Consider the following 54901-nt stretch of genomic DNA (forward strand, 5'->3'; position numbering starts at 1 on the left):
TGGCAGCGGCAGTTCACCCACCCGCTGATCGCGTTCGGGATCGTCTGGCTGCGGATCCTGTCCAACGCGGTGGTGATGATCGTGCTCGGCACGGTGCTGGTGAACTACCTGGGCAAGGTGATCACCATCCCGGGCAAACCGGTGATGTTCGGGATGTTCCTGGCGGTGTTCGCGCTGAACTACCTGGGCGTGGCGGTGGCGGCCCGGGCGCAGACGGTGCTGATGCTGATGCTGCTGGCGGTGTTCGCGGTGTTCGTGATCGCCGGCGCGCCGGCGTGGAAGCCGCAGCTGGTCGTGCAGTCGGCCAGCGTCGGGTGGCTGCCGATCGTGGCCGCGCTGCCGCTGATGATCCAGCTGTTCCTGGGCATCGAGACCACGACCGAGGTGGGCGAGGAGGTGGCCGATCCCAAGCGGGTGGTGCCGCTTGGTCTGGGGCTGGCGCTGCTGCTGACGGTGGTGGTCTACCTGGCCATCGCGTTCACGGCGCTGAGCCTGGTGGGCGCCGATGCGCTGGCGGCCAGCGACGCGCCGCTGCTGACGGCGGCCGAGGCGGCGCTGGGCGGCTGGGCGATGCCGGTGATCGTGACGGCGGCGGTGCTGGCGCTGTCGAAGTCGATGAACGCGGTGTTCCTGGTGTTCGCGCGGTTCCTCTACGCCATGGGCCGCGCCGGCGTGCTGCCCGAGCCGCTGGGTCGTATCCACCCGAGGTTCGGCACGCCGCATGTGGCGACCCTGGCGGCGTTCGGGGCCTGCTGCCTGGGCCTGTTCCTGCCGTCGAGCCTTCTGTTCCTGCTCCTGGCGGTGAACATCCCGACGATGATGAAGTACCTGGGCTCGTGCCTGGCCGCCTTCAACGTGGCGCGGCGCCATCCCGAGGTGCACGCCGAGGCGCGGCTGAAGTTCAGCAAGGGCATGGTGATGGGGCTGTCCGTGGCGGGCATGATCGCGGCCGTCGCCATCGCGTCGCTGGGGCTGACGTCGGACTGGCGGCCCTATGTGCTGCTGCTGGGGTGGCTGGCGCTGGGGCTGATCTACTACGCGGCGCGGCGGCGGCGGATCGTTGCGCCCGAGGCGTAGAGCGGCTAGAGCGCGGACGAACTTCAGGACGTGGACGCCGTGGCCCTTCGCCTCGACATGACCGAAATCTTCGCCGGCGCTTATCCGTTTGTCGGATCTGGGCCGGTCGCGGTCGGCCGTCCCGTCTCCACGATGATGATGATTACCACCGTCACCTCCGAAGCGGGGCGAACGCGCGCGAGTTAAGACCTCCGGCGGATCGCAAGATCAGAACCCCGCTTCCGAAAGGCAGCGGGGTTTTTTGTTGCGCCTCGCCGGTCCCCTACCAATCCAAAGGAGACCGACCATGACCCTGATGACGATCGCCCTCGAAACCCGCCCGATCCGGGTGGCGCGCGCCGCCGCGCGCGTGAGGGGGCGAAGCGATGAGCGATAGCCTCTGTGCGCGCCGCCACTGCTTCGTGGTCGAGGCGGCCGACGAGTTCGATGCGGTGATCCGCGTGCTGACGCCGTTCGCGGTCCAGGCGGCCCAGCTCGCCAGCGTGACCATGGAACGTGGCCCGCACGGCGTGCGGATCCGGATCGAGGCAGATGGCCTGTCGAGCCAGCGGGCCGAGACGCTGGTCCAGCGGCTGCGCGCGATGCGGGTCGTGTTGGGCGTGGCGATCGGGTGGAGGCAGGCGGCGAGGGCGGCGGCTTAGCGCCAAATCCTTCCCTTCAGAACGTCATGGCCCGGACAAGCCCGGCCATGACATTCCAGATGTGGAAGTTGAGGTCAGGCCCCCGGCCCGAAGCGGGCGACGAGGTCGTAGGCGTCGCCGGGGAAGATCTGGCGGACGCGGGTGACGTGCTCGGGGCCGCGCCAAGTGCGGCGGTCGACGATCAGGCAGGCGGCGGCGGGCGCCAGCGCCAGAAGGCGGGCGATGTCGGCGTCGGCGTTGGCGGCGCTGATGCGCGTCTCGGCTTCGGTCCACGCGACGTGTTCCAGCAGCCAGGCGCCGGGTGGCGTGAGGGTGAAGTCGGCGTCGGCCATGGCGGGCGCGGCCTTGAGGCTGACGAGGCGGCGCTCCAGGGCGAAGGGGCGGCCGGCGGCGTCGTGCACGCCTTCGAGTTCCAGGAGTTGGCCGCCCGCCGCCAGCTCGGTCTCTTCAGGCGCGTCGCGGTGCGCGCTGCGGACGCGGCGGATGAGCAGGCGGAAGGCGTAGGTCTCGCCGCGGGCCAGGATCGAGGCCGGGATGTCTGGAATGTTGAGGGCCGGCGCGTGCACCTTGGGCCGGGCGACGAACGAGCCCGCGCGCCTGCGACGCACGATCAGCCCGGCGTCGGCCAGGCCGGCCATCGCCTTGCTTACGGTCATCCGCGCGCAGCCGTACTGGGCCATCAGCTGGGTCTCGAACGGCACGCGGTGGCCGGGCGCCCATTCGCCGGAGCGGATGCGGGCCTCGATGTCGGCGCGGATGCGCTGGTGCAGAGGCGCGGTCATGAGCGCGCGCCTGTGCTCGAGAAGGCGCCGGCATCGGTCACTGGACAACTCCGGGGTGGCCCCAATATGTCTAGACTTATTCGAGCACGTCGCAAGCGGCGGGCTCGATCGGCGCATGCACGCCGCCTCCCACGTCCGCGTCTTCGGAGATCAGACCCCATGCCTGCCGTGACGCTCCGCCCCGGCGACGTTCCCCTGCAGGACTGGCGCGCCATCTACCGCGGCGCCGACGTTCGCCTGGACCCGGCCTGCGTCGCCGCCGTGGCCGCCAGCGCCGAGGCGGTCGGGCGGATCGTGGCGAAGGGTGAGCCGGCCTATGGGATCAACACCGGCTTCGGGAAGCTGGCGTCGGTGCGCATTGACGCCGAGGACCTGACGACGCTCCAGCGCAACATCGTGCTGAGCCATGCGGCCGGGGTGGGGGAGGCCTCGCTCGAGCCGGTCGCGCGGCTGATGCTGGCGTTGAAGCTGGCCAGCCTGGCGCAGGGCGCCTCGGGCGTGGCGCCGGCGACCGTCGCGTTGCTGGAGGCCCTGTTGGCCAAGCGGCTCACGCCGGTGATCCCGGCGCAGGGCTCGGTCGGGGCCTCGGGCGATCTGGCCCCGCTGGCGCATATGGCGGCCGCCCTGATCGGGGTCGGCGACATCGACGTGGCGGGCGTGCGCACCCCGGCGGCCGAGGCGCTGGCCGACGCGGGTCTGGCGCCGCTGACCCTGGGGCCCAAGGAGGGCCTGGCGCTGCTGAACGGCACGCAGTTCTCGACCGCGAACGCCCTGGCGGGCCTGTTCGAGGCCGAGCGGGTGTTCCAGACGGCGCTGATCACGGGGGCGCTATCGACGGAGGCGGCGAAAGGCTCGGACACGCCCTTCGATCCGCGCATCCACGCCCTGCGCCGCCAGCCCGGGCAGATCGAGGCCGGCGACGCGCTGCGGGCGCTGATGGCCGGCTCGGCGATCCGCGCCTCGCACCTGAAGGACGACGAGCGGGTGCAGGATCCGTACTGCCTGCGTTGCCAGCCGCAGGTGATGGGGGCGGCGTTGGACGTCCTGCGCCAAGCGGCGACGACGCTGGGCTATGAGGCGAACGGCGTCTCGGACAATCCGCTGATCTTCTCCGATACGGACGAGGCGCTGTCGGGCGGCAACTTCCACGCCGAGCCGGTGGCCTTCGCGGCCGACATGATCGCGCTGACGCTATGCGAGATCGGGTCGCTGGCCGAACGGCGGGTGGCCATGCTGGTGGACGCGGCGCTGTCGGGCCTGCCGGCGTTCCTGACGCCGAAGCCGGGGCTGAACTCGGGCTTCATGATCCCGCAGGTGACCGCCGCCGCGCTGGTCTCGGAGAATAAGCAGATGGCCTATCCGGCCAGCGTCGACTCCATCCCGACGTCGGCGAACCAGGAGGACCATGTGTCGATGGCCGCCCATGGCGCGCGGCGGCTGCTGGCGATGGCGAAGAACGTGCAGGCGGTGGTGGGGATCGAGCTGCTCGCCGCCGCCCAGGGCTGCGACTTCCACGAGCCGCTGACGTCGAGCCCGCCTCTGGAGGCCGTGCGTCGGTTGCTGCGCGACCGTGTTCCGCACCTGGAAGACGACCGCCACTTCCACCCCGACCTGATGGCCGCGGGCGCGCTGGTGGCCGACGGGGCGGTCGTGGAGGCGGCGGCCCAAACGCTGCCGGGGGTCTAAGCCTTGCCGTCCGCCGCGCTGTCCCCACCTTAGACGCGGGCAACATCGGGCGGGGAACACATGGCTCAGGCAGGCAAGGCGGTCGTCGTAACGGGCGTCTCGACGGGGATCGGGCTGGCGACGGCGAAGGTGCTGGCGGCCAAGGGCTTCCACGTGTTCGGCAGTGTCCGGAAGGCGGCTGACGCCGAGCGCGTCGCCGCCGAGGTGGGTCCGGCCTTCACCCCACTGATCTTCGACGTCACCGACGAAGCGGGCGCACAGGCTGCGGCGCGGACGGTTGAGGCGGCGCTGGGCGGCGCGACCCTGGCGGGCCTTGTGAACAACGCCGGCATCGCGGTGGCCGGGCCGCTGATCCACCTGCCGGTGGATGAGTTCCGCAAGCAGCTGGAGGTGAACCTGACCGGCGTGGTGATCGCCACCCAGGCCTTCGCGCCGTTGCTGGGCGCCGGTTCGCCGACGGCGAAGGACCCGGGCCGGATCGTCAACATCTCGTCGGTCGGCGGCAAGACGGCCAACCCGTTCATGGCGCCCTACAACGTGTCGAAGTTCGGCCTGGAGGGCCTGTCCGAGGCGTTGCGCCGGGAACTGCTGCCGTTCGGCGTCGACGTGATCGTCGTGGCCCCAGGCGCCGTGGCCACGCCCATCTGGGACAAGGCCGACGAGACCGACACCAGCCGCTACGCCAACACCGTCTATGCGCCCGCCCTCGACCGGCTGCGCAGCTACATGCTGCAGCTGGGCCGCTCGGGCCTGCCCGCGGAACGCATCGGCGAGGTGATCCACACGGCCCTGACGACGCCCAAGCCCAAGGTCCGCTACACCGTCTCGCCCAGCCCGATGCAGGTGTTCATGAGCGAGTACGTGCTGCCGAAGCGGACCATGGACCGGATCGTCGGGAAGCGGTTGGGGCTGATCGAGTAGGGCGCTACCTCGAGGCCGCGAAGCGACGCCTCTCCCTTTGATCGACCACGGAAAACATGGAAGGCCACGGAAGCGCGGCTTCACCTCGGTGTCCTTCCGTGGTCCCTTCGAGGGCGGATCGCCCGCTGCGCGGGCCGGGTCGCGACTGCGGCGCTTTTCGAAGGTCCGGTTCGGAGTCAGGATGCGTCCAACCAAAATAGGGAGGACGCCATGGCCGTGACTGAACTGGCGGGAGAGTTCCGCGTACCGCGCAATGCGTTCCAGCAGGCGCCGGGGTCGATCCACAACGACGCGGTGGCCTCGAAGCTGGGATTCAAGGGCGGCACGGTGCCGGGGTCGGTCCACATGGACCAGTTCGTGCCGATGCTGCTGGAGATCTACGGCGAGCGCTGGTTCCAGCGTGGGGACATGTCGCTGCACTTCACCCAGGCGACCGTCGACGCGGAGAAGGTGCGGGCGGTCGTGACGCTCGGCGAAGGGCGCGCGCGCCTTTCGATGTTCAACGAGGCGGGCGCCAAGATCTGCGAGGGCACGGCCAGCGCCAACGCGCCGGACTCGCTGTCCGAGCTGGCCCGCAAGCTGCCGATGCAGACGCCGGCTGAGCCCGGGCGGCTGCGCATCCTGGCCGGTCACGCCGTGGGCGATGAGGTGTTCGACATCCCGCTGCGGGTCGAGGTGGCCGACCTCCAGAGCTCGCTGGAGCGGATCACCGAACCGCACCGGCTCTACAGCGAGGACCATGTCCTGCCGCCGTCGCATCTGGTCCGGCTGGCGCATGGGGCGCGCTCGCGGGTGCTGTCGAAGGTGGGGAGCTCGGTGGGGCTGTTCGGGTCGCTCGAGGTGCGCCAGTACCGCGGGCCGTTGCGGGCCGGCCTCGACTATGTGGGCCGCACCAGGATCCTGCGGCTGACGGAAAGTCCGAAGGCCGAGAACGTCTGGTACGACGTCGTCATCGCCGACCCGGCCACGGGCGACGACGTCGGCTGCGTTCAGTTCGTCATCCGCCTGATGAAGGCCTCCTCTGACCTATGGGCGGACGGCGCTCGGGCCTAGGACCGTCCTTGCCGGGAACGGCCTGGGCCGGCGTCGGCTTGAGGTCAATGGCCAGGACCACGCCGTCGCCGTCGGGATCCAGGACCGCAAAGCGGCGATCGGCGGCCGCGCGCCATTCCTTGGGGCTGACGTTCATCGAGAAGTCCGCGTCGGCGCCGCGCACCGGATGGGGTTCGTTGACCAGACCGTAGACGGCCGCGCCCTGATGGCGGTGGTCGGCCTGGTTGCGGCCGGGGGGGCCGCGGCGGCCCACGGGCGGCCCGCCGCCCAGGGCGTCGCGCGCGATCTCGGGCACCAGCTGTTCTTCCCAGCGCTGGGCCTCGATCATGCCCAGCTGGCCGTTGCCGTCGGCGTCCAGCGCCTTGAACCAGATCTCGGCGTCGGTTCGGAACTCGTCGCGGGTCAGGCGCCCGTCGTGGTCGGCGTCGGCCTGGGCGAACCAGGCGACGACCGGGTAGGGCTGGTCGGGCGGGGCGCGGAACGGCTGACCGGCGGGGCTGATGAACAACTGAGCCCGAGGCGGCGGGGGCCCGCGAGGCTCCTGCGGCCGGACATAGACCTCCTCGGGCGGGGGGGGCGGCTGGAAGGCGGCCGCGGGCCACGCGCAGGCGCCGAACGCCAGGACGCCGACCCAGAAGCTCGAACGCATACGACTTTCCCCGACGGTGAGAGCGTCAGGTTCCACGTCGATGGCGGCGACGCAATGTCGCCGCCGCCACAATTCGCACGCGTCAGGCGGTCGCGCCGATGTCCTTGCCCTGCAGCCAGGCCAGCAGGTCGGCGTTGATCACGTCCGGATGGGTGGCGGCCATGCCGTGATCGAAGCCGGGATAGACCTTCAGCGTTCCCTTCTGCAGGAGCTTGATCGCCTTGAGCGCGGAGTCGGCGATCGGCACGATCTGGTCGTCGTCGCCGTGCATCAGCAGGACCGGCACGTCGATCTTCCTCAGGTCTTCGGTGAAGTCCGTCTCGGAGAAGGCTTTGACGCAGTCGTAGTGCGGCTTGATCCCGCCCATCATCCCCTGCAGCCACCACCTGTCGATGAGGCCCTGGTTCACCGTCGCGCCCGGCCGGTTGAAGCCGTAGAAGGGGCCGGTCGGCAGCACCTTGAAGAAGTTCGAGCGGTCGTTGAGCGTGCCGTCGCGAATGCCGTCGAACACCTCCATCGGCAGGCCTTCGGGGTTGGCGTCGGTCTTCAGCATGATGGGCGGCACCGCGCCCAAGAGCACGCCGGCGGCCGCGCGGTCGGTCCCGTGGCGGCCGAGGTAGCGGGCGACCTCGCCGCCGCCGGTGGAGTGGCCGACGTGGATGGCGTCCCTCAGGTCCAGCGCCAGGACCAGCGCGCGCAGGTCGTCGGCATAGGTGTCCATCTCATTGCCGTCCCACGTCTGGGTCGAGCGGCCATGGCCCCGGCGGTCGTGGGCGATCACGCGGTAGCCGTGGTTGGCGAAGAACATCAGCTGGGCGTCCCAATCGTCGGACGACAGGGGCCATCCGTGGCTGAAGACGATGGGCTGTCCGGAGCCCCAGTCCTTGTAGAAGATATCGACGCCGGGCTGGACCGCGATCGTGGGCATGGGGGGCTCCGTGGGTTGGGGAGCCTCACCCTGCGCACAGCCCGTGACGCTTCCAACCTTTCGGCGGCCCGGGCCAGTAAAACCTTCGTGCGGCGTCAGTAGGCGCCGAAACGCACGTCGCTGCTGCCTGCCGGAAGCTCGATTGTCATGCCGTCCTTGGCCAGGCGCCAGTCCAGCTTGCCGCCGTCTTCCATGCCCTTGGCGAAGGTCTCGGGCGAGAAGATGGGCAGGCCGGCCTGGGTCAGGTGGGTCAGCACCAGGGCCTTCACGCCGGCGGCGCGGGCCAGGTCGGCCGCCTCGACCGGCTCGGTGTGGTAGGTGACCGTGTCGGCCATGATCGAGCTCAGCCGCGCGTTGCCCATGGTCTTCAGGCCGGCGGCCATCTGGCGGGTCATGGCGTTGTTCTGCGCCTCATGGATCAGCACGTCGGCGCCCTTGGCGGCCGTGGCGAGCGGCGGCCACTTGCGGGTGTCGCCGCTGATGACCACGGAGCGGCCCTTGTAGTCGAAACGGTAGGCGAAGGCCGGGTCGATCGGATCGTGGGCGACGCGGATGGCGGTGACGGTGAGGTCGCCGTCCTTCCAGGCCACGGCCACGCCGTCGGGCTTGGCGATGGTGACCACCTTGGGCTGCAGCAGGCCGGTCGGCAGGTCGAACGTGGCGCCGTGCTCGTGGTGCGCCTTGCGGAAACGGTGGTCGTCCTCGTAGGCGAGGTTCATGCCCTTCGCGAGCTTGTCGACCCCGGCGGGGCCGACGACGGTGAGCGGCTGCGCGCGGCCGCCGACCCAGCTCTGCATGTTGAACTCGCCCAGGTCGCCGATGTGGTCGGAATGGAGATGGGTGATGAACACCGCCTTGGCCGTCGCGACGGGCACGCGCCAGCTCATCAGGTTTTCGGTGGCCTCGGGACCGATGTCGACGAGATAGAGCGCGCCGCCGGCCTGGACGGCCGTGCAGGGCTTGGCGCGACCCGCGATCGGCAGGGGCCCGGACGTCCCGCAGAAGACCACGCGCAGGCCGTCGAAGGCCTGAGCCTTCGCCGTCGCGGGCAGGAGGATGAGCAGGAGGATGGCGATCAGGCGGGACATGCGGGACCTCGCAGCGCAATGGGGCGGACCAGATATGGCCGAGCCTGGCGCGCCCCACCATAGCTGACAGCTATCAGGCGGCCGCCATGCGGGGGTTTTGGGTAACAGCGGCCTTGGACAGCTCGGCCATGGCCTTGATCAGCGGCGATCGCCAGCGCTCGGCGGTGGTCAGCATCCAGCAGGCGTAGGGGACGTCGAGGGTGGACGAGACGATCTTCAGGTGGCCATCGCGCAGCTGAGGCTCGAACAGGAACGAGGCGCCCATGGCGATGGTGTCGGTGTCGATCGCCCGCTGGATGATCAGGGCATAGTCGTCGCTGACGAAGGCCCGGAGGTTGTCGGCTTCCTCGCGGGTCATGTCGCCGGCCCATCGCTCGACGCCGGGCAGCACGTTGGGCAGCGCGAAGGGATAGGCCAGCAGCTCGCGGGGGCCCGCGTCGGCGAGGGCGAGGGCCGGGTGGCCGGGACGGACGGCCAGGACGATGGCGTCCTCGAACAGCTTCTTGCGGATCAGCTCGCCGTAGCGGGCGGCATGCTCGGAGTAGCCGAAGGCCATGTCGACTCGGCCGTCGTGCAGCGCCTTCATCACGCCGGGCCCGGTCTCCTGGATCGTCTCGACGTGCAGCTTGGGGAAGCGGATGGCGATGCGGCGCAGCAGTTCGGGCAGGGGCTTCAGGCGGGAGGCGGGACCGACGGCGATGCGGACGCGGCCTTCCTCGCCGCGGGCCAGTTGCTCCAGGTCGCGGGAGAGGGCGGCGACGCCCTGCAGCAGGGTCTCGGCGCGCTGGGCCACAAACGCGCCGTAGGCGGTGGGACGCGCCGCGCCGCCGTTGCGGTCGAACAGCTTGAGCGACAGCTGGGCCTCGAGACGGGCGATGCTTTTCGAGAGGGTCGGCTGGGAAATCTGGAGCTTTCGCGCAGCCCCCGAGAACCCGCCGGCGCGGCAGATCTCCAGAATCTGTTCGAGGTGACGAAGCTCCATGCCCTGAGGCTATAGCATCGCCGCGCAGGCTTGTGCAGATCATGCGCGCCGTTCCCGCTAGCTTCAGGGCAAACCGGAGTTCAACCGATGCGCAAGACCCTCGTCGCCACCGCCGCCCTCGGCCTGGCGCTGGCCGCCATGCCCGCCCACGCCGCGCCGGCCCGCAAGCCCAACGTGATCGTGATCCTGGCCGACGACCTGGGCTATGGCGATACCGGCGTCTACGGCAGCAAGATCGTCAAGACGCCCAACATCGACGCGCTGGCGCGCGACGGCGTGCGCTTCACCCAGGGCTATGTGAGCCATCCGGTCTGCGCGCCCTCACGGGCGGCGCTGCTGACGGGCCGCTACCAGACCCGCTTCGGCTACGAGTTCAATCCGGTAGGCCGCGACCGCAACGGCGGCGTCTCGCTGGACGAGACCTTCATCGGCCAGGTGATGCAGAAGGCCGGCTATCGCACCGGGATGGTGGGCAAGTGGCATCTGGGTCAGTCGGGCGACTATCACCCCGTGGCGCGCGGATTCGACGAGTACTTCGGCACGACGGCCGGCGCGAACGCGTTCATCGTCGACACCAGGCCGGGCGACGAGTTCCACACCCCGCCCGGCGCCGAGGCTACCTACGGGACGGCGGAGGGCGGCGGCGGCCTGGGGTCGGGGACTGAGGCGCAGCAGATGGTCGTCCTGCGTCAGCGTTCGCCGATCACCCGGGGCCGCGATCCCGTCGAGGTGAAGGAATATCTGACCGACGCCTTCACGGACGAAGCGGTGCGCTTCATCGGCGCGAACAAGGACAAGCCGTTCTTCCTGTATCTGGCCCACACCACGCCGCACACGCCGTTGCAGGCCCCCGCCAAGTACATCGAGCGCTACAAGGACGTGCCCAACAAGGGGCAGCGGGTCTATGCCGCCATGGTCTCGGCGCTGGACGACAGCGTGGGCGCCGTGCGCGCCAAGCTGAAGGCCGAGGGTCTCGAGAAGGACACGCTGATCGTCCTGCTCTCGGACAACGGCTGCGCCGGCTACGTGGGCGACGCCTGCACCAACTCGCCGCTCAACGGCTACAAGGGCACGCACCTGGAGGGGGGCGTCCGGGTGCCCTTCGTCATGGCCTGGCCGGGTCACATCGCGCCGAAGGTGGAGACGCGGGTGGTGTCCAGTCTGGATATCGCCCCCACGGCGGCGGCGCTGGCCGGCGCGACGATGCCCAAGGGTTCGGACGGCGTGAACCTGATCCCCTACCTGACCGGCAAGAACGCGGCGACGCCGAACCCCACGCTGTATTGGCGCTCGGGCCCGAACTTCGCCATCCGCGACGGCGACTGGAAGATGTGGATGGTCAACCGCGCCGACCCCTCGGAGCAGGCGAGCACGGGCTCGAGCATCACGCCCGACGGGGTGCAGGCCAAGATGTCGCCGCTGGGCCGCTTCGTGATGCTCTACAACCTCAAGGACGACCCCAGCGAGACCAAGAACCTGGCCAAGGACCAGCCGGACGTCGTGGCGCGCCTGCAGGCCAAGATCGAAGCCTGGGACAAGGCCAACGTGCCGGCGCAGTGGACCAGCATGCGACAGTCGACGCGCGAGATCGAAGGCGAACTGGTGAAGCTGTACCCCTGACATAGCCATTGGCTATTCGGCGATGGCGTGGTGACGGGCGCGGGCCTGTGCCAGCTTGCCGCCCGACCCGGAGTTCGACCCTGACCAAGCCGCTGACCGCCGCCAACGATCCCGCCCCGCCGGTCACCGAGCGCGAGGCCGAACGCCGCGAGCAGTTCATGCGGGTGGCCGCAGGCGTGTTCCGTCAGCATGGCCTGGCCCGGGCGACGATGGAACAGGTGGCCGCCGCCGCCGGGGTGACCAAGGTGGTGCTCTATCGGCGCTTCCCCTCGAAGGACGCGCTGATCCTGGCGATCTTCGCCGAGGCGGTGCGCCGCCTGAAGCTGCAGGACGCCAAGCCCTGGACCGGCTATGGCGGCGGGATGCGCCGCGCGCTGGCGGCGGCGCGCAGTTTCGAGGACGGCTTCATTCTGCTGGTGCGCCATGGCGACCAGAACCCGGCCTATCAGGCCAGCCATGCGGCGCTGCGGCTGCGCACCGGCCTGCGGCTGAGATCACTGCTCTGGTACCCCGATCCGCCGCCGCCAAGGGGCCAGCGCCCAGGTCTGCTGGAGCTGTCGCTCGAGCCGATGATCTCGTTCTGCAACGACGCCCTGGCCTACTGGGTCGAGAAGGGCGATCCGGCGAAGGACGAGCTCTTCATCCGCTGGTGCGGCGAGATGATCCGCGCGTGGCGCCACAACGCCGCCCAGCTGCTCGACCTGGATTCGCCCGAGCAGGAATGGCCACTGGACACCGAGGGCCTGCTGCCGTGAGCGGCGGCCCCACAGAGTTTGGAGGAACAGCATGGTGAGCCGCAGGGAAGCCCTGATCGGGGCCGGGATCGCTATGGCCGCGGCGACGGACGCCGCCGGTCAGCCGGTGAAGGCGGGGGCGGTGAAGCCCGAGCACGCCCAGTTCGCCGCCGAGATCGCCGCGGCGCAGGGGCGGCTGGACGCGTTCATGACCGCCTTCAACGCCCGGGACATCCCGGCCTACGAGGCCACGTTCAACTTCCCGCACGTGCGCTTCGCGTCCAGCAAGGTGACGATCATCAACCCCGGCTTTCACAAGCCCGAGATGTTCACGACCGGGGCGCTGGCCGACTGGGACCACTCGGCCTGGGCCCGGCGTGACGTGATCCACGCCGGCGCCGACAAGGTGCACATCGACACGCGGTTCAACCGCTACCGCAAGGACGGCAGCGTGATCGGCGGGTTCGACTCGATCTACATCGTGACGCGGGTGGACGGCCGCTGGGGCATTCAGGGCCGTTCGAGCTTCGCGCCGTAGGCTTGAGCCTGGATTTTTGACGTCGCGACAGTCATCGTTTCTACATGCACGAGGATGCTTCTCCGCCGCTCAGGGCAAGTGAACGCGAGCGCATTGAGGCGGCCCGCGAGTGGGTCAAAGGTCATTTTGGCGACCAGCTGCATGAACGCTATGCACCCCTGGAAGGGAAGCTACGCGTCGTCGACGCCATTGTTCGCAACGGCTGGGTTGAACCGAGCGAGACATGGAAGCTTCAGGCCCTGGGCGTCGCCCTCGGGGATGCTCTCGCGCAGAAGCTGATGCTGGATTGGGTGACCGTCGAGGACGAGTATGGCTGTGATCCCGCGCTGAATTGGCCGGGTACCTCAGTCTACAGCTACCCTCTGACGATGATCTCCAAGCGCATTGAGCGCGGAGAAGCGGTGGACGTGCGGGAGTTGTTTGAAGACGCCTGCGCTCACCTGAGCGAGATGGCGCACTCCGGACGATACGTGTGATCTCTCTGGGCCATGTCTGAGGTCGCGCCCTACAACGGAACCAGCAGCGTCGAGTCGTTCCAGGTGTCGCGCGTGATCAGCTGGCGGCGCTGGAAGGCGGCCATGGCGGCGGTGTCGGGGTTGCGGGACGCTTCCCAGACGCCGTGGTCCTTGTAGCGGGTCAGCAGCAACAGGCGCGTCTGGCCGGCGGCCTTGTCGGCGGCGGTCTGTTCGGCGGTGAACAGGCCGAAGATGTTGGTGTCGAAGCGAGCCTCGAAGTCGCGCCAGCCGGTGGTCGACAGCTCGATGAACTCGGGCAGCGACGGGGTGGCGATGACGAACCAGCGGTGGACATAGATCCCGCCGGGCTTGAGCCGGTCGGTGGGCGAGGGCCGCGCGGTCGCCTGCAGGCGGTGGCGCTCGACGGACTTGACGCCCGGCGCCTTCGCGAGCGCGGCCATCGCGGCGTCCCGCCCGTTCGCATCGGGCGACCAGCCAACCAGCAATGCCGCCTGGCGCGCGTGCCAGCCGATCTGCGGACTGAAGAGGCCCAGCGGCGTTCCGCCTGCCTTGTCCAGGCCGGCCGCGCGGACATGGTCGGCAAAGGCGCGGGTCGGCGGCGCTCCGGGCGGGGCGCCGAGGTCGAGGAACAGGTAGTCGTACACACGCGCCTCCGCGGCCCTGGCGGCCGGCGCCAGCAGGAGAGCGCCCGATGCGGCGAGCCAGCGGCGGCGATCCATGGCGGTCATGAGCCACAGTCCCGCCCGCGTCGCGCGCGCGTCAAGGGGACAAGGCGCTATGGCTCCAAGCCCCGCAGGCATTGGAAATCGCGGTTCGCCGCCGATAGCGTCAGATGGCTGTCACGCTTCGGTAACGGCCGTCGGTCGGGACCGGGCAATCCAGAAATTCTGCGGGCGGCGCAATTTTATTCCTACTGAAGCGGTGGGAATAAACATCTACCGAAAGCCCTCCGTTCAAGGGGCGAGTGAGTGAGGGGGAAGACATGAACCAACGGATGCTGGCAGCGCGTGCGTCGATCGTGGCGCTGTGCTGCGCGATCGCGTCGCCTGTGCTGGCGCAGGCTTCGGACGACAGCCAGGTCGAGGAGGTGCTGGTCACGGCCCGTAAGCGCGAGGAGCGCCTGCGCGACGTGCCCGTGGCGGCCACCGCGCTGGGCGCCGAGGACATCCAGGCGCAGGGCGGGCTGGCCAACGCTCAGCAGCTGCTCTCGAACTCGCCGGGCGTGAACTTCGCCAACACGTCCAACGCCCTGACGTCGGATGTCTCGATCCGGGGATCAGGGACGTCGCGCGCCACCAACGCCGAGGCCGGCGTCGGCCTGTTCCGGAACGGCGCGTACATCGGCGGCGGCAACGTGGCCGGGCGCACGTTCACCGGCATCGACCTGTTCGACATCCAGCGCGTCGAGGTGTTGCGCGGCGTGCAGGGCGGCCTGGGCGGTCGCAACGCCTCGGGCGGGACGATCAACGTCGTTTCGGCCCGGCCGACCGACAAGTTCGAGGGCTATGTGCTGGGGACCGTCGGCTCGCACCAGAAGCGCGAAGTCGAGGTGGTGGCCAACCTGCCCATCAGCGAGAACTGGTCCACCCGCTTCAGCGTCGCCCTGGGCGACCAGGACAAGGGCTTCTACCACCTCTACACGATCGACCGGTACGCCGACGCGACCTACCGGCAGTTCTTCCGGGGACAGCTCCGCTACAACAGCGGCCCGTTCACGGCGAACCTGATGCTGGAGCGTTCGAACGAGCGCGTCCCAGGCCTCGTCTATCAGGTCGTGCAGTTCGCCAACACCAACTTCCCGCAGGGCTATTTCACCGACAAGTACCGGACGCCGTGGAACACGGACTCCACGGGCAAGCAGCGCCTCAGCAACCTGGAATTCACCACCGAGACCGAGCTCGGCTGGGCGACGCTGTCGACCATCGTCAACCTGCGCGCCCGCCACGGCCAGAACCAGTACGACCGGGACGCCCTGTCCCGACCGTTCTTCGACGAGCTGCTGGCGATACCGGGGCGCGTGTCGGCGGCGGGGCTGAACGCCATCCGCAATGCCGATTACAACCAGGGCGGCGACCAGATCGACTACGCCCGGATCAGCTACTACGACGCCCATCTCGTCGGAGAGACGAACGGCTTCAACTGGGTGGCCGGCGGCGAATGGTATCTGCTCAACGACACCACCTCGAACATCCTGGGTAAGTCGCCGACGGCGGCCAGCAACAATTTCGGCACCATCACCCGCGGCCGGTCGCGCTATTCGTCGTACGCGGTATATGGCTCGGTGGACCGTGACCTGACCGAGCAGCTGAAGGTCTCGGGCGACCTGCGCTACACCCACGACGACCGCGACTTCCTGGCACGCCAGTTCCTCTATGTGTCCGACATCCCGGTCGTCGGCGCGGCGGTCAACCCGACGGGGTCGCGGACGCAGAGCAACGTCTCGTACACGGCCACCGTGTCGTACAAGCCGACGGACCTGATGCTGCTGTACGCCAAGGTCGGCTCGGCCTATCGCGCCGGCGGCTTCAACGGCAACCTCGGCGACCCGCGCCAGGATCCCGCGCTGGCCCCGCCGCCCGAGTTCGACAACGAGACGGTCACCGCCTACGAGGTCGGCTTCAAGGGCAACCTGGGCCCCAGCATCTACGTCACGGGCGCCGCCTACTCGAACAAGTACAAGAACCTCGTCATCCAGGGCGACAACGGCTGCCGCGCCAACAACCCCGCGTGCCCGGTCCAGGCGACCTCGTACGCGTTCAACGCCGGTCCCGCGCGGCTGTGGGGCATCGAACTGGAGGCCACGGCGCGGGCCGAACTGGCCGGGGGCAACCTGCGGGTCACCGTGGGCGGCTCGCGGCAGGGCGGCAAGGTCACCGCCGGCCGCTATGATGGCTTCCGACAGCCGCAGCAGCCCAAGTGGACTGAGACGTTCACGGTCAACTACCGGCGCGACATCACCGACGACGTCAGCGGCTATGTGAACATCAACGGCAGCGCCCGGCAGGGCGGCGTACAGGAGGCCAACCAGACGACGCTGCTGCACGATTACGTGCTGTTCAACGTGCGCGCCGGCGTCACCTGGCAGCAGTTCGATCTGACGGGCTTCGTGAACAACGCCGGCCAGGAGAACTACCTCGTGTTCCACGCCCCGTCGGCCACCGGCGACGTGCGCCGCTACAACCTGCCCCGCACCTGGGGCGCCCAGCTGCGGTACAAGTGGTGAGACTGCGGGGGCTGATCCTGGCGGCGGCGCTGGCTCTGGCGCCGCTCGCGGCCCAGGCCGTCGAGGTCGACGTCGTGCGCGGCGAATGGACCGACGCGGCGCGGGGCGGACGGATCGTGCCCTACAAGCTGTACCTGCCGAAGGGCGCGGGGCCGTTCCCGGTGGTGGTGCACAGCCACGGCCTGGGCGGCAACCGCGAGGCCTCGACCTACATCCTGCAGGCGGTAGCCGAGGCGGGCTATGTCGTGGTGACCCTGCAGCACGCGGGGTCGGACAGCGGCATCCTGGGCGGAGGCGGCCGGCCAGCCACCGAGGCGGGGGTCGTGGCTGCGGGCCGGGCCGGCATGACCGCCGAGGCGGCGCAGGGCCGCTATGGCGACCTGCCCTTCGCCCTGGACCAGATCGCGAAGGACCCGGCGCTGAAGGGCAAGGTCGACCTGGCCCACATCGGCATGTCGGGCCACTCGTTCGGCGCGCTGTCGACCCTGACCGCCGTGGGCCAGCGGCTGGCCTCGGCGCCGGCCGAGACCCGCTATGCCGAGCCTCGGATCAAGGCGGCGATCGCCTACAGCCCGAACAAGCCGCGGGGCGACGATCCGAAGGCGGCGTTCGCGCGCATCAAGACGCCGATGCTCCACTTCACGGGGAGCGCGGACTCGACGCCCTTCGACCTCGAGAAGACGCCGTTCGAACGGACGACGCCGTACCAGGCGATTTCTGGGGCCGACCAGTACCTGATCTACCTCGACGGCGCCGACCATGCGCTGTTCGGCGGCCGCCGGCTTGTCACCGGCCAGCTGAAGCCGATCGACCCGCCGCAGATGGAGATCGTGAAGGCCGAGACGGTTCGGTTCTGGAACGCCTATCTCAAGGGCGACAAGACGGCGCTGGCCGAACTCTGCGCCCTGCCTAAGCGGATCGACCCGGCGGGCGACGGCTATGTGAAGGCGCCGCGCTGCGGACCCCCGACGCCCATCGCGCCGGTGGACGGCCTGCGCTAGCGTCGCCCCATGGACCCTCTCACCGCCTCCCGCCGCGCCGTTCTGAGCGCGGGCGCGCTTCTCACGGCAGGACCCGCCATGGCCGCAGGGCCGAACGCCGAGACCGAGGCCAGGCGTATCCTGGAGCGCTATCACGCGTTCGGCGACAAGGCCTCGGGAGGGCCGGGCGACGAGGCTTCGGGCGCCTGGCTGGAGGGGGAACTCAAGGCGCTGGGCTACGCCGTGAAGCGTCAGCCGTTCGAGGCGCCTGCCTATGTGGGCGAGGCGACCTTGGCGACGGGCGCAAGCAAGGTCGCCGTCATCCCTCAGGCCATCGTGACGCCCACGCCGGCGGGCGGCGTCACCGGCCCGCTGCACGGGGGCGACCGGGACGGGGGCATCGCCCTGATCGTGCTGCCCTACGCCCGCTGGTCGACGGCGCTGTCGATCGAACAGCGGCTCAAGACCGTGAAGGGCGACGCGGTCGTGCTGGTGACCACGGGGCCCACCAGCGAGGCGGTCGCCCTGAATGCGCCGGCGGACCGCAAGCTGTTTGACCGGCCGGTGGCGGTGCTGGCGCCGAAGGAGGCTGCGCCCTTCGTGGCGGCCGCCGCCAAGGGCGAGACGGCGACGCTCGACATGTCGGGCCGTTCGTTCCGCCGGCCGGCCTACAACGTGACCGCCACCTTGGACCGGGGGGCGGGCCGCTGGCTGGTCCTGTCGACGCCGCGGTCGGGCTGGTTCGGATGCGTGGGTGAGCGGGGCTCGGGCCTGGCGGTCTGGCTGATGCTGACGGCCTGGGCGGCGAAGACAAAGCTGCCGGCCAACGTCGCCCTCGTGGCCACCAGCGGGCACGAGTACGAGTATCAGGGCGGCGAGCTCTACATCCACGGCTGGGCGCCGAAGCCCAAGGACACCGCGCTCTGGGTCCACCTGGGCGCCAACGTGGCCACGCGCGACTGGCACGAGCGCGGCGCGCTGCTGTCACCCCTGCCCAGCGCCGATCCCCAGCGGTTCCTGCTGGGGGCGCCCAAGCTGGTCCCCGCGTTGAAGGCGGCGTTCGCCGGCCTGCCCGGCCTGGAGACTCCGTATCCGGCCGATCCCAAGCTCGCTGCGGGCGAATTGGGTAGCATCCTGGCCGCCGGCTACGATCCGGCGATGGGCATCTTCGGCTCGCACCGGTATCACCACACCCAGAGCGACGACCTGCGCTGCGTGTCGCCGGCCCTGGTTCCTCCGGTGGTCGACGCCTTCGCGAAAGTGATCGCCGCCGCCCTGTAGAGCCTGCTGTGCAGGCTCCACATAATGCTTGAGCGCGTCTCGGACCGGAAAACGGGTTCCCACTTTTCCGCGACGCGCTCAGAGGGAGGAAGCTGCCGTGACCTATCGCGTCCTGGGCGGGCTGGGCTCGCCGTACTCGATGAAGATGCGCGCGATCCTGCGCTATCGGCGGCTGCCGTTTCACTGGATCCAGGTGACACCGGAGAACGACGCCGAGCGGGCGATGGTGAAGCCGGCGGTGATCCCGGTGGTCCAGTATCCCGAGGGCGACTACCGCAACGACTCCACGCCGATGATCTTCGACCTCGAGGCGCGCCACGAGGGCCGGGGCATCGTGCCCCCGGATCCGGGCGACGCCTTCCTGGCCTACCTGCTCGAGGACATGGCCGACGAGTTCGGCACCAAGCTGATGTTCCACTACCGCTGGGACGCCGAGCGCGACCAGATCCGCATGAGCGAGTGGCTGGCCTACGACCGGGGTGTCGCCGGGTACGACGGCATCAAGAAATTCGCCGACTTCTTCCGCGACCGTCAGGTGGGGCGCATGCCGATCGTGGGCTGCACCAAGGAGAACGCGCCGGTCATCGAGGACGCCATGCGCCGGCTCTGCGCGATCTTCGAGGCGCATGTGCTGGAGCGGCCCTACTTCTTCGGCTCGCGTCCCTCGCTGGCCGAGTTCGGCTGGTACGGCCAGTTCACCCAGCTGGCCAACGACCCGACGCCGGCCGAGCTGATGCGCGAGATCGCGCCGTTCACCTATCGCTGGCTCATGCACCTGGACGACGCCTCGGGGATCGAGGGCGAGTGGCGCGCGCCCGGCGAGCCGCTGGCGCCCGCCGTGCAGCAGCTGCTGGCCTTCGCGGGCGAGGTCTACATGCCGTTCCTGCTGGCCAACGACGCGGCGCTGCGGGCGGGGGAGGAGACCTTCACCGTCGAGCTGCTGGGCCGGCCCTATTCGCAGGGGACGTTCAAGTACCAGGCGAAGTGCCTGGAGAACCTGCGCCGCGCCTACGCCGACCTGCCGGCCGAGGCCAGCGCGCGGGTGACGCCGATGCTGGAGCAGGCCGGCGCGCTCTCAGCGCTGACGCGGAGCGCCCAACCGGCCTAAAAGGGTGGGATGAGCGAAACACACCACCCGAGCGCCCCGCAGGCCGCGTCACCCACCTACCGCCTGGCTTCCACGGATCAGGACTTCATCATGGGCCCCTCCATGCGCGGGGTCCGGTTCATGCTGGAGTTCGCCAAGGTCGACGAGGCGCTGCGCAACTGGAGCGTCAAGTCGACCATCGTGGTGTTCGGCAGCGCCCGGATCCGCGAGGAGGGGCCCGAGCCGCACCCGCGCTGGTACGCCGCCGCCCGGAAGTTCGCCGCAATCGCCTCGAAGGAAGGCGGGGCGCACCTGTCGGCGAAGGGCGAGCGCTACAACGTGATCTGCACCGGCGGCGGCCCCGGGATCATGGAGGCCGCGAACCGCGGGGCCACCGACGTCGGCGCACCGTCCATCGGCCTCAACATCACCCTGCCGCACGAGCAGTTCCCGAACAGCTATTCGACGCCCGAACTGACCTTCCGCTTTCACTATTTCGCCATGCGCAAGATGCACTTCGCCATGCGGGCCAGCGCGCTGGTGGTGTTTCCGGGCGGCTTCGGGACCCTGGACGAGCTGTTCGAGATCCTGACGCTACGCCAGACCGACAAGTCCCCGGCGATGCCGATCGTGCTGTTCGACGAGGCCTACTGGCGCTCGATCGTCAATCTCGAGTCGCTGATCGAGCACGGGATGATCGCGCGCGAGGACCTGGGCCTCTTCCGCTTCGCCGAAACGCCCGAGCAGGTCTGGGAATGCCTCTTGGCGGGCGGTCTGCGCCCGTATGAAGACCTGCCCGAGCCGCCGCCGGCCGACGCGACGCCCTCCTGGTAAGGCGGGCTTGCACAGCTGCGCGCAGCGGCGCCAACTGGATGGCCGTGCAGGAGGGGCAGGGCACATGGACATCGGCGTCTTCATCCCGATCGGCAACAACGGCTGGCTCATCTCCGAGACCTCGCCGCAGTACATGCCGACGTTCGAGCTGAACAAGGCGGTGGTGCAGCGGGCCGAGCACTACGGCTTCGACTTCGCGCTCTCGATGATCAAGCTGCGGGGGTTTGGCGGGAAGACGCAGTTCTGGGAGCACAACCTCGAGAGCTTCACGCTGATGGCGGGGCTGGCGGCGGTGACGAGCCGGATCAAGATCTTCGCGACCGCGGCGACGCTGACCATGCCCGCGCCGATCGTGGCGCGGATGGCGTCCACCATCGACTCGATCGCGCCGGGCCGGTTCGGCATCAACCTGATCACCGGCTGGCAGAAGGCCGAGTACGACCAGATGGGCCTGTGGCCGGGCGAGAGCCACTACAAGGACCGCTACAACTACCTCGCCGAGTACGCGACGGTGCTGAAGGAGCTGATGGAGACCGGGGTCTCGGACTTCAAGGGCCAGTACCAGCAGATGCACGACTGCCGCGTCTCGCCCAAGCCGACGCCGGGCGTGAAGATCATCTGCGCCGGCTCGTCGGACGAGGGCCTGGCCTTCACCGCGACCTATGCCGATTATTCGTTCGCCCTGGGCAAGGGGACCAACACGCCCACGGCCTTCGCGCCGGTCAACCAGCGGCTGGAGGCGGCGGCGGCCAAGACCGGTCGCGACGTGGCCAGCTATATCCTCTTCATGATCATCGCCGACGAGACCGATGAGGCGGCCATGGCCAAATGGCAGCTGTATCGCGACGGGGCCGACCAGGACGCCCTGGCCTGGCTGACCAACCAGGCGGCGCCGAACGCGCAGGGCGGGACGTCCAACACGAATACCACCCAACTCGCGGCCCCCGAGTCGGCGGTGAACCTGAACATGGGCACGCTGGTGGGCAGCTATGACAGCGTGGCGCGGATGCTGGACGAGGTCGCCGAGGTGCCAGGCACGGCCGGCGTGCTGCTGGTGTTCGACGACTTCCAGAAAGGCGTCGAGGCCTTCGGGGCGAAGATCCAGCCCAAGATGAAGAGCCGGACGCATGTCGGAGCCTAGGCCCACCGTCCCCATTCCCGGCGCGGTGACGCTGCCGGCGCGGCCCGAGAACCTGCCGATCGACCCGAAGGCCACCGCGCTGCTCGTGGTCGACATGCAGAATGCCTACGCCTCGCCCGGCGGCTATCTGGACCTCGCGGGCTTCGACATCGAGGGCGCGGCCCGCGTGATCGAGAAGATCGCCGTGCTGGTCGAGACGGCGCGCCAGTCGGGCGTGACGGTGGTGTTCTTCCGCAACGGCTGGGATCCCGACTACGTCGAGGCCGGCGGGCCGGGGTCGCCCAACTGGTGGAAGTCGAACGCGCTGAAGACCATGCGCGACAACCCCGACCTGCAGGGCAAGCTGCTGGCCAAGGGCACGTGGGACTATGCCCTGGTCGACCGCCTGCAGCCCCAGCCCGGCGATATCGTCATCGAGAAGCCGCGCTACTCGGCCTTCTACAACACCGCGCTGGACTCGGTGCTGCGGGCGCGCGGCATCCGGAACCTGGCCTTCTGTGGCATCGCCACGAACGTCTGCGTCGAGAGCACGCTGCGCGACGGCTATCACCGCGAGTTCTTCGGCGTGCTGATCGAGGACGCCACTCACCAGGCGGGGCCGCCCTTTCTGCAGGAGGCCACGGTCTACAACGTCGAGAAGTTCTTCGGCTGGGTGTCGAACACCGCCGACTTCTGCGGGGCGGTGAGCCAGGCTCCGCCCGAATCCTGAGAGAGGTAGAATATGCCCAAGACCGTCATCACCCCGCCGGGGACGCAGACGCCGATCGCGCCCTTCTCGCCCGGCACGCTGGCCGACGGCGTGGTCTATGTTTCGGGCACGCTGGCCTTCGACAAGGACAACAACGTCGCCCACGTCGGCGATGCGGCGGCCCAGACCCGCCAGGTGCTGGAGACGATCAAGTCCGTCATTGAGACCGCCGGCGGCACGATGGACGACGTCACGATGAACCACATTTTCCTGAAGGACTGGGCCGACTACGCGGCCATCAACAAGGTCTACGCCGAGTACTTCCCCGGCGAGAAGCCGGCGCGGTTCTGCATTCAGTGCGGACTTGTGCGCCCGGACTTTCTGGTGGAGATCGCCACCATCGCCCATATCGGAAAGCCCTAGATGACCACGACCGGCCGCACCGCCCACCATAGCGTAGACCCGCTGTTCCTGGAGCGCTGGTCGCCGCGCGCCTTCACCGGCGAGGCGATGCCGCAGGATGTGCTGAACACCCTGTTCGAGGCCGCGGGCTGGGCGCCCTCGGCGTTCAACGGCCAGCCGTGGCGGTTCGTCTACGCGCACCGCGAGACGCCGCAGTGGGAGCCGCTGTTCGACGCGCTGGTCCCCTTCAATCAGATGTGGGTGAAGAACGCCTCGGTGCTGATCTATGTGCTGTCGGACCGCTTCCGTCGGCCGGAGGGCGCTCAGCCGTCGGCCAATCCGTGGCATGCGTTCGATACCGGCGCGGCCTGGGGCCTGCTGGCGCTGCAGGCGCAGATGCTGGGCTGGGCGACCCATGGGATGGCCGGGTTCGACCGGGACAAGGCGTTCGCGGCCGTCGGCGCCGATCCGGAGCAGTTCAACGTCGAGGCCGCCGTCGCGGTCGGCAAGCTGGCCGATCCTTCGGTGCTGGACGAGCCGTACCGTTCGCGCGAGGTTCCCAGCGGGCGCAATCCGGTATCGAGTTACGCGTTCGAGGGACGGCTGAAGGCCTGACGACAAGGCTGCGGCCATTTTTGAGTTCGGGAACCGCCCTGTGGAGGGGCGGACTCGGGGGGAGTTGAGATGAGTGGTGATCCCGCGCGGGGCGGATTCCATCCGGATTCCGTCCATCTGCTACGGACGACGATGCAGGCGCAGTACCAGCTGAGCCAGATGGCCGATCAGAAGGCCAACATGGTGCTCGGCGCGAGCTTCGTGATCTTCACGGTGAGCATCAGCCTGGGCAACACGGGTGCGCGCCCGCTGCCGCTGATGATCCTTGGGGCGGCCGCGTTCGCGGCGGCCTGCCTGGCCGTGCTGGCGGTATTGCCCTCGGTCAAGGTTCCGCCCCGGCCCGATGGCCCGGCCAACATCCTGTTCTTCGGCTCGTTCACCCAGGTGTCGGAAGACGAGTTCATCGATCGGCTGATGACGGTGGCCAAGGACCCTCGCCAGAGCTTCGAGGCGTTCGCCCACGACATCTACCAGAACGGCCGGGTGCTCGCGTTCAAGAAGTACCGCTTCCTGGGGTTCGCCTACCGCATCCTGCTGGGCGGGCTGATCGGCGCGCTGGTGGCGTTCCTGGCGCCCTATGCGCTGCGGCTGAGCGGCGTCGCCAACATCTAGCTACGGCTCCCATCCCGGCGGGGCCAGCTCGAAGCCCTCGAAGCGGAAGCCGGGGCTTACGATGCACGCCACGAGGGTCCAGCCGCGGTCGGCCTGGGCGGCCTGCCACTCGTCCTTGCGGACCACGTGCTGCGGCGCCTGTCCGGGGTCGGGCCCCAGGCGGGTCTCGGTAACGTCCGGGCCCTGCGCCGTGCGCAGCTTCAGCGGCGATCCCGCCTGGAAGATCCAGATCTCCTCGGCGTCGACTCGGTGCCAGTGCGATCGCTGGCCTTCCTCGAGCAGGAACAGGATCGATGTCGCCGCCGCGCGGCCGTCCGGCAGCGCCGCGTCCGAGCGCCAGGTCTCGCGATACCATCCCCCCTCGGGGTGGGGCTGCAGCTTCAGGCGCTGGATCAGATCGGCGGCGTCCATGGTCCGGAAGAAACGCCAACACGGCGGTTTGCGCCAGTGCCGGCTTGACCGCGCGGCCAAGCTCGGGCCGCTTTAGGCCATGCGAAGAATCTCCCTTTCCCTGGCCGCCGCCCTCGCGGTGGCGACACCCGCTTTGGCGGGCCCCGACCTGGCCAGGATGTCGCCAGCCGAACTCGCCGCCACGCTCAAGGCCTTTCCCAAGGGCGGCGAACTGCACAACCACCTGAGTGGGGGCACGCCGCCGGAGCTGATCCTGGAGTGGGCGATCGAGGACAAGGCGTGCATCGACCCCGTTGAGCTGGCGATCCGCCTGAGCTGCGCGGGGGAGGGCCTGCGGCCGGCCTCGGACATCCGGACCAGCGAAGCGCTACGTTCGGCGATGATCGACAGCCTGACCACGCGCCATCCGGGCTTCCGCGACCGCTCGGGGCACGACCAGTTCTTTACCGCCTTCAGCCGCCGCAGCGTCTCGCCCAAGCGCCAGGGCGATGCGCTGGCCGAGGTCATGGAAGGGCTGGCCCGGCAGAACACCTTCTACGCCGAGCAGATGGTCACGCCGCAGTTCCTGGCGTCGCGCTCGCTGGGCGCCCAGGTGGGCTGGAAGGGCGACCCGGCGGCGACCCGTAAGGCGTTGGCCGAAGCCGGCATCGAGAAGCTGGTCCCGGCGGTGATCGCCGACACTGACGCGCTCGAAAAGCGCGCCCGCGAGGTGATGAAGTGCGGGACGCCGCAGGCCAGCGCCGGGTGCCAGGTGACCGTCCGCTTCCTGTTCCAGGCCATGCGTGAGGGCCCGCCCGAGCAGACCATGGCCCAGCTGCAGCTGGGCGTCGCGGTGGTCGCCGCCGACAAGCGCTGGGTGGGGCTGCAGCTGGTGGCGCCGGAGGATGGCTATGACGCCACCCGCTACTACGACGTCCACATGCGCATCGTAGCCGAGCTGACCGACCAGGGGCGCAAGGTCCCCGTGGCGCTGCACGCGGGCGAGGTGACCCTGAAGCTGGTTTCGCCGAAGTCGGTGAGCCACCGCGTCACCGACGCCGTCCGCATCGCCGGCGCGCGGCGGATCGGCCACGGGACGGCGCTGCCGCTCGAGGTGGACGCCGTGGCGGTGGCGCGCGAGATGGCGGCCAAGGGCGTGCTGATCGAGACCAACCTAGTCTCGAACTCGGTGATCCTGGAGGTGCCGCCCGAGGAGCACCCCTACGCCTGGTTCCGGAAGATGGGTGTGCCCGCCGCGCTCTCTACCGACGACAGCGGAATCAGCCGCCATGAGCTGTGGGGCGACTATGCGTTCGCGGTGAAGAACGGTGCGACCTACGACGACCTGAAGACCGCCGCGCGCAACGGCATCGCCTACAGCTTCCTGGCGGGCGAGGGGCTGTGGGCCGATCCGAACGTCTACCGCAAGCCGGTGGCGGCCTGCGCGGGGCAGGTGGGGAACGCCGAGCCCAAGGGCGCCTGCGCCGACCTCGTGGCCCGGAGCGACAAGGCGCGCGAGCAGTGGCGGCACGAGCGGCTGCTGAAGGCGTTCGAGGCGGCGAACTGAAGTTCCTCCCCCATCGCGATGGGGGAGGAACTAGGGCCTACCCCTCGACCGCCATGTAGACGAACCGGGCCACGAAGAGGGCCGCCAGGGCGAGGAGCAGCCAGTCGGCCTTGGCGATGCGGCGGCTGGCGAGCTTGAGCACGGCATAGGCGATGACGCCGAAGGCGAGGCCGTTGGCGATCGAGAACGTCAGCGGGATGGTGATCAGGGTCAGGAAGGCCGGGATGGCGACGACCGGATCGTCCCAGTCGATCTCGGTCAGCGGCGCCATCATCATCCCGCCCACCAGGATCAGGGCGGGCGCCGTGGCGGCGGCCGGGATCACCTGGGCCCAGGGCGCGACGAACAGGGTGGCCAGAAAGAAGAGGCCGGTGATCACGGCGGTGAGCCCCGTACGCCCGCCCGCCGAGACACCCGAGGCGCTCTCGATATAGCTGACGACGGTCGAGGTCCCGGCCAGCGAGCCCACGACGGTGGCGCCGGCGTCGGCGAAGAGGATCCGGTTGAGGCGCGGGATCGTCCCGTCGGGCCGCATGAGCCCTGCCTTCTTCGAGACCGCGACCAGGGTGCCGACGTTGTCGAACAGGTCGACGAACAGGAAGACGAACAGGATCTCCAGCAGGGCCAGCCCGAAGCCGTGGCCGCCGATGCCCAGCGCCGCGGGGATGTCGAGCTGCAGCGCCGTGCCGGTCATTTCCTCCAGGCTGTAGGGCTGGGGCTTCCACTCGGCGAGGCCCAGCCCCCAGCCCAGGACAGCGGTGGCCACGATGCCGATGAAGATCGCGCCGCGCACTTTCAGAACCATCAGGATCGATAGGATCGCCAGGCCCAGCAGCGCGAGCAGGGTGGTCGAGGCGTGGACGTCGCCCAGGCTGACCAGGGTGGCCGGATTGGCGACCACGAGGCCCGCGCCGCGCAGGCCAATGAAGGCGATGAAGATGCCGATGCCCGCCGCGATGGCTGAGAACAACGCCCGGGGTATCGCGCTGACGATCAGCTGACGTACGCCCACCAGCGTCAGCACGAAGAACAGCACGCCCGAAACGAAGACCAGGCCCAGCGCCGTCTGCCAGGGCACGCCCATGGCGCCCACGACGGTGAAGGCGAAGTAGGCGTTCAGCCCCATGCCGGGCGCGAGCGCGATCGGGTAGTTGGCCAGGAAGCCCATCAGCAGGCAGCCGATCCCGGCCGCCAGGCAGGTGGCCGCGGCGACGCCCGCCAGCGGCATGCCGGTGGTCGACAGGATCGCCGGGTTCACCAGCACGATGTAGGCCATGGTGAGGAAGGTGGTGGCGCCGGCCAGCACCTCGGTCTGAACCGTGGTTCCGCGGTCGCGCAGCTGGAAGGTCTTCTCGAGGAAACTCATTTGGCGGCGCCTTGCGGGAGGGTGTCGGCGTAGGTTGACCAGCCCGCGAGCAGGGCCTTCACGACCGGCGCGCCGACCCGGTAGGCAGCCTCGACGCCGGCCTCCAGGCCGCCGTCGGCGAAGGCGATCTTGTTGGGCTTTCCGGCGCCGGGGCGCGAGTAGTTGCTGGCGGTGCGCAGGATCAGGGCGCGGCGCGGATCGACCCGCTTGGAGCTCGCGAACAGCGCCAGGGTGTCGAGGACGGCCTGGTCCTCGCCATCGGTCATCGCCAGCACGCCCTGGCCGTCGGTCTGCACCCGGACCCAGTCGCGGGCCCAGCGGGTGCGCAGCTCGCCATGCCAGAAGCGGACCGTCCCCAGGCTGGCGCCCACGAACACATGCGGCGGCTTCTGGGCGGCCGGCTCCTCCGGATAGCCGGCGCGGTCGGCGGCCAGCTTGGGGCTGTCGGGCAGATCGACGCCGCGGGTCAGCTCGTAGGCCCAGCGGGTCAGGCCGGGGTCGAGCCGCCAGGCCATGCCGCTGGCGCCGGCGTGTTCGCCCTTCTCGCCGGGGCCGTTGGCGTTGGCGCCATACAGACCCCAAGGCCATCCGGCGATGATCTCGCGGTCGTCTATCTCGTACAGCGGGTCGCCATCGACGACCCAGTCGGACCAGGCGGCGCTGCCGATCGAGCCCGCCTTCGGGTCGACTCCGGCGATGCCGGCCATCAGCCAGTAGGCTTTCGACAGGTCGAAGCGCGGGTCGACGATCAGGGCTGCCAGCGAGGTCCGGGCGCGGCCGAACATGCCGGTGTTGATCACCAGGACGCCGTCCTTCGTGATCCGGGCCGCCCGTTCGACGCCGGGGATCGCGACGGTCTCGGTGGCGGGCAGACGTTCGATCCAGAGCTGGAGCTCGCCGGCCATGTCGCCGGTGTCCTTGCCGATCTCGAAGGCCGTGACGACGACGACCTTGATGGGGATCGGCCTGGCCAGCGCCACAGCAGGCGCCAGCAGGGCGGCGATGATGACGATCAGACGCAGCACGCGATTCCCCCGAGGCCTCGCCGCATAGTCGGCGGCGCGGGGGCGGTGGCAAGCCTTAGGTGCGCGCCTCGCGGAGTTGTCTGTTTCCTCCTCACCCGTAGGGGGAGGGGGGCCATGCGCAGCATGGGGGAGGGGGTGTGCCGGGAGCGCCGAGCGTGGGGGTGTTCCCCCTCCACCAGCCTTCGGCCGGTCCCCCTCCCCTACGGGTGAGGATGAGCGGGATGCCGGGCGTGTGCGAGCTGGCCCATCAGATAGGTGCGTTCCACCGCGCGGTCGTCTGCCAGGATCGCGAGCACGAACAGGGTCTCGGCCAGCGTGCGGGTCGCGGCCGTGCGGCGGGCCAGCAATGGGGTTGCGGCGAGGTCGAGGACGACGAAGTCCGCCTCCTTGCCGGGCGCGAGGTTGCCCACGCGGTCGTCGATGTGCAGCGCTCGTGCGCCGGCCAGGGTGCCCAGATAGAAGGCGTGCAGTGGGTCCAGGTTGTCGCCCTGGAGCTGACCCACCTTGTAGGCCTCGCCCATCATCTGCAGCAGCGAGAATGAGCCGCCGGCGCCCACGTCGGTGCCCAGCGCGGCGCCGACCCCGCTGGCGCAGGCCCGCTTCAGGGAGAACAGACCGCTGCCCAGCAGCAGGTTGGACGACGGACAGAAGGCCACCGAGGCGCCGGCCTTGGCGAGCCGTTGGAATGCGCCGTCGTCGCAGTGGACGCAGTGGGCGAAGACCGAGCGCGGGGCGACCAGGCCGTGGCGCTCGTAGACGGCCAGATAGTCGCGGTCGCGCGGGAAGAGGCGGGCGACCTCGGCCATCTCGCCGGTGTTCTCCGACATGTGGGTGTGGAGGAGGACGTCAGGGTGGGCGGCCAGAACCTCGCCGGCCATGGCCAGCTGGGCGTCTGACGATGTGACCGCGAACCGGGGCGTGACCGCATAGCCCAGGCGACCGCGGCCCCGCCACGCGCGGATCAGCGCCTCGGTGTCGGCGCGGCCGGTCTCGACCGTGTCGGTGAGGCCGTCGGGGGCGTTCACGTCCATCAGCACCTTGCCGGCGATCAGGCGCATGTTGCGCGCCAGCGCGGCCTCGAACAGCGCGTCGGCCGACGCCTTGTGGACGGTGCAGAAGGCGAGCGCGCTGGTCGTGCCGTTGGCCAGCAGCTGGTCGAGGAACACCTGCGCCACCGCGTCGGCATGGGCGCGGTCGGCGAAGGCCTGCTCGGTGGGGAAGGTGTGGGTGTGGAGCCAGTCCAGCAGCTGGGCGCCCCAGGCGGCCATGACGTCCACCTGCGGGTAGTGGACGTGGGCGTCGATGAAGCCCGGCGTGATCAGGCGGCCGGGCAGCTCGGTGACCGGGGTATCGCCAAGGGTAGGCGCGAGGTCGGCGTAGGCGCCGAAGGCTGCGACGTGGCCGTCCTCGACGATCAGCAGGCCGTCGGGGTGGTGCTCGACGGCGTCGGGCGACCGCGAGGGATCGTCCAGCGCGTGGAGCAGCGCGGCGCGATAGGCTTGGCGGGTCATAGGTTGACCGCGATCCAGTCGGCCTCGGCCAGCTCGATCTCGTCCAGGTTTTCGCCCGGGCCTTCGCGGTCGACCACCAGGAAGTCGCTCTCGGCCTCAAGGGCCAGGAGGAAGTGGTGCCATGTCCCCTTGGCGTAGTTCACGCCCTGGTGGGCCCCGGCGCGGAAGACGCGCACCCTGGCGGCGTCGAAGTCGCCGGGCGGCGCCACGGCCACCAGGAAGGGCCGGCCCTGCAGCGGCATGAAGGCCTGGCTGCCCAGCGGGTGTCGCTCGAAGATCTTCAGCACCGGCGGGGTCAGGGGCTTGGAGCGGAAGAGGCTGATGATCGCCTGGCCGTCGCCCACCGCCACGTCGGTCAGGGCGTTGAAGCGCGTGGTCCAGCCGTAGTTGATCGGGATGACCTCGGCATGGTCGGACGCCTCGATCACGTCGCCGAACGGGGCGAAGGCGTCGGCCGTGAGGGGTTCGGGGACGATGGCCCTCACGACCCCACCTTCCCGCCGGCCTTGATCCAGGCGCCGAGCTGGGCGCGTTCCAGGTCGGTCATGCCGGTCTCGTTGCCCTGGGGCATCGACTGGGTCGCGACGGCGCGGGCGTAAATCTTGTCGAGGTGCTTGGCGAGGCCCGCATCGGTGTCGAAGGCCGCGCCGTTTGGGGCCACCGGCACGCCGCGGTGCGTGGGGTGAGCGGCGTGGCAGGCGATGCAGTGCTTGTCGACGATGGCGCGGACAACGGCGTAGCTCGGGACCTCCTCGACGGTCGGCGGCTTGGGCCGCGCGGCCACGTTCAGCACCGCCACGGTCACGAAGGCCAGCGCGCCGGCCGCCAGCACCTGCGGCTCGAAGCGCCCGGCGTTCTTGAGGTTGAAGAAGTGGCGGATCGTCCAGCCGGCGATCCCCAGTCCCGCCACCCAGAGCCAGTTGAGCGGGGCAGCGAAGATCATCGGGTAGTGGTTGCTGATCATGATGAACAGCACCGGGAGCGTCATGTAGTTGTTGTGGACGGACCGCTGCTTGGCCTGCTTGCCCAGCGCGGGATCGGGCGTCTGGCCCGCCAGCACCTGCGCCACCACCTTCCGCTGGTTGGGGATGATGATCATGAAGACGTTGGCCGCCATGACCGTGCCGATGATGGCGCCCACGTGCATGAAGGCGCCGAGGTCGGCGAAGACGCGGGTCAGGCCATAGGCGGCGGCCACGAGAACGGCGAACCACACGGCGCTGAAAAGCTTGAGGTTCTGTCCGATCGGCGAGCGGCAGAGGCCGTCGTAGACCAGCCAGCCGGCGACCAGCGTCCCGAGGCCGAGGCCGACAGCCTGCCAGGTCGCGAGATCGGCCTTGGTCTTGTCGATGAGGTTGAGGTCGGCGCCGACGTAGAAGATCAGGCTGAGCAGCAGAAAGCCCGAGATCCAGGTGGTGTAGGCCTCCCATTTGAACCAGTGCAGCTCCTCGGGCATGTCGGCCGGGGCCACCATGAACTTCATCTGCCGGTAGAAGCCGCCGGAGTGGACGCTCCAAAGCTCGCCCGCGATGCCGTCCGGCGCGCCGGGCGGCCTCTTAAGGTGGCTGTCCAACCACATGAAATAGAACGACGATCCGATCCAGGCGATGCCGGCCACCAAGTGCAGCCAGCGGATCGCCAGGTTCGCCCAGGCCTCGAGGTCGGCGATCAAGCGGAGACCTCTTCGGTCAGTTTCAGCAGCTGGGCGGCCAGCGCCACGGCAATGACCGCCGGCTCCTTGCCCTTCAGCTCGGCGAGGCCGATGGGGCAGGTCAGGCGGGCGAGGTCGGCGTCGCCGAGACCGTCGTCGCGCAGGCGGTGCTCGAACCGCGCGCGCTTCGTCCGCGAGCCGATCAGGCCGACGTAGGCGAGCTCCGGACGCGCCAGCGCGGCGCGGGTAAGGCGGTAGTCCAGGTCATGGCTGTGGGTGAAGATGGCGACCAGCGTGCCGGCCGGCGCCGCCTCGACGGCCTCCTCCAGCTCATCCTCGGACAGGATGGTCGCCCGCGTGCCGCCCGCCTCCGGCCGCAGGTCCTCGCGGCTGGCCAGCCAGTCGAGGTGGAAGGGCAGCGGCGCGAAGGCGCGCGCCACGGCCTGGCCCACATGACCGGCGCCGAAGATCACCAGGCGGGGCAGGGCGGGGCGGATGGTTTCGGACAAGCGGCGGACCTCCGACAGCGGCGTGCGTGGGCCGTCCGAGCCGTGCGGCCCCGGCCCCCCGACAACTCGGCGCATGCGGCCCGCTTCGAACTTCGCGGTCAAGGCAAAGGCGGTGCGCGCCGTGGCGGCAGGCTCCAGCCAGTCGAGGCTTTCGGCGTCGATGCGCTCGACCAGCAAACGGACGTGACCGCCGCAGCACTGACCCAGCAGCGGGCCCAGCGGATAGTCCTGCAGGGCGTGGCGGCGGTCGGCCTGGCTCAGCAGCTTGCGCGCCTGGTCCAGACCCTGCCGCTCCAGCGAGCCGCCGCCGATGGTGCCGGTGAAGCGGTCGGGCCAGACCAGCATGCGGGCGCCCGTCTCGCGCGGCGTGGAGCCCTGGGCGCCGACGACGGTGACCATGGCCAGCGCCTCGCCGCGGCGAGCGGAGGCGAGGGCGTCTTGGATCCAGATCGTCGTCATGGCGCTCTCCTCCTCCGTAGGGGGAGGGGGACCATGCGCAGCATGGTGGAGGGGGTACGCCTCAAGCTCGGAGTCCGGGATCGCTCCCCCTCCACCACCCTTCGGGCGGTCCCCCTCCCCCTACGGGTGAGGAGGTTGATCGATGGGAGCCTACCCATCGGCGCGCGTCCGCACGTCGTTGATCGCCGCGAGGATCCGCTCGGGCGTGGCGGGGGCGTCCAGGTTGGGCATGACCTTGTGCCCCCCGACGCTGGCGACCGCATCGGTCAGGGCGGAGAACACCGAGATTGCCAGCATCAGCGGCGGCTCCCCTACGGCCTTGGAGCGATGGACCGTGTTCTCGCGGTTCTCGCCAGGCTGCCAGATGGCCACGTTGAAGGCGTCCGGCCGGTCGCCGGCGGTGGGGATCTTGTAGGTCGACGGGGCGTGGGTGGTGAGGCGGCCCTTGGCGTCGAACACCAGCTCCTCGGTGGTCAGCCAGCCCATGCCCTGGATGAAGCCGCCCTCGATCTGGCCCAGGTCGATGGCCGGGTTCAGCGAGCGGCCGACGTCGTGCAGGATGTCGACGCGGGTGACCTTGTTCTCGCCGGTCAGGGTGTCGATCGCGACCTCGGAACAGGCGGCCCCGTAGGCGAAATAGTAGAACGGCCGGCCTTTGTGGGTGGTGCGGTCGTAGGCGATGTCGGGCGTCTTGTAGAAGCCGGTGGCCGAAAGCGAGACACGGGCCAGATAGGCCTGGTTCACGAAGTCGCGGAAGCTGAAGAGGTCGGCGCCGACCTGAACGCCGTCGGCGGTGAAGACCGGGTCGTGACCCCATTGCGAGCGCGCCCAGGCGGCGAGGCGGGCCTTGATCTGCTCGCAGGCGTCCAGCGCCGCCATGCCGTTGAGGTCGCTGCCCGAGGAGGCGGCCGTGGCCGAGGTGTTCGGCACCTTGTCGGTGCGGGTCGACGTGATCCGGACCGAGGCGAGCGGGACCTGGAAGGCGTCGGCCGCGACCTGGGCGACCTTGATGTTCAGACCCTGGCCCATCTCGGTCCCGCCGTGGTTCAGCAGGATCGAGCCGTCGGTGTAGACGTGGACGAGCGCGCCGGCCTGGTTCAGGTGGGTGGTGGTGAACGAGATGCCGAACTTGACCGGCGTGAGCGCCAGGCCGCGCTTCAGTTGGTGGTTCTCGGCGTTCCAGCGCTGGATGGCGGTCCGGCGGACGCGATAGTCGCAGCTTTCCGCCAGCTCGGTCATGATCGGGTGGATCACCGCATCGGTGACGGTCTGGCCATAGGGCGTGAGATCGCCGGCCACGCCGTAGAGGTTGGCCAGACGCACATCCAGCGGGTCCTTGCCCAGGGCGAGGGCCACGGCGTCGAGGCCGCGCTCGATCGCCATCATCCCCTGCGGGCCGCCGAAGCCGCGGAAGGCGGTGTTGGAGACCGTGTGGGTGCGCGTGCGGTGGCTGACGATCTCGGCGGCCGGCAGCGCATAGGCGTTGTCGGCGTGGAACATCGCGCGGTCGTTGATCGCGTGGCTGAGGTCGGCCGAGAAGCCGCAGCGCGAGGCGAACTCGAACGCCGCGCCGTGCAGGCGGCCGTCGCCGTCGAAGCCCAGCTCCCAGTCGATCTCGAAGTCATGGCGCTTGCCGGTCAGCGCCATGTCGTCGTCGCGGTCGAGGCGAATCTTGGCGGGGCGGCGGGTGACCCTCGCGGCCAGCGCGGCCATGGCCGCCCATTGCACCGACTGGGTCTCCTTCCCGCCGAAGCCGCCCCCCATGCGCCGGACTTCGACCGTGACGGCGGAGTCCTGGCAGCCCAGCACGCGGGCCAGGATGTGCTGGGTTTCTGTCGGATGCTGGGTGGAGGTCCAGACGTGCAGGTCGGCGCCCTCGCCGGGGATGACCAGCGCGACCTGACCTTCGAGGTAGAAGTGCTCCTGGCCGCCGACCTGCAGATGGCCGCGGGCGCGATGGGGGGCCGCGGCGATGGCGGCCTGGGCGTCGCCCAGGCTCATTGTCTGGCTGGGCTCGATGAACGAGCCGGCGGCGAGAGCGGCGTCGGCGGTGAGGAGCGCTGGCAGATCCTCGTACTCGACCACGGCCAGGGCTGCGGCGGCGCGGGCTTTGGGCAAGGTCTCGGCCGCGACGCAGAACAGCGGCTGGCCCAGGAACTTGACCTCGCCGTCGGCAAACAGCGGATCGTCGCCGGCAAAGGGGCTGATGTCGTTCTTGCCCTGGACGTCGGCGGGGGTGAGGACGGCCACGACGCCGGGCGCCGTGCGAACGGCCGAGAGGTCCAGCTTGGTGATGCGAGCGTGGGCCCGGGCGGACTGGCCGGCGTAGAGGTGGAGCAGCCCCGGCGGCTCGGGGATGTCGTCGATGTAGAGCGCCTCGCCGGACACGTGACGCGGGGCGCTGTCGTGGCCGATGGGCGCGTTCAGGACGGGGAGTGCGCGGAGGCCTGCGCCAGAGTCAGCCATAGGCCACCGCCTCGGCCTCGCGGACGCTGGACGCGGCGCCGGTCGCCTCCAGGAAGGCCCGGCGCAGCAGGTTGCGGGCGGCGTCCAGGCGGTAGTCGGCCGAGGCGCGCATGTCGGTGATGGGGATGAAGTCCTGGGCCAGGGCCTCGGCGGCGGCTTCGACGGTCTCGGCGGTCCAGGGGCGGCCGATGAGGGCGGCTTCCGCGACGGCGGCGCGCTTGGGCGTGGCGGCCATGCCCCCGAAGGCGATCCGGGCGTCGGTCACCTGGCCGCCTTCGACGCCGACCGACAGACCCAGGCAGACCGCCGAAATATCCTGGTCGAAGCGCTTGGAAAGCTTGGCGATCTTAAAGATTCGACCCGCTTCCGGCTTCGGCACGATCACCGCCTCGACGAACTCGCCGGGCTGCCGATCCTGGTGTCCGTAGGCCAGGAAGTACGCCTCCAGAGGCAGCTCGCGGCGCACGGGGCCTTTGCGCAGCACCAGGGTCGCGCCGGCCGCGATCAGGGCGGGCGGCATGTCGCCGATGGGCGAGCCGTTGGCGATGTTGCCGCAGATGGTTCCGAGGTTGCGCACTTGCAGGCCTCCCAGCCGCCGCAGGAGTTCGCCGTACTCGGGATGCAGGCCCGCCAAGGTGGCGTGCGCGTCGGCGTAGCGGACGCCGGCGCCGATACGGATCGTGTCGCCATGATCGTCGATGGCGCGCAGGTCGGCCGCCTCGTTCAGCGAAACGAGGGTCGCCAGATCGCGATGCTGCTTGGTCACCCAGAGGCCTACGTCGGTGCCGCCCGCCAGCACGGTGGCGTCCGGATGCGCTTCCAGGATCGCCGCCATATCGTCCGCTGAGCGGGGCGCGAAGAAGCGGCGGCCCTTGTGCTCCAGCGCGAGTCCTTCTGTCGGCCGGATGGCGGCGAGGGCGGTCGACAGGGCGGGGATGTCGGCCGCGTCCGGATCCGCGCCCATGGCTTCGCCGGCCGCCAGGATCGGGCCGTAGCCGGTGCAACGGCACAGGTTCCCCGCCAGGGCATCCTTGAGGCTGGCCGCATCGGTGGCCGCACCGTCGCGCTGGGTGGCGTAGAGGCTCATGACGAAGCCCGGCGTGCAGAAGCCGCACTGGCTGGCGTGGGTGTCGACCATGGCCTGCTGCACCGGGTGGAGGTCGTCCTCGCGGCCCAGGCTCTCGACGGTGAACAGGGCCCGGCCATCCAGCATCGGGGCGAAGAGGATGCAGGCGTTCACCGCGCGGAAGCGGACGGTATCCGCGGAGAGTTCGCCCAGCACCACCGTACAAGCGCCGCAGTCGCCCTCGGCGCAGCCTTCCTTCGTGCCGGTGCGGCGCAGGTGGTAGCGGAGCAGGTTCAGGACCGTCAGCGTCGGGTCGGTATCTGCCGGAAGCTCGCGGACCTCGCCGTCCAGCAGGAAACGGATCGCTCGGGTCACCCTAGCTGCCCCGGTAGGTGGAGTAGGCGTAGGGGCTGACCAGCAGGGGCACGTGATAGTGCGCGGTCGGGTCGGCGATGCCGAAGTCGATCACCACGGTCTCTAGGAACGCCGGGTTGGGCAGGGCCACGCCCAGGTCGCGGAAGTATTCGCCGACGTCGAATTCCAGGCGGTAGGCGCCGGGGGTCAGGGTCGCCGCCGTCAGCAGGGGCTTGTCCACGCGGCCGTCCAGGTTGGTGATGGCCTCGACCAGCGTCTCGTCGCCGCGGCGCAGGCGCAGCGACAGGCCCGACGCCGGCTGGCCGTGCATGGTGTCTAGGACGTGGGTGGTCAGGCCGCTCATCTGGGTTCCATTACACGCGGCCGCTCAGAATCCGCCCGGAGGCTCGGAATTGCAACACTGGCGCAGGATTGCGACGGTGGAGCCCAAGAGAAGCCTGCTAAGCGGTCATCCATGCCCGACCATTCCTATCCCCGCGACCTGATCGGCTACGGCGCAGAGCCGCCGCACGCGGCCTGGCCGGGCGGGGCGCGGATCGCGATCCAGATGGTGCTGAATTATGAGGAGGGCGGAGAGAACTCGGTGCTGCACGGCGACGCCGGGTCCGAGACGTTCCTCTCCGACATGATCAACCCCGCGCCGGTGATGGGCGCGCGGCACATGAGCATGGAGCAGATCTACGAATACGGCAGCCGCGCCGGCGTCTGGCGGCTGCTGCGCCTGTTCCAGAAATACGAAACGCCGGTGACGGTGTTCGGCGTGGCGATGGCGCTGGAGCGGCATCCGGCGGTGGTGGACGCGTTCCTGAAGGCCGGTCACGAGATCGCCAGCCACGGCTGGCGTTGGATCAACTATCAGGACGTGCCCGAGCGCACCGAGCGCGAGCACATGCTGCGGGCGATCGACATCCACCGCCGGCTGACCGGCGAGCGGCCGCTGGGCTGGTACACCGGCCGCACCAGTCCCAACACGCGCCGCCTGGTCGCCCAGGACGGCGGATTTCTCTACGACGCCGACGACTATTCCGACGATCTCCCGTTCTGGACGACGGTCGAGCGCCAGCCGCACCTGATCGTGCCCTACAGTCTGGAGTGCAACGACATGCGCTTCTCGGGGACAGGTCTGAACACCGGCGAGCAGTTCTTCCAATACCTGAAGGACACCTTCGACGTGCTGTATGAAGAGGGCGCCGAGCGGCCGAAGATGATGAGCGTGGGGCTACATTGCCGCCTCGCCGGGCGGCCGGGGAAGCTGGCCGGGCTGGAGCGGTTCATCCGCCACGCGCTCACTCACCAGGACGTCTGGTTCTGCCGCCGCATCGACATCGCCCGGCACTGGCGCGCCACCCATCCGTACGAGGCCTAGGTCATGAATTTCCGCACCTGCTACGTCGCGTTCGAGACCGGGGCCGAGCCTTCGCTGACCGTGGCGGCGCGGCTGGACGTGCCGACCTCCGATGAGCCGATCGCGCCCGTGCCTGCGGTGGTGATCTGCCATGGCTCGGACGGCGTCGATGCGCGCGGGCGCTATCATGCTCAGGCCCTGCAAGCCGCGGGGTTCGCCACGCTGGAGCTCGACATGTGGGCCGCCCGCGGGGTGACGCGCGGCGCGCCAGGGCGGCCGAAGACCGTGCCCGAGACCCTGCCGGACGCCTTCGCCGCCCTGGCGTTCCTGGCGCGCCAGCCGGAAGTCGATCCGGCCCGGATCGCCATCATGGGCTTCTCGTGGGGTGGCGTCGTCAGCGTGCTGAGCGCCACGCGGCGCTATGCGGACGCTCTGGCCCCGTCGGGCCTCCGGTTCGCCGCCCACGCGGCCTTCTATCCCGTGCTGTGGAGCTACAACCGCGCGCCGGGCCACGAACTGCGCGACCTGACCGGCGCGCCGCTGCTGATCCACGCCGGGGCAGCGGACGCCTACGACACGCCCGAGGTCTGCGACGCGTTCCTGGGCGGATTGGCGGCGGCCGACCGGGCGCATGTGGAGCTGGTGGTCCATCCGGGCGCCACCCACGCCTTCGACCGTGACATGCCGGCCAAGACGATCCACGACCCCTACGCCCACAACGGCAAGGGCGGCCCCGTGCGGTTCGAATTCGATCCCGCGGCGGCGGCGGCGGCGAGCGCCCGCGTGGTCGAGGTGTTCCGCGGTGCTTTCGCGAAGGCGTCGTCGTGACGCGAGACGCGTTCCTGGCCCGCTACGGCGGCGTGTACGAGCATTCGCCCTGGGTCGCCGAGGCCTGCTGGCCGCCGCCGGAGGATCTGGCGGGCGCCATGCGCGCGGTGGTGGACGCTGCGCCGCGCGAGCGAAAGCTGGCGCTGATCCGGGCGCATCCAGAACTGGCCAGCCGCGCCAAGATGGCGGAGGCGTCGGTGAAGGAGCAGGCGGGCGTTGGTCTCGACCAGTGCACGCCCGCAGAGTTCGAGGCCTTCCAGCGCCTGAACGCCGCCTACAACGCCCGCTTCGGCTTCCCCTTCATCTATGCCGTGAAGGGCGCCACGCGCGCCGAAATCCTGGCCGCCTTCCAGGCGCGGCTGAGGAACGATCCCGAGACCGAATTCGAGACGGCGATCGCCCAGATCCACCGGATCGCCGGCTTTCGCCTCGCCGACCTGTTGTAGAGTGGGCCCATGATCTTCGACGACCTGCGCCGCCAGTATGTGGACCTCGCCCAGCCGCGCCTGGGCAGCGAAGTGGTCTACGCCACCGACGACTTCTTCGCCGACAAGAGCCGGCTGATCGACCCCGCGCCGCCGGTGTTCATCCCCGGCAAGTACGACGACAACGGCAAGTGGATGGACGGCTGGGAGAGCCGCCGCAAGCGCACGCCCGGCCACGACTGGTGCGTCATCCGCCTGGGCGTCGCGGGCGTGGTCGCCGGCTTCGAGATCGACACCAGCCACTTCACCGGCAACTACCCGCCGGGCGCTGAGATCGAGGTGTGCCGCTCGGACGAGACGAACCCGGAGACCGGCTGGGTGAACGTCACGGGCCGACTGTCGCTGAAGGGCGACGATCGGATTTACTTCCCGGTCGAGCACGACACCCCGATCACCCATGTGCGGCTGCATATCCATCCGGACGGCGGCGTGGCGCGGCTGCGCGTGTGGGGCCGCGTCGACCCCGACTGGACGAAGGTGGGCGCGGACGAGGCGGTCGATCTCCTGGCGGTGGCTTGGGGTGGCCGCGGGATCATCGCCAACGACGAGCACTATGGCGCGGTGGGCAACCTGACCGCGCCGGGCCGCGGCGTGAATATGGGCGACGGCTGGGAGACGCGGCGGCGCCGCGAGCCCGGCCACGACTGGGCGGTGCTGGAACTGGGGACGTTCGGCGTGATCGAGGAGGTCGTCGTCGACACGGCGCACTTCAAGGGCAACTACCCTGACCGCTGCTCGATCCAGGCGACGCGGCGGGCGCACGGGACGCCGGCTGAGATCGCCGAACAGGCGCACGGCTGGCCGGTGTTGTTGCCCGAAGTAAAGCTACGGGCGGACCACGTGCACACCTTCCGCGACGAGTTGGCGGCGCTGGGGCCGGTGCGGTTTGTGCGGCTGAACATCTATCCCGACGGCGGCGTCAGCCGGCTGCGGCTGATGGGCAAGGTGGTGCGATAGTTCACTTTGTGTTCCGGGCGTGATAGGCTTGAACCCATGACTGAGAAGCCACCGGGATTCGAGGAAGAGCCGGGCGTGTTCGACATCGCGGACGATGAGGCTGATGAAGTCGCAGCCCTCGAAGGCGAAGCCCAGTTGGACGCCGGCCAGTATGTCAGCCATGAAGCGGTCGTGCGCTGGCTTCGCTCGTGGGGAACGCCCAACAAGCTGCCGCCTCCGAAGTGCGGCGAGTAGTCTGGTCGCCGCGGGCGCTGGATGATCTCGGGGCGATTGAGAACTACATTTCGAGCTTCAATCCGATTGCGGGCCGCGCCTTGGCCGGGCGAGTGATTGACGCAGCGAACAGCTTGGCGGAGTCGCCGAACCGCGGTGTGCCCGCCAGTCGCGGAGCGCGGCACTTGACCATCGTACAGCCCTACCTGATCCGATATCGCGTACGTGCGGGTCGTGTCGAAATCATCACGATCCGCCACGGCGCTCGTCGCCCGCTCTAAGCCGCCCGCGCGGTCGGCAGTCCGCCCGCCTTCGCCAGGAACGCGATCACCTCGTCCAGCCCCGACTGCCGGGTCAGGTCGGTGAAGACGAAGGGGCGCTCGCCGCGCTGCGTGCGGGCATCGGAGTCCATCACCGACAGGTCGGCGCCCACGTGCGGGGCCAGGTCGGTCTTGTTGATGATCAGGAGGTCCGAGCGGGTGATGGCCGGGCCGCCCTTGCGGGGAATCTTCTCCCCCTGGCAGACGCTGACGACGTAGAGTGTGAGGTCGGCCAGGTCGGGGCTGAAGGTGGCCGCCAGGTTGTCGCCGCCGCTCTCGATGAAGATCACGTCCAGGCCGGGATGGCGGCGGGTCATGTCGGCGATGGCCGCGAGGTTCAGCGACGCGTCCTCACGGATGGCGGTGTGCGGACAGCCGCCGGTCTCGACGCCCAGGATGCGGTCCTCGGGCAGGGCCTGGAGGCGAGCCAGGATCAGGGCGTCCTCCTGGGTGTAGATATCGTTGGTGACCACCGCGATCGACCAGCGGTCGCGCATGGCCTTGCAGAGCTTCTCCACCAAGGTGGTTTTGCCCGAGCCGACGGGGCCGCCGATGCCGACGCGCAGGGGCCCATTCATGATCCGAACAACCTTCCGTCCAGGGTCTCGTGGCGCATGGACGCGATGTCGGAGACCAGGCTGGCCGACCCTAGGTCGTCCAGGGTGGATGCGGCCGCGCGGTTGGCGGTGCGGATGATCACTGGCTCCAGGGCGGCCAGCACCTGTAGCGCGTCCGACTGGCCCAGCGGCACGGCGCGTACGGCCACGCTGACAAGGTTCGCGCCGAAGGCGTGCAGCCAGGCGGTCAGCGCGGGCTCCAGCGGCAGGCACGCGGCGCCGGCCGCCGCGCCGAGGGCCACGGGGTAGGGGGCGCTCAGAATCGGCGGCGGGTTCCAGGCGGCGACCGCTTTCAGGAACGCCTCGCCCTGGCTCATCGTCTCCTTGCGGCGTTCGAGCGAGGGGCAGAGCGCCTCGGCCAACTCGGCGATATCGTCCAGCGCAACGTGGTCCTCGGCGGTGACGGCGGTCCAGGCGGCCTTGACCAGCACCGCGTCGCTCCAGGCCGAGCCGTGCTCCATCAGGCCCGCGATCCAGCCGGTGAGCGAGCGGACGTCGCTGACCGCCCCCTCGCGGATCGCGGTCTCCAACCCGTGCGAGAAGCCGAACGCGCCGGTCGGGAAGGCCGGCGACAGCCAGGTCAGGAGGCGCAGCAGGCGCGCTTCAGTGGGCATGCGAATGCCCTCCATGGTCATGATAGGCGCCGCTCTCGGGGTCGAACGGGGCCTCGATTTCGCGGACGTGAGCGCCCTGGTGCTCGAGCATGTGGGCGATGACGTGGTCGCGGCGGATCAGGATGCGGTCAGGGAATACCTGGGCCGCCAGATGGCGGTTGCCGATGTGCCAGGCCAAGCGCAGCAGGTCGGCGGGCGAATGGGCGGTGACTTCCAGCAGCGGCTCGGCCTTGGCCACCACCTGCATCACGCCGCCCCCCGGAAGCTGCAGGCCGTCGCCGTGCCGCAGGTGCGTGGCCTCGGCCAAGTCCAGCAGATACTCCGAGCCGGAGGCGCCGGTGAGCACGATGCGGCGGCGATGACGCCCGTCGTAGTCCAGCGTCACGCTGTCGGCGGCGGCGCCGGTCCAGGCCCCCGCGGGCAGGATGTCGGTGATCGTGATCAAAACAGGAAGTACCTCTGGGCCATGGGCAGAACGTCGGCCGGCTCGCAGGTGAGCAGTTCACCGTCGGCGTGAACTTCGTAGGTTTCCGGGTCGACCTCGATCACTGGGGTGACGCTGTTGTGGACCATCGAGGCCTTGGAGAGGCCGCCGCGGACGTTCTCCACCGCCACCATCTCCTTCCAGAGGCCGAGCCGTTCCGGCAGGCCGCTGTCGATGGCGAGCTTTGAGGTGAAGACGATGGACGAGCGCGTCACGCTGCGCCCGTAGGCCGCGAACATCGGCCGATAGTGGACCGGCTGCGGCGTCGGGATCGAGGCGTTGGGGTCGCCCATGGGGGCCGCGGCGATCGATCCGCCCAGCAGCACGAGGTCGGGCTTCACGCCGAAGAAGGCCGGGCTCCACAGCACCAGGTCGGCGCGCTTGCCGACCTCGACCGAGCCGATGTGGGCGCTCATGCCGTGGGCGATGGCCGGATTGATGCTGACCTTGGCGATGTAGCGCTTCACGCGGAAATTGTCGGCCGGACCGTCGCCCAGCTTGCCGCGCTGCCTCTTCATCTTGTCGGCGGTCTGCCAAGTGCGGATCAGCACCTCGCCGACACGGCCCATGGCCTGGCTGTCGGACGAGATGATCGAAAGCGCGCCGAGGTCGTGCAGGATGTCCTCGGCGGCGATCGTCTCCTTGCGGATACGGCTCTCGGCGAAGGCCACGTCCTCGGGGATCGACGGGTCGAGGTGGTGGCAGACCATCAGCATGTCGAGGTGCTCTGCCAGCGTGTTGCGCGTGTAGGGCCGCGTGGGGTTGGTCGAGCTCGGGATGACGTTCGGCAGTCCCGCCACCTTCAGGATGTCGGGCGCGTGCCCGCCGCCGGCGCCTTCGGTGTGGAAGGCGTGGATCGTGCGGCCCTTGAAGGCGGCGATCGTGTCCTCGACGAAGCCGCTCTCGTTGAGGGTGTCGGTATGGATCATCGCCTGGATGTCGTGGTCGTCGCAGACCGACAGACAGCAGTCGATGGCGGCGGGGGTCGTGCCCCAGTCCTCGTGAAGCTTCAGTGCGCAGGCGCCGGCCGCGACCTGCTCCACCAGCGCGCCGGGCAGGCTGGCGTTGCCCTTGCCGGAAAAGCCGAGGTTCATCGGGAAGGCCTCGGCGGCCTCGATCATCCGCTGCAGGTGCCAGGCGCCGGGGGTGCACGTGGTAGCGGCGGTGCCGGTGGCGGGGCCCGTGCCGCCGCCCAGCATGGTGGTGACCCCGCTCATCAGCGCCTCCTCGATCTGCTGGGGGCAGATGAAGTGGATGTGGGCGTCCATGGCTCCTGCGGTCAGGATCTTGCCTTCGCCGGCGATGACCTCCGTGCCGGGGCCGACCACGATGGTGACGCCGGGCTGGATGTCGGGGTTGCCCGCTTTGCCGATCGCGTGGATGCGGCCATCGCGCAGGCCCACGTCGGCCTTCACGATCCCCCAGTGATCGACGATCAGGGCGTTGGTGATGACGGTGTCGACGGCGCCCGACGCGCGGGTGGCCTGAGACTGACCCATGCCGTCGCGGATCACCTTGCCGCCGCCGAACTTCACCTCCTCGCCATAGGTGGTCAGGTCGCGCTCGACCTCGATGAAGAGCTCGGTGTCGGCCAGTCGCACGCGATCACCGACCGTAGGGCCAAACATGTCGGCGTAGGCGGCGCGACTGATCCGGCTCATCAGAGTTTGCCCATCACGCCCTGACGGAAGCCGTAGACCTCGCGGCGGCCCGCCAGCGGCACGAGCGAGACCTCGCGCTCCTGTCCAGGCTCGAAGCGGACGGCCGTGCCGGCGGCGATGTCCAGGCGCTGGCCCCTCGCGGCGGCCCGGTCGAAGCGCAGCGCCGGATTGGTTTCGAAGAAGTGGTAGTGGCTGCCCACCTGGATGGGCCGGTCGCCCGTGTTGGCCACGCGCAGCACCGTCACCGGCGCCCCGGCGTTCAGCTCGATGTCGCCGTCGGCCGGGATGACCTCTCCGGGGATCACTTGCGCGCTCTCGCCTGGGCCCGCCGCCATTGCCACGCGCCCGCCACGGCCAGCACGACGAGGCCGGCGAGGGCCAGGATGTGGTCGGGCTGGGTGAGCAGGTGGCGCGCCTGTTCGGCCAGCGTCAGCGTCTCGTGGTGGCCTTCGTGGGCCAGGGCCGGGGTAGCTGTCAGGGCCAGAAGGGCGGGAAGCAATCTACGCAACGGGGCGTCTCCTCAACGTATCGGATGGTGGACGGTGACCAGCTTGGTCCCGTCGGGAAAGGTGGCCTCGACCTGCACGTCGTGGATCATCTCGGCGATCCCCTCCATGACCTGGGCGCGGGTGATGACGTGAGCGCCGGCCTCCATCAGCTCGGCCACCGGGCGGCCGTCTCTAGCGCCCTCGACGACGAAGTCGGTGATCAGCGCGATCGCCTCGGGGTGGTTGAGCTTGACGCCGCGGGCAAGGCGCTTGCGGGCGACCTCGGCGGCCATGGCCACCAGCAGCTTGTCCTTCTCGCGAGGGGTCAGGTTCATCAGGTGCTCCAGACCCGGGGCAGGGGGGCGCCGTCGCGCAGCACGGTAAGCGCGGGGATGAGGGCCCGGCGCAGGGCGAAGCCGTCCGGAGCGACCACGCGGGCGAAGAGCTTGCCGTCGAAGGCGCTGGCCCCGCCCAGGGGGCCCAGCGCCGCACGCACGGGCGCAAGGAACCGGGCGGCGTCATCGGCGACCAGCAGCATCGAGGCGAAGGCTGGCGCTCCGGCCAGGATCGGCGCGCCGACGGCGATGTCGGCCACCGCGCCCTCCAGCCGCAGGTCGTCGGCGAACACCAGGCGGCCCTCGCGGCGGATACGCCAGCGGTCGCGCAAGCAACCCGTGCGCACCGTCTCGTCCATGGCGGTACGGCCCAGGATCACGGCCTCCACGGCCAGAAGCTGAGCGCCCTCGGCGAGGTCGGCGTCCAGCGTGCGCGTGAGACCGCCGCCGTCGAACAGGATCGTCTCCTGCGGCAGCCAGTCGACGCGCGCATCGTCGCCGAGCGTCAGGGTCGTACGCACCTCGGCGACGCCGTCGCGAGCGCGGTAGACCCTCTCGCAGGCTTGGCTGGTCAGCGTCAGGCGTGCGCCGGAGCCCGCTTCGGCGGCCCATTCCAGCCGGTCGCCGCCGGTGACGCCGCCGGCGGAGTTGATGAGCACCGCTTCGAGGTTGGCCGCCTTGGGCAGCCGGATCTTGCCGCAGCCGTCCTGGTAGAGCCGCGACAGTCGCGTGGCGCCGTCCTCGGCCCGCACCGCGATCCGCGCGCAGCCGCGGGCCCGTTGCAGGACGGGCAGGTCTGGCAGCGAAGCAGGCCCTTGGATCATCGACACACCCTGCGGTGGTCCCGGTGAGTGTCCAGACAACCCCGTCCTCCGCAGGGCCGTCAATCGCGGGCGCCTGTTTTTTGGGCGACGGCTTTGGACACCCTGGTTCAGAGTTTGTTGCCAACTCCGCGCACTAGGATCATCGTTCGCTCTCAAAGGCCCTGCGCCGGCGAACCCGGCGACAGGGCCTTTCCGACTCTGGAGGTTCGACACGCCCATGTCCGGCAACAGGACATCGCACATCCGTCTCACGTCCCACCCGGGCGGCGGGGCCACCAACCGCTTTCCCATCGCCTGGGACGCCAAGACCGCCCGCGAGCGAGGCCCGGTCGTGGCTACCGCCAACGCGGGCAGCGATCGCAACGCCATCGGCGCCCACGGCGGCGCCTACTCGGTCTACCGCGCCCTGGCCGTGGCCTCCGGCGCCATGGATCCGATGATCCGGCCTGAGCTGGTGAACACCCATCCGGTGGTTCCGGTGGGGCCGCACCCGCAGTGGAGCGAGCCCGGCAAGATCGTCTCTCTCGACCCCTGGGGCGCGCGCATCGCCGAGGACTTTGCCGCCGAGATCGCCGAGGGCGTCGACATCCGCCCGACCATCGCCGTGACCAAGGCCCGCATCACCCTGCCCGAGATCGCCGAGGCCATCCGCGCCGGCCGGCTGAAGCCCGACGGCAAGGTGTTGTACGAAACCGGCGACGTGGCGGTGACCAAGGCCGCGATCGATCCGGTCTGGCATCTGCCGGGCGTCGCCGCCCGGTTCGGCGTGGAGGAGCAGCAGCTCCGCCGCGTACTGTTCGAGCAGACGGGCGGCATGTACCCCGAACTAGTCACCCGGCCCGACATCCACGTGTTCCTGCCGCCGATCGGGGGCATCACGCTCTACATCTTCGGCGACGCCACGAAGCTGGGCGACACCCGCGTGCCGCTGACCTGCCGGGTGCATGACGAGTGCAACGGCTCTGACGTGTTCGGCTCCGACATCTGCACCTGTCGGCCCTACCTGACCCACGGCATCGAGGAGGCGACGCGCCAGGCCCAGGCGGGCGGCGCCGGCCTCATCGTCTACAACCGCAAGGAGGGCCGCGCCCTGGGCGAGGTGACCAAGTTCCTGGTCTACAACGCCCGCAAGCGCCAGCCGGGCGGCGACCAGGCAGCCACCTATTTCGAGCGCACCGAGTGCGTGGCGGGGGTGCAGGACGCGCGCTTCCAGCAGCTGATGCCGGACGTCATCCACTGGCTGGGCATCCGCCGGATCGACCGGTTCGTCTCGATGTCCAACATGAAGTACGACGCCCTGGTGGCGGGCGGCATCGAGATCGGCGAACGCGTGCCGATCCCGGAGGAGCTGGTGCCGGACGACGCCAGCGTCGAGATGGAGGCCAAGAAGGCCGCCGGCTACTTCACGCCCGAGGGCGCGCCCTCCGAGGATGACCTGAAGAGGGTCGTGGGCCGGGACCTGAAGGAATTCTAGGTGTCGACCCACGTTGAGACGGCGCGCCGGCTTCTCTCCGCCGCCGCGGTGCGCGAGCGCGCCCACGAGATGCTGGCGCTGGCCGAGGCTGGCGGCCTGACCGAATGGCGGCTGGACCTGTCGCGGCTGGAGGCGGCGGCCGACCTCACGGCCGAAACGGTGCGAGCCAACTATCCCGACCTGAAGGTGCCGTTCCACGCGCGTTGGCGGATGTTCGTGGCCGGTGGCCGCGACCTGTGGGCCGAGGCGGACAAGCCGTCCGATCCCATGGAGCTTGGGCGCACGGCGTTCGACCTCGTGATCCCCTCGGTGCTGCTGGATGCGGGGGCGGGGCCGACCTGGCGCTACGCCGATGCGGCCACCGGCGTCACCATCGGCCGCTCCGAGGGCCTGGGCATCGCGTCGCTGCGGATGTTCGAGGCCGGCGCGATGTCGTCCGATCCCAGCGATCCGTTGAAGGCCGATGCGCTGGAGCAGGTGACGGCCGCCGCCGTCGCCGAGCACTTCCAAGTCTGCGACGACAACCCGATGGTGGGCCTCGAAGGCCGCGCCGAACTGCTGCGCAGCCTGGGCCGGGCGGTGGGCCGGCCGGCGGCGCTGTTCGACATCATGGTGAAGCACGCCGAGGGCGGGAAGCTGCCCGCGCCGACGATCCTGAGCGTGCTTCTGGACGCGCTGGGGCCGATCTGGCCGGGGCGGCTGTCGCTCGACGGCCAGCCGCTGGGCGACTGCTGGAAGCATCCGGCGGTCGACGGCCATGTGCCGCTGCACAAGCTCAGCCAGTGGATGAGCTATTCGCTGATCGAGCCGCTGCAGTGGGCCGGGATCGAGGTCATCGACATCGACGGGCTGACGGGCCTCGCCGAGTACCGCAACGGCGGCCTGTTCGTGGACATGGGCGTGCTGGTCCTGAAGGACGCAGAGGACGCGGGCCGGGCGCACGCGGTCGACAGTCCGCTGGTCGTGGGCTGGCGGTCGCTGACGGTGGCCTTGCTGGACCGGCTGGCGCCGATGGTGCGCGACCGGCTGGGCCTAACCGCGGCCGAGTTCCCGCTGGCGCGGGTGCTGGAGGGTGGCTCCTGGGCCGCGGGCCGCAGGATCGCGAAGCAGAGGCGGGCGGACGGCGGCCCGCCCATCGCCGTTATCTCGGACGGCACCGTTTTCTAGGAGTGAGGGGCATGAAAGGCGTCACGGTCGTCGACCACCCGCTGGTGCAGCACAAGCTGACGCTGATGCGGAAGAAGGACACGTCCACCAAGAGCTTCCGTGAGCTGCTGCGCGAGATCGGCGCGCTGCTCTGCTACGAGGTCACCCGCGACCTGCCGGTGGAGCTGGTGGAAATCGAGACCCCGCTGCAGGTGATGCAGGCGCCGCAGCTGGCCGGCAAGAAGCTGGTGTTCGCGCCGGTGCTGCGCTCGGGCATGGGCATGCTGGACGGGATGCTGGAGCTGGCGCCGGCCGCCCGCGTCGCGCACATCGGGCTCTATCGCGACCCCGCGACGCTCAACTGCGTGGAATACTACTTCAAGGCCCCCGCCGACCTCGCCGAGCGGGTGGTCGTGGTGGTCGATCCCATGCTGGCCACCGGCAACACCGCCATCGCCGCGGTCGACCGGTTGCTCGAGGCGGGCGCGAAACAGATCCGCATGGCGTGCCTGCTGGCCTCGCCCGAGGGCGTCTCGAAGTTCCACGGCCATCACCCCGACGTCCACGTCTGGACGGCGTCGGTGGACGAGCGGCTGAACGATCACGGCTACATCCTGCCTGGCCTGGGCGACGCCGGCGACCGGATGTACGGCACCCGATGAGATCGGTTCAGAGCGCGTTGGGCGGAAGTGGAAGCCGGTTCCGACCGTGAAACGCGCTCCGCGAAGGAAGACGAGCCTGCTCACCGCAGGCTCGGCGGGATCGTTTGCCGGGAATCCGGGCGCCAGGAGAAAACCCTGCTTCGAACCTGAGCGTTGCGCGGCAAATCGCGGTCGCGGGGCGCGGCGCCATTTCCTCGCCATCGGAGTGGGCCTCAGATGGTGAAGCCCTCTCGGGGCGTTCTCCTTCCTCGAACTTCGGGCCGCGCGGCGAAACCTGCGCGGCCCATTTGTTTTCAGGCTGCGGCGACCCGCGCCTGGATCAGCTTGATCGCCGCGTGCGCCGCCAGGGCCGCGCCTTCCTGCCAGGCGCGGCGCCCCCTAGAGCACCGCGGCGATCTCGTCGGGGGTCAGGCCGGCGGCTTCCAGCACCTCACGGGTGTGCTGGCCCAGCTGTGGCGCTGCGGCGCCAACCGGCGGCGCGCCTTCGGGGAACCGCACCGGCGTGGCCGGCGCGCGGAAGCGGCCGCCCAGGCCGTCTTCCAGCTCGACGAAGCAGCCGGCGAGCTCGGCCCGCTCGGATGCGGCGTGCTCGGCCAGCGTGCCCAGCGGGCCCCAGGCGACGTCGAGTTCGTTCAGGCGCTCACCGATCTCCTCCAGCGTAAACCGGGCGAAGCCTTCGTCGCAGATGGCGCGGGCCTCGCGCACAACGTCCATGTCGAGCATGGGGATCTCGAAGCGCGGGTCGGCGACGACTTCGGGCCGATCGATGGCGATCATCACGTTGGTGAAGCAGTTCACGTTCTTGGGCACGATGACCAGGTGGCGGTCGTCCTTGGTGCGGAAGAAGCCCGAGATCGCCACCGGCCGCTCGTCGCGCGGCCCGTTGGTCTGCACCTCGCCGTAGTAGAGCTGCAGCGAGAGGTCCCAGCTGATCGCATAGCTGCCGGCGCGCAGGAGGCTGGTCTCCACCAGCCGACCCTTGCCGGTCGAGTGCCGCTCATGCAGCGCCGCGAGGATGCCGGCCACGGTGGTGATGGCGGTCACGTGGTCGCCGAAGCCCGGCCGCGACGCGAACGGCTCCTGATCGGTGGGGATCATCGCGCGGGCCACACCGCTGCGCGCCCAGAAGGCGGTGATGTCGAAGCCGCCCTCGTTGGCCCAGGGGCCGGTCAGGCCGAAGCCGGTGACGGCGGCGTAGATCAACTTGGGGAATTCGGGCTTCAGGGTCTCGTAGTCCAGGCCGATCTTCTTCAGCGAGCCGGGCCGGGTGTTGGTGACGAAGATGTCGGCGTCCTTCAGCAGCTTCTTCAGCGCCGCGCGGCCCTCGGCCTTGGTGGTGTCGAGCACCACGCCCTTCTTGCCGCGGTTCTCATTGGCGTAGATCGGGCTCTGGCCGTTTTCCGGATTGGCGAAGAAGGCGCGGGTGACGTCGCCCATGGGGCTTTCGATCTTGATGACCTCGGCGCCCCAGTCGGCCAGCACCGCCGCGCAGCTGGGACCCGCCACCCAGGTGGACATCTCCACCACCTTCAGACCCTGGAGCAGCATGGCGTTCCTTCCCGTACTTGTTGTTCGACACCTAGCCGCCCGCTGGGCTCGCCACAACTGACCCCACGGAAGGGGCCATGGAGGCGGGCGGCGAACCGCGCTAAGACGATCGCATGACAATGGCCGTCGGCGATGGGGCTTCGTCGGGAAGCCAGGCTGAGGACGCCGCCGCCGCGCGGCGGCCGCCGACGCGCCGCTACGAGGCCAAGCGCAACGCCATCGTCCGCTCAGCCGTCGAGGAGATGAACCGCAAGGGCGTGCGCGGCATGACCCTGGGCGATGTGGCCGCCCGCCTCGACCTCGTGCCGACCGCGGTGATCTACTACTTCAAGAACAAGGAAGAGCTGGCCGCCGCCGCCTTCCTGAAGGGTCTCGACGCCTATCACGCGATGATCGCGGCCCATGCCGACGCCCCGACCGACGCGGCGCGGCTCACGGCGTTCATCCACGCCTACTTCGAGCACGCCCGCCTCGTGGCCGAAGGCGGCGCCGATCCGCTGCCGGTGTTCAATGACGTGCGCGCGCTCAACAGCGCCGAGGTGAACTCGGCCTACGTCGACATGTTCCGGCGCTTCCGGGGCCTGCTGGCCGGGCCGGACGCGCTGCCCCGGCCGCACGGCAACGCGCGCGCCCATCTGCTGCTCAGCCAGGTCTTCTGGATCGCGGCCTGGCACTATCAGGTCGAGCCGGGGGACTATGCCCGGACCGCCGAGCGCATGGCCGCCATCCTGACCCACGGCGTGGTCCGCAAAGGCGCGCCTTGGCCCGAGCCCCGGCCGCTCGACCTGGCCCGCCGCTGCGAGGGCGCCGTCTCATCGTCCGAGCTGTTCCTGCGCGCGGCCACCCGCCTGATCAACGAGGAGGGCTACCACGGCGCCTCGGTCGAGCGGATTTCCGCGCGGCTCAACGTCAGCAAGGGCGCGTTCTACCACCACAACCAGACGAAGGATGAGCTGGTCGTGGCCTGCTTCGAGCGCACGTTCGAGACCATGTGGCGGGCGATCCACGCGGCCGAACGGGCGGGCGGCACGGGGTTGGAAGTGCTGGTCTCGACGGTCTCGGCTCTGATCGAGCACCAGATGAGCGGCGAGGCGCCGCTGCTGCGCACCTCGGCGCTGACGGCGGTGCCCGCGGCGCTGCGGGCCGGGCTGGTGCAGCGGTTCAACCGCATCTCCTACCGTTTCGCCTCGATCCTGTGCGACGGGGTGGCGGACGGCAGCTGTGCGCCGGTGGACGTGAACGTGGCGTCCCAGATGATCTCGTCCGCGATCAACGCCGCGGCCGAGCTGCACTACTGGACGCCGGGGATGCCGCCGCAGACCGTGGTGCAGCACTATGTGCGGCCGGTGTTCGAGGGCCTGGCCTCGCCCGCGGCGGGCTGAGAGGCACAGGGCGCGCTCCCCCAATCGCGCCTGCCCGTTAGATCGACAGCTCGGGATCGCCCTCCAGCACGGTCTGTTTGAGCCTGGGTTCGGCGCCTGGCGCCCACAGCGCCGCCTCGTGGCGGACGCGGTAGCGCAGCGGGCCGCCGTCGGGCGTGGCGCTGCGGGTCACGGGGCGCGGAATGCAGACGAAGTCGCAGGTCATCGCCTTGTCGGTCACCGTGACGTGGGCGTAGCCGTGGCCGCCGACGTCGAGGAAGTCGAGGTGCGGGGCGTTGTCGGGATTGCGCACAGCGCGGGCCCTCTGGAGGTCGCGGGTCTTGGCGTACTCCAGGCACGACGCCACCCCGTGCCGCATCAGCATGTTCGCCGTCACGTCGGGCCGTCCGCCGTCGGGGTGATCGACAAGGAAGAGGGGACGGAGCGGGTCGTCCTTCTTCATGTTGTATTGCAGCGCTTCGGCCATGCCGGGGGCCGAGATCGAGCCGGTGATGAAGGCCACGCCCACGGGCTCGAACCGTTCGGGCGGCAGGGCCTTGGCCGCGCGCCCGGCCCAGAAGCTGTGGCGGTCGCCCGAGACGGCCGCGAAGCCCGTGATCTTGTGGTCGCGCACGAAGTCGTAGATCTCGCCGCGCTCGACATAGGCCGCGCCGTGGTCGCCGCCGCCGAAGCCCGCGTAGCCCGTCCCAGGCCACTTCGGGAACGCGGCAGGCAGGTTCTGCAGATCGGTTCGCCGGTCGAGCACGCCCTGCGTGGCGCCCCACACCTTCCAGGTGGCGGTCGAGGCCTTGAGCCGTTTCAGGAACCACGCCTTCTGGGTGGCGCCCAGGATCGTCTGGGGCGGAGCGTCCTTGCAGACGTTCGGCACGTCCTGGTCGCCGAAGCGGAGGGTGGCGGGCGGCTGGCCGCCGTTGGCCGTGCATCCGGCGTCCAGCACCTTCTGCACGTCCTCGGGCATGAACTGCTGGTAGGGCCGCGGCGAGAAGGGCTCGGTTCCCTTTAGGCCCGTCGGCTCCTCCGAGCGATAGCTGTGCAGGTCGGTGAGGATCAGGTCGAGGTGGCGGCCGAACCTCAGGCTCCGATAGGCGGTCAGGGTGGCCAGCGCCGCCAGGTTGTTGGGCTCGGTCCCCAGGCCATGGTCATCGAAGGCGGTGATCGGTGTGTCCACGACCTTCGGCGCATCGAAGGCGTTGAGGCCGGCGCCCGGCTTGGTCACGCGGGCGGGCTGGAATTCGAACCAGGCCTGGTTGGCCGCGGCGCGGATCGTCTGGGCAGGAATGCTCTGCCCCCCGAACACCGCGATGCTCTGCCAGCCCTGCCAGCTGAACTCGTGGTTGTCGCCCATGGTGACGAAGGGCCAGCGGGCGCGGGCGTCCTGCAGATCGGGGTCCAGGAGGTAGGCCTCGTAGACCTGGCGATAGTCCTCGACCGTCACCGGGATGGTGAAGTTCGCGACTTTGCGGCCGGTCTTGTAGCGGACGATGTCCTTGTTCGTGCGGTCGTAGTTGGTGGGCGAGATCGCCGGATCGAAGACCAGCTCGTAGATGTAGTCCCCCAGGTGCAGGACGAAGTCGAGGCGCTCGCCGGCCGGGGCGCGTTCGTCCTCCCAGGTCATCCGGCGGTAGGCGTTCTGCGCCCCCTGCTGGACGTTCTGACAGGACACGAACGTGAAGCGGACGGGGCGGGGATCGTCTGCCGCGGGCGCGGTCAGCGTGCGGCCGATGCGGCTCCCGGCGCCCTGCGCGTCCGTGAAGCGGTACCAGTATTCGGTCGACGGCTTGAGGCCGCCCGCCAGCACCCGCGTGGTCCAGCCCAGCGCCGCCTTCGCCTCGGTTGGAGTCGTCGCAACCACGCGCCGGAACTCGCGGTCCTCGGCCACCTCGAGGGTGAGGGAGATCGCAGCGCCGTCGGCCGGACGGCGCGTCCACAGGATCACGCTGTCGGGCCCCGGATCGCCGGACGAAACGCCCTGCGGATAAAGGTCTCGCCGCTCGGTCCAGGCGACCTTTGACGGCGCGGCCTTCGCGCTCCAGGCGACGGCCGCGCCCATGGCGGCGGCGGAGAGGATGAAGCGGCGGCGGTCGGTGCGGGTCATGGCCCGGCAGACTGATCCGAATCCGCGCCCAGGTCAGCGGTTTTGCGGCGAGCGGCCCGGCAGCACCGCTTGGCGGGAGTATTGGAGCGGTGACTTGTATTCGAGGGGACCGATGCGAACATGCAAGCGGTCATGGCCGAGTCACACGCCTTCCGTTCCGGATGCCCGATCAACCTGACGCTCGAGATCCTCGGCGACCGGTGGAGCCTTCTGGTGCTGCGCGACATGATGTTCGGCGACCGCCGCCACTTTCGCGAATTGCTGGGCAAGTCCGAGGAAGGGATCGCCTCCAACATCCTGGCCGATCGGTTGAAGAAGCTGCAGGCCGAGGGGATGATCACCCGCGCCGACGACCCCACCCACAAGCAGAAGGCCATCTACAGCCTGACCGAGAAGGCCATCCAGCTGGTCCCGATCATGGCCATGGTGGGCGGCTGGGGCCGGCGGCACTTGGCGGTGACGGAAGATCTCTCGATCCGCGCTCAGCTACTCGAGGAGGGCGGGCCGGACATGTGGGACGCCTTCATGGACGAGCTGCGCCGTCGCCACCTGGGGCAGCCGGGCGAGGGCCGATCGGTGCTGGCGGAGCTGCGGGCCGCCTACGAGGAGGTCTGCGCGCGCAACCGCGAAGCCTAGAGCGGGCGCGGGTATTCGGTCCGCACGGCCTGGTCCATGTCCACGTCCCAGCGCAGCTTGTCAGCGTCGTAGTCGTGGGTCTTCCGCGCCAGCAGGCCGACGCCCAGGTTGGCGTGGAACCGCCGGATCTCGCGGGTCCGCGCATCCGCTTTCAGCGCATACATCTTGGCCGGTGCGCCCTCGCTGACCGACAGCACTTCGAAGCCTGCGATCGGCGCGAACAGGTGGGCCAGGCCCGCTTCGGGGAAACGCCAGAAATCCCACGGCAACTCATGCGGGGGCCAGGCCGGATGGGTGCCGACGAACACCAGGCCGCCGGGCTTCAGCACCTTGTTGATCTCGAGCGCCACCTTCCACGGAAAGA

Annotated in this window: 58 protein-coding genes (2 of these 58 only partly in view); 31 read left to right on the forward strand and 27 right to left on the reverse strand. The window is 69.8% G+C overall.

Features of this window, described 5'->3' with window-relative positions:
* Positions 1–1077 carry the 3' portion of an APC family permease gene (locus ACQ66R_RS20130; protein WP_430424882.1) on the forward strand. It extends 225 nt beyond the left edge of the window, so 1077 of the gene's 1302 nt are visible here — the last part of the coding sequence; the start codon falls outside the window, past its left edge; it ends in the stop codon at positions 1075–1077.
* 365 nt (positions 1078–1442) lie between these two features.
* Positions 1443–1718 carry a hypothetical protein gene (locus tag ACQ66R_RS20135; RefSeq protein ID WP_430424884.1) on the forward strand — a complete coding sequence of 92 codons (276 nt, stop codon included), beginning with the start codon at positions 1443–1445 and terminating at the stop codon, positions 1716–1718.
* A 74-nt stretch (positions 1719–1792) separates the two neighbouring features.
* Here the strand turns inward: ACQ66R_RS20135 and hutC are convergent, their stop codons facing one another.
* Positions 1793–2500, reverse strand: coding sequence for a histidine utilization repressor (gene hutC, locus ACQ66R_RS20140; RefSeq protein WP_430424886.1), 708 nt, complete (start codon positions 2498–2500; stop codon positions 1793–1795).
* Between the two features lie 159 nt (positions 2501–2659).
* Between hutC and hutH the strand changes: the two genes are divergently transcribed.
* From hutH to ACQ66R_RS20155, 3 genes are all read left to right on the forward strand, one after another.
* On the forward strand, positions 2660–4186 hold the full coding sequence (gene hutH, locus ACQ66R_RS20145; RefSeq protein WP_430424888.1) for a histidine ammonia-lyase: 1527 nt from the start codon (positions 2660–2662) through the stop codon (positions 4184–4186).
* Positions 4187–4246: 60 nt separating this feature from the next.
* On the forward strand, positions 4247–5107 hold the full coding sequence (locus ACQ66R_RS20150; RefSeq protein WP_430424890.1) for an SDR family oxidoreductase: 861 nt from the start codon (positions 4247–4249) through the stop codon (positions 5105–5107).
* 210 nt (positions 5108–5317) lie between these two features.
* Positions 5318–6160: a hypothetical protein gene (locus ACQ66R_RS20155; RefSeq protein ID WP_430424892.1), complete on the forward strand. Its 843-nt coding sequence runs from the start codon at positions 5318–5320 to the stop codon at positions 6158–6160.
* Here the strand turns inward: ACQ66R_RS20155 and ACQ66R_RS20160 are convergent.
* The 4 genes from ACQ66R_RS20160 to ACQ66R_RS20175 form a co-directional block, all read right to left on the reverse strand.
* Positions 6105–6809: a hypothetical protein gene (locus tag ACQ66R_RS20160; RefSeq protein ID WP_430424894.1), complete on the reverse strand. Its 705-nt coding sequence runs from the start codon at positions 6807–6809 to the stop codon at positions 6105–6107. The two genes, ACQ66R_RS20155 and ACQ66R_RS20160, sit on opposite strands and share 56 nt — an antisense overlap.
* Before the next feature lie 82 nt (positions 6810–6891).
* On the reverse strand, positions 6892–7737 hold the full coding sequence (locus ACQ66R_RS20165) for an alpha/beta fold hydrolase (protein ID WP_430424896.1): 846 nt from the start codon (positions 7735–7737) through the stop codon (positions 6892–6894).
* 95 nt (positions 7738–7832) lie between these two features.
* Positions 7833–8825: an MBL fold metallo-hydrolase gene (locus ACQ66R_RS20170; protein ID WP_430424898.1), complete on the reverse strand. Its 993-nt coding sequence runs from the start codon at positions 8823–8825 to the stop codon at positions 7833–7835.
* 73 nt (positions 8826–8898) lie between these two features.
* Entirely contained in the window at positions 8899–9807 is a 909-nt protein-coding gene (locus ACQ66R_RS20175; protein WP_430424900.1) for a LysR family transcriptional regulator, read from the reverse strand.
* An 87-nt stretch (positions 9808–9894) separates the two neighbouring features.
* Here ACQ66R_RS20175 and ACQ66R_RS20180 point away from each other — a divergent pair, with 87 nt between their 5' ends.
* From ACQ66R_RS20180 to ACQ66R_RS20195, 4 genes are read left to right on the forward strand one after another with little or no spacing between them, the layout of a single operon-like run.
* A complete protein-coding gene (locus tag ACQ66R_RS20180) occupies positions 9895–11427 on the forward strand; it encodes a sulfatase-like hydrolase/transferase (RefSeq protein ID WP_430424902.1) in 1533 nt (510 codons plus the stop codon).
* 47 nt (positions 11428–11474) lie between these two features.
* Positions 11475–12182: a TetR/AcrR family transcriptional regulator gene (locus ACQ66R_RS20185; RefSeq protein ID WP_430424904.1), complete on the forward strand. Its 708-nt coding sequence runs from the start codon at positions 11475–11477 to the stop codon at positions 12180–12182.
* Between the two features lie 31 nt (positions 12183–12213).
* A complete protein-coding gene (locus ACQ66R_RS20190; protein WP_430424906.1) occupies positions 12214–12699 on the forward strand; it encodes a hypothetical protein in 486 nt (161 codons plus the stop codon).
* 44 nt (positions 12700–12743) lie between these two features.
* Positions 12744–13175, forward strand: a complete 432-nt coding sequence (locus tag ACQ66R_RS20195) for a DUF3806 domain-containing protein (RefSeq protein ID WP_430424908.1) — start codon at positions 12744–12746, stop codon at positions 13173–13175.
* 29 nt (positions 13176–13204) lie between these two features.
* Here ACQ66R_RS20195 and ACQ66R_RS20200 read toward each other — a convergent pair whose 3' ends face one another.
* Positions 13205–13903, reverse strand: coding sequence for a hypothetical protein (locus tag ACQ66R_RS20200; RefSeq protein WP_430424910.1), 699 nt, complete (start codon positions 13901–13903; stop codon positions 13205–13207).
* 254 nt (positions 13904–14157) lie between these two features.
* Between ACQ66R_RS20200 and ACQ66R_RS20205 the strand changes: the two genes are divergently transcribed.
* The 10 genes from ACQ66R_RS20205 to ACQ66R_RS20250 all read left to right on the forward strand — a co-directional run bounded on the left by ACQ66R_RS20205 (position 14158) and on the right by ACQ66R_RS20250 (position 24038).
* A complete protein-coding gene (locus ACQ66R_RS20205; RefSeq protein ID WP_430424912.1) occupies positions 14158–16398 on the forward strand; it encodes a TonB-dependent receptor in 2241 nt (746 codons plus the stop codon).
* Positions 16395–17399: an alpha/beta hydrolase family protein gene (locus tag ACQ66R_RS20210; RefSeq protein ID WP_430424914.1), complete on the forward strand. Its 1005-nt coding sequence runs from the start codon at positions 16395–16397 to the stop codon at positions 17397–17399. Before ACQ66R_RS20205 ends, ACQ66R_RS20210 begins: the two co-directional genes overlap by 4 nt.
* A gap of 78 nt (positions 17400–17477) precedes the next feature.
* Positions 17478–18659: a hypothetical protein gene (locus ACQ66R_RS20215; RefSeq protein WP_430424916.1), complete on the forward strand. Its 1182-nt coding sequence runs from the start codon at positions 17478–17480 to the stop codon at positions 18657–18659.
* Positions 18660–18756: 97 nt separating this feature from the next.
* Positions 18757–19767, forward strand: coding sequence for a glutathione S-transferase N-terminal domain-containing protein (locus tag ACQ66R_RS20220; protein ID WP_430424918.1), 1011 nt, complete (start codon positions 18757–18759; stop codon positions 19765–19767).
* Between the two features lie 9 nt (positions 19768–19776).
* Positions 19777–20580: a TIGR00730 family Rossman fold protein gene (locus ACQ66R_RS20225; RefSeq protein ID WP_430424920.1), complete on the forward strand. Its 804-nt coding sequence runs from the start codon at positions 19777–19779 to the stop codon at positions 20578–20580.
* Positions 20581–20644: 64 nt separating this feature from the next.
* A complete protein-coding gene (rutA, locus tag ACQ66R_RS20230; RefSeq protein WP_430424922.1) occupies positions 20645–21721 on the forward strand; it encodes a pyrimidine utilization protein A in 1077 nt (358 codons plus the stop codon).
* Positions 21708–22430, forward strand: a complete 723-nt coding sequence (gene rutB / locus ACQ66R_RS20235) for a pyrimidine utilization protein B (protein ID WP_430424924.1) — start codon at positions 21708–21710, stop codon at positions 22428–22430. Before rutA ends, rutB begins: the two co-directional genes overlap by 14 nt.
* Before the next feature lie 12 nt (positions 22431–22442).
* The gene (rutC, locus tag ACQ66R_RS20240) at positions 22443–22832 is read left to right on the forward strand and encodes a pyrimidine utilization protein C (protein WP_430424926.1); all 390 of its coding nucleotides are present in this window, start codon (positions 22443–22445) and stop codon (positions 22830–22832) included.
* Positions 22833–23426: a nitroreductase family protein gene (locus ACQ66R_RS20245; RefSeq protein ID WP_430424928.1), complete on the forward strand. Its 594-nt coding sequence runs from the start codon at positions 22833–22835 to the stop codon at positions 23424–23426. It begins immediately after the preceding gene.
* Positions 23427–23495: 69 nt separating this feature from the next.
* Positions 23496–24038 carry a Pycsar system effector family protein gene (locus tag ACQ66R_RS20250; protein ID WP_430424930.1) on the forward strand — a complete coding sequence of 181 codons (543 nt, stop codon included), beginning with the start codon at positions 23496–23498 and terminating at the stop codon, positions 24036–24038.
* Here ACQ66R_RS20250 and ACQ66R_RS20255 read toward each other — a convergent pair whose 3' ends face one another.
* Positions 24039–24449 carry a cupin domain-containing protein gene (locus ACQ66R_RS20255; RefSeq protein WP_430424932.1) on the reverse strand — a complete coding sequence of 137 codons (411 nt, stop codon included), beginning with the start codon at positions 24447–24449 and terminating at the stop codon, positions 24039–24041.
* 79 nt (positions 24450–24528) lie between these two features.
* Between ACQ66R_RS20255 and ACQ66R_RS20260 the strand changes: the two genes are divergently transcribed.
* On the forward strand, positions 24529–25995 hold the full coding sequence (locus tag ACQ66R_RS20260; protein ID WP_430424934.1) for an adenosine deaminase family protein: 1467 nt from the start codon (positions 24529–24531) through the stop codon (positions 25993–25995).
* 37 nt (positions 25996–26032) lie between these two features.
* On the opposite strand, the gene ACQ66R_RS20265 is transcribed toward ACQ66R_RS20260, so the two are convergent.
* The 9 genes from ACQ66R_RS20265 to uraH form a co-directional block, all read right to left on the reverse strand.
* Positions 26033–27361, reverse strand: a complete 1329-nt coding sequence (locus tag ACQ66R_RS20265) for an NCS2 family permease (protein WP_430424936.1) — start codon at positions 27359–27361, stop codon at positions 26033–26035.
* A complete protein-coding gene (locus ACQ66R_RS20270; protein ID WP_430424938.1) occupies positions 27358–28386 on the reverse strand; it encodes a purine nucleoside permease in 1029 nt (342 codons plus the stop codon). Before ACQ66R_RS20270 ends, ACQ66R_RS20265 begins: the two co-directional genes overlap by 4 nt.
* A gap of 200 nt (positions 28387–28586) precedes the next feature.
* Positions 28587–29897 (reverse strand): guanine deaminase, encoded by a 1311-nt coding sequence (gene guaD, locus ACQ66R_RS20275; RefSeq protein ID WP_430424940.1) that lies wholly within the window; start codon positions 29895–29897, stop codon positions 28587–28589.
* Positions 29894–30382: an ureidoglycolate lyase gene (locus ACQ66R_RS20280; RefSeq protein WP_430424942.1), complete on the reverse strand. Its 489-nt coding sequence runs from the start codon at positions 30380–30382 to the stop codon at positions 29894–29896. The genes guaD and ACQ66R_RS20280 overlap by 4 nt, the downstream gene beginning before the upstream one ends.
* Entirely contained in the window at positions 30379–31569 is a 1191-nt protein-coding gene (locus ACQ66R_RS20285; protein ID WP_430424943.1) for a urate hydroxylase PuuD, read from the reverse strand. The genes ACQ66R_RS20280 and ACQ66R_RS20285 overlap by 4 nt, the downstream gene beginning before the upstream one ends.
* Entirely contained in the window at positions 31566–32516 is a 951-nt protein-coding gene (gene xdhC, locus ACQ66R_RS20290; RefSeq protein ID WP_430424945.1) for a xanthine dehydrogenase accessory protein XdhC, read from the reverse strand. Before xdhC ends, ACQ66R_RS20285 begins: the two co-directional genes overlap by 4 nt.
* A 150-nt stretch (positions 32517–32666) precedes the next feature.
* Positions 32667–34982 (reverse strand): xanthine dehydrogenase molybdopterin binding subunit, encoded by a 2316-nt coding sequence (gene xdhB, locus ACQ66R_RS20295; protein ID WP_430424947.1) that lies wholly within the window; start codon positions 34980–34982, stop codon positions 32667–32669.
* On the reverse strand, positions 34975–36423 hold the full coding sequence (gene xdhA / locus ACQ66R_RS20300) for a xanthine dehydrogenase small subunit (protein ID WP_430424949.1): 1449 nt from the start codon (positions 36421–36423) through the stop codon (positions 34975–34977). The genes xdhB and xdhA overlap by 8 nt, the downstream gene beginning before the upstream one ends.
* 1 nt (position 36424) lies before the next feature.
* Complete coding sequence (uraH, locus tag ACQ66R_RS20305; protein ID WP_430424951.1) at positions 36425–36766, reverse strand: hydroxyisourate hydrolase; 342 nt, start codon at positions 36764–36766, stop codon at positions 36425–36427.
* Positions 36767–36877: 111 nt separating this feature from the next.
* Between uraH and puuE the strand changes: the two genes are divergently transcribed.
* The 6 genes from puuE to ACQ66R_RS20335 are packed head-to-tail and all read left to right on the forward strand — an operon-like array spanning position 36878 to position 40532.
* Entirely contained in the window at positions 36878–37789 is a 912-nt protein-coding gene (gene puuE / locus ACQ66R_RS20310) for an allantoinase PuuE (protein WP_430424953.1), read from the forward strand.
* A gap of 3 nt (positions 37790–37792) precedes the next feature.
* Positions 37793–38596 carry a dienelactone hydrolase family protein gene (locus ACQ66R_RS20315; protein WP_430424956.1) on the forward strand — a complete coding sequence of 268 codons (804 nt, stop codon included), beginning with the start codon at positions 37793–37795 and terminating at the stop codon, positions 38594–38596.
* Positions 38593–39042 (forward strand): 2-oxo-4-hydroxy-4-carboxy-5-ureidoimidazoline decarboxylase, encoded by a 450-nt coding sequence (gene uraD / locus ACQ66R_RS20320; protein WP_430424958.1) that lies wholly within the window; start codon positions 38593–38595, stop codon positions 39040–39042. The genes ACQ66R_RS20315 and uraD overlap by 4 nt, the downstream gene beginning before the upstream one ends.
* A gap of 9 nt (positions 39043–39051) precedes the next feature.
* Positions 39052–40038 carry an allantoicase gene (gene alc / locus ACQ66R_RS20325; protein ID WP_430424960.1) on the forward strand — a complete coding sequence of 329 codons (987 nt, stop codon included), beginning with the start codon at positions 39052–39054 and terminating at the stop codon, positions 40036–40038.
* 36 nt (positions 40039–40074) lie between these two features.
* A complete protein-coding gene (locus ACQ66R_RS20330; protein ID WP_430424962.1) occupies positions 40075–40272 on the forward strand; it encodes a CopG family transcriptional regulator in 198 nt (65 codons plus the stop codon).
* On the forward strand, positions 40260–40532 hold the full coding sequence (locus tag ACQ66R_RS20335) for a type II toxin-antitoxin system RelE/ParE family toxin (RefSeq protein WP_430424964.1): 273 nt from the start codon (positions 40260–40262) through the stop codon (positions 40530–40532). The genes ACQ66R_RS20330 and ACQ66R_RS20335 overlap by 13 nt, the downstream gene beginning before the upstream one ends.
* On the opposite strand, the gene ureG is transcribed toward ACQ66R_RS20335, so the two are convergent.
* The 8 genes from ureG to ACQ66R_RS20375 are packed head-to-tail and all read right to left on the reverse strand — an operon-like array spanning position 40529 to position 45594.
* Positions 40529–41149 (reverse strand): urease accessory protein UreG, encoded by a 621-nt coding sequence (gene ureG, locus ACQ66R_RS20340; RefSeq protein ID WP_430424966.1) that lies wholly within the window; start codon positions 41147–41149, stop codon positions 40529–40531. The two genes, ACQ66R_RS20335 and ureG, sit on opposite strands and share 4 nt — an antisense overlap.
* On the reverse strand, positions 41146–41802 hold the full coding sequence (locus tag ACQ66R_RS20345) for an urease accessory protein UreF (RefSeq protein WP_430424968.1): 657 nt from the start codon (positions 41800–41802) through the stop codon (positions 41146–41148). Before ACQ66R_RS20345 ends, ureG begins: the two co-directional genes overlap by 4 nt.
* Positions 41792–42247 carry an urease accessory protein UreE gene (locus tag ACQ66R_RS20350; protein WP_430424970.1) on the reverse strand — a complete coding sequence of 152 codons (456 nt, stop codon included), beginning with the start codon at positions 42245–42247 and terminating at the stop codon, positions 41792–41794. The genes ACQ66R_RS20345 and ACQ66R_RS20350 overlap by 11 nt, the downstream gene beginning before the upstream one ends.
* The gene (gene ureC / locus ACQ66R_RS20355; protein WP_430424972.1) at positions 42244–43947 is read right to left on the reverse strand and encodes an urease subunit alpha; all 1704 of its coding nucleotides are present in this window, start codon (positions 43945–43947) and stop codon (positions 42244–42246) included. The genes ACQ66R_RS20350 and ureC overlap by 4 nt, the downstream gene beginning before the upstream one ends.
* Positions 43947–44252 (reverse strand): urease subunit beta, encoded by a 306-nt coding sequence (locus tag ACQ66R_RS20360; protein WP_430424974.1) that lies wholly within the window; start codon positions 44250–44252, stop codon positions 43947–43949. Before ACQ66R_RS20360 ends, ureC begins: the two co-directional genes overlap by 1 nt.
* A complete protein-coding gene (locus ACQ66R_RS20365; RefSeq protein ID WP_430424975.1) occupies positions 44249–44455 on the reverse strand; it encodes a HupE/UreJ family protein in 207 nt (68 codons plus the stop codon). Before ACQ66R_RS20365 ends, ACQ66R_RS20360 begins: the two co-directional genes overlap by 4 nt.
* Before the next feature lie 12 nt (positions 44456–44467).
* Positions 44468–44770, reverse strand: a complete 303-nt coding sequence (locus tag ACQ66R_RS20370; RefSeq protein ID WP_296595799.1) for an urease subunit gamma — start codon at positions 44768–44770, stop codon at positions 44468–44470.
* Positions 44770–45594 (reverse strand): urease accessory protein UreD, encoded by an 825-nt coding sequence (locus ACQ66R_RS20375; RefSeq protein WP_430424978.1) that lies wholly within the window; start codon positions 45592–45594, stop codon positions 44770–44772. Before ACQ66R_RS20375 ends, ACQ66R_RS20370 begins: the two co-directional genes overlap by 1 nt.
* A gap of 217 nt (positions 45595–45811) precedes the next feature.
* Here ACQ66R_RS20375 and ACQ66R_RS20380 point away from each other — a divergent pair, with 217 nt between their 5' ends.
* The 3 genes from ACQ66R_RS20380 to upp are packed head-to-tail and all read left to right on the forward strand — an operon-like array spanning position 45812 to position 48876.
* Positions 45812–47068 (forward strand): GTP cyclohydrolase II, encoded by a 1257-nt coding sequence (locus tag ACQ66R_RS20380; protein ID WP_430424979.1) that lies wholly within the window; start codon positions 45812–45814, stop codon positions 47066–47068.
* Positions 47069–48235, forward strand: coding sequence for a URC4/urg3 family protein (locus ACQ66R_RS20385; protein WP_430424981.1), 1167 nt, complete (start codon positions 47069–47071; stop codon positions 48233–48235).
* 11 nt (positions 48236–48246) lie between these two features.
* Complete coding sequence (gene upp / locus ACQ66R_RS20390; RefSeq protein ID WP_430424983.1) at positions 48247–48876, forward strand: uracil phosphoribosyltransferase; 630 nt, start codon at positions 48247–48249, stop codon at positions 48874–48876.
* A 378-nt stretch (positions 48877–49254) separates the two neighbouring features.
* Here the strand turns inward: upp and ACQ66R_RS20395 are convergent, their stop codons facing one another.
* On the reverse strand, positions 49255–50424 hold the full coding sequence (locus ACQ66R_RS20395; protein ID WP_430424984.1) for a CaiB/BaiF CoA transferase family protein: 1170 nt from the start codon (positions 50422–50424) through the stop codon (positions 49255–49257).
* Between the two features lie 113 nt (positions 50425–50537).
* On the opposite strand from ACQ66R_RS20395, the gene ACQ66R_RS20400 reads away from it, so the two are divergent.
* Positions 50538–51806 carry a TetR/AcrR family transcriptional regulator gene (locus ACQ66R_RS20400; RefSeq protein ID WP_430424986.1) on the forward strand — a complete coding sequence of 423 codons (1269 nt, stop codon included), beginning with the start codon at positions 50538–50540 and terminating at the stop codon, positions 51804–51806.
* 37 nt (positions 51807–51843) lie between these two features.
* Here ACQ66R_RS20400 and ACQ66R_RS20405 read toward each other — a convergent pair whose 3' ends face one another.
* Positions 51844–53901 (reverse strand): alkaline phosphatase D family protein, encoded by a 2058-nt coding sequence (locus ACQ66R_RS20405; protein WP_430424988.1) that lies wholly within the window; start codon positions 53899–53901, stop codon positions 51844–51846.
* Between the two features lie 132 nt (positions 53902–54033).
* On the opposite strand from ACQ66R_RS20405, the gene ACQ66R_RS20410 reads away from it, so the two are divergent.
* A complete protein-coding gene (locus ACQ66R_RS20410; protein WP_430424990.1) occupies positions 54034–54537 on the forward strand; it encodes a winged helix-turn-helix transcriptional regulator in 504 nt (167 codons plus the stop codon).
* Here ACQ66R_RS20410 and ACQ66R_RS20415 read toward each other — a convergent pair.
* Positions 54534–54901, reverse strand: the 3' portion of a protein-coding gene (locus tag ACQ66R_RS20415; protein WP_430424992.1) for a methyltransferase domain-containing protein. It continues 343 nt past the right edge of the window; the window shows 368 of its 711 coding nt (coding positions 344–711); its start codon lies beyond the right edge, outside the window; the stop codon is at positions 54534–54536. The two genes, ACQ66R_RS20410 and ACQ66R_RS20415, sit on opposite strands and share 4 nt — an antisense overlap.

Source organism: Phenylobacterium sp. (genome assembly GCF_965284355.1).
GTDB lineage: Bacteria > Pseudomonadota > Alphaproteobacteria > Caulobacterales > Caulobacteraceae > Phenylobacterium.

Coding starts and splice junctions, on each gene's coding strand:
- ACQ66R_RS20135 (WP_430424884.1), top strand. CDS start 1,443: ATGAGCGATAGCCTCTGTGCGCGCCGCCACTGCTTCGTGGTCGAGGCG.
- hutC (WP_430424886.1), bottom strand. CDS start 2,500: ATGACCGCGCCTCTGCACCAGCGCATCCGCGCCGACATCGAGGCCCGC.
- hutH (WP_430424888.1), top strand. CDS start 2,660: ATGCCTGCCGTGACGCTCCGCCCCGGCGACGTTCCCCTGCAGGACTGG.
- ACQ66R_RS20150 (WP_430424890.1), top strand. CDS start 4,247: ATGGCTCAGGCAGGCAAGGCGGTCGTCGTAACGGGCGTCTCGACGGGG.
- ACQ66R_RS20155 (WP_430424892.1), top strand. CDS start 5,318: ATGGCCGTGACTGAACTGGCGGGAGAGTTCCGCGTACCGCGCAATGCG.
- ACQ66R_RS20160 (WP_430424894.1), bottom strand. CDS start 6,809: ATGCGTTCGAGCTTCTGGGTCGGCGTCCTGGCGTTCGGCGCCTGCGCG.
- ACQ66R_RS20165 (WP_430424896.1), bottom strand. CDS start 7,737: ATGCCCACGATCGCGGTCCAGCCCGGCGTCGATATCTTCTACAAGGAC.
- ACQ66R_RS20170 (WP_430424898.1), bottom strand. CDS start 8,825: ATGTCCCGCCTGATCGCCATCCTCCTGCTCATCCTCCTGCCCGCGACG.
- ACQ66R_RS20175 (WP_430424900.1), bottom strand. CDS start 9,807: ATGGAGCTTCGTCACCTCGAACAGATTCTGGAGATCTGCCGCGCCGGC.
- ACQ66R_RS20180 (WP_430424902.1), top strand. CDS start 9,895: ATGCGCAAGACCCTCGTCGCCACCGCCGCCCTCGGCCTGGCGCTGGCC.
- ACQ66R_RS20190 (WP_430424906.1), top strand. CDS start 12,214: ATGGTGAGCCGCAGGGAAGCCCTGATCGGGGCCGGGATCGCTATGGCC.
- ACQ66R_RS20195 (WP_430424908.1), top strand. CDS start 12,744: ATGCACGAGGATGCTTCTCCGCCGCTCAGGGCAAGTGAACGCGAGCGC.
- ACQ66R_RS20200 (WP_430424910.1), bottom strand. CDS start 13,903: ATGACCGCCATGGATCGCCGCCGCTGGCTCGCCGCATCGGGCGCTCTC.
- ACQ66R_RS20205 (WP_430424912.1), top strand. CDS start 14,158: ATGAACCAACGGATGCTGGCAGCGCGTGCGTCGATCGTGGCGCTGTGC.
- ACQ66R_RS20215 (WP_430424916.1), top strand. CDS start 17,478: ATGGCCGCAGGGCCGAACGCCGAGACCGAGGCCAGGCGTATCCTGGAG.
- ACQ66R_RS20225 (WP_430424920.1), top strand. CDS start 19,777: ATGAGCGAAACACACCACCCGAGCGCCCCGCAGGCCGCGTCACCCACC.
- rutA (WP_430424922.1), top strand. CDS start 20,645: ATGGACATCGGCGTCTTCATCCCGATCGGCAACAACGGCTGGCTCATC.
- rutB (WP_430424924.1), top strand. CDS start 21,708: ATGTCGGAGCCTAGGCCCACCGTCCCCATTCCCGGCGCGGTGACGCTG.
- rutC (WP_430424926.1), top strand. CDS start 22,443: ATGCCCAAGACCGTCATCACCCCGCCGGGGACGCAGACGCCGATCGCG.
- ACQ66R_RS20245 (WP_430424928.1), top strand. CDS start 22,833: ATGACCACGACCGGCCGCACCGCCCACCATAGCGTAGACCCGCTGTTC.
- ACQ66R_RS20250 (WP_430424930.1), top strand. CDS start 23,496: ATGAGTGGTGATCCCGCGCGGGGCGGATTCCATCCGGATTCCGTCCAT.
- ACQ66R_RS20255 (WP_430424932.1), bottom strand. CDS start 24,449: ATGGACGCCGCCGATCTGATCCAGCGCCTGAAGCTGCAGCCCCACCCC.
- ACQ66R_RS20260 (WP_430424934.1), top strand. CDS start 24,529: ATGCGAAGAATCTCCCTTTCCCTGGCCGCCGCCCTCGCGGTGGCGACA.
- ACQ66R_RS20265 (WP_430424936.1), bottom strand. CDS start 27,361: ATGAGTTTCCTCGAGAAGACCTTCCAGCTGCGCGACCGCGGAACCACG.
- guaD (WP_430424940.1), bottom strand. CDS start 29,897: ATGACCCGCCAAGCCTATCGCGCCGCGCTGCTCCACGCGCTGGACGAT.
- xdhC (WP_430424945.1), bottom strand. CDS start 32,516: ATGACGACGATCTGGATCCAAGACGCCCTCGCCTCCGCTCGCCGCGGC.
- xdhB (WP_430424947.1), bottom strand. CDS start 34,982: ATGGCTGACTCTGGCGCAGGCCTCCGCGCACTCCCCGTCCTGAACGCG.
- uraH (WP_430424951.1), bottom strand. CDS start 36,766: ATGAGCGGCCTGACCACCCACGTCCTAGACACCATGCACGGCCAGCCG.
- puuE (WP_430424953.1), top strand. CDS start 36,878: ATGCCCGACCATTCCTATCCCCGCGACCTGATCGGCTACGGCGCAGAG.
- ACQ66R_RS20315 (WP_430424956.1), top strand. CDS start 37,793: ATGAATTTCCGCACCTGCTACGTCGCGTTCGAGACCGGGGCCGAGCCT.
- alc (WP_430424960.1), top strand. CDS start 39,052: ATGATCTTCGACGACCTGCGCCGCCAGTATGTGGACCTCGCCCAGCCG.
- ACQ66R_RS20330 (WP_430424962.1), top strand. CDS start 40,075: ATGACTGAGAAGCCACCGGGATTCGAGGAAGAGCCGGGCGTGTTCGAC.
- ureG (WP_430424966.1), bottom strand. CDS start 41,149: ATGAATGGGCCCCTGCGCGTCGGCATCGGCGGCCCCGTCGGCTCGGGC.
- ACQ66R_RS20345 (WP_430424968.1), bottom strand. CDS start 41,802: ATGCCCACTGAAGCGCGCCTGCTGCGCCTCCTGACCTGGCTGTCGCCG.
- ureC (WP_430424972.1), bottom strand. CDS start 43,947: ATGAGCCGGATCAGTCGCGCCGCCTACGCCGACATGTTTGGCCCTACG.
- ACQ66R_RS20370 (WP_296595799.1), bottom strand. CDS start 44,770: ATGAACCTGACCCCTCGCGAGAAGGACAAGCTGCTGGTGGCCATGGCC.
- ACQ66R_RS20375 (WP_430424978.1), bottom strand. CDS start 45,594: ATGATCCAAGGGCCTGCTTCGCTGCCAGACCTGCCCGTCCTGCAACGG.
- ACQ66R_RS20380 (WP_430424979.1), top strand. CDS start 45,812: ATGTCCGGCAACAGGACATCGCACATCCGTCTCACGTCCCACCCGGGC.
- upp (WP_430424983.1), top strand. CDS start 48,247: ATGAAAGGCGTCACGGTCGTCGACCACCCGCTGGTGCAGCACAAGCTG.
- ACQ66R_RS20395 (WP_430424984.1), bottom strand. CDS start 50,424: ATGCTGCTCCAGGGTCTGAAGGTGGTGGAGATGTCCACCTGGGTGGCG.
- ACQ66R_RS20400 (WP_430424986.1), top strand. CDS start 50,538: ATGACAATGGCCGTCGGCGATGGGGCTTCGTCGGGAAGCCAGGCTGAG.
- ACQ66R_RS20405 (WP_430424988.1), bottom strand. CDS start 53,901: ATGACCCGCACCGACCGCCGCCGCTTCATCCTCTCCGCCGCCGCCATG.
- ACQ66R_RS20410 (WP_430424990.1), top strand. CDS start 54,034: ATGGCCGAGTCACACGCCTTCCGTTCCGGATGCCCGATCAACCTGACG.